This window comes from Flavobacterium ginsengiterrae, assembly GCF_039539785.1.
In the GTDB taxonomy this organism is placed as follows: Bacteria; Bacteroidota; Bacteroidia; order Flavobacteriales; family Flavobacteriaceae; genus Flavobacterium; species Flavobacterium ginsengiterrae.
This window is the reverse complement of sequence record NZ_BAABDU010000003.1, coordinates 230,686-288,356: the sequence shown is the minus strand read 5'-3', so window position 1 is coordinate 288,356 and position 57,671 is coordinate 230,686. Positions and strand designations below refer to the sequence as shown.

The 57,671-nt window shown below is 32.9% G+C and carries 46 protein-coding genes (2 of these 46 only partly in view); 22 read left to right on the top strand and 24 right to left on the bottom strand.

Annotated elements, in window-relative coordinates:
- From ABD859_RS04120 to ABD859_RS04065, 12 genes are all read right to left on the bottom strand, one after another.
- On the bottom strand, nt 1–758 hold the start of the coding sequence (locus tag ABD859_RS04120; protein ID WP_345140636.1) for a TonB-dependent receptor. It extends 2,068 nt beyond the left edge of the window; only the first 758 of its 2,826 coding nucleotides appear in the window; its start codon is at nt 756–758; the stop codon falls past the left edge of the window.
- Nucleotides 759–1,083: 325 nt separating this feature from the next.
- Nucleotides 1,084–2,727, bottom strand: coding sequence for a glucose-6-phosphate isomerase (gene pgi / locus ABD859_RS04115; RefSeq protein WP_345140633.1), 1,644 nt, complete (start codon nt 2,725–2,727; stop codon nt 1,084–1,086).
- Between the two features lie 108 nt (nt 2,728–2,835).
- Nucleotides 2,836–3,138 carry a hypothetical protein gene (locus ABD859_RS04110; protein ID WP_345140630.1) on the bottom strand — a complete coding sequence of 101 codons (303 nt, stop codon included), beginning with the start codon at nt 3,136–3,138 and terminating at the stop codon, nt 2,836–2,838.
- A 55-nt stretch (nt 3,139–3,193) separates the two neighbouring features.
- Nucleotides 3,194–3,814, bottom strand: a complete 621-nt coding sequence (locus ABD859_RS04105) for a hypothetical protein (protein WP_345140628.1) — start codon at nt 3,812–3,814, stop codon at nt 3,194–3,196.
- Between the two features lie 32 nt (nt 3,815–3,846).
- Complete coding sequence (locus ABD859_RS04100) at nt 3,847–5,067, bottom strand: peptidoglycan DD-metalloendopeptidase family protein (RefSeq protein WP_345140626.1); 1,221 nt, start codon at nt 5,065–5,067, stop codon at nt 3,847–3,849.
- 23 nt (nt 5,068–5,090) lie between these two features.
- Nucleotides 5,091–6,032 (bottom strand): tryptophan 2,3-dioxygenase family protein, encoded by a 942-nt coding sequence (locus tag ABD859_RS04095; protein WP_345140623.1) that lies wholly within the window; start codon nt 6,030–6,032, stop codon nt 5,091–5,093.
- A complete protein-coding gene (locus ABD859_RS04090; RefSeq protein WP_345140621.1) occupies nt 6,029–6,802 on the bottom strand; it encodes a DUF3108 domain-containing protein in 774 nt (257 codons plus the stop codon). Before ABD859_RS04090 ends, ABD859_RS04095 begins: the two co-directional genes overlap by 4 nt.
- 297 nt (nt 6,803–7,099) lie before the next feature.
- On the bottom strand, nt 7,100–8,260 hold the full coding sequence (hppD, locus tag ABD859_RS04085) for a 4-hydroxyphenylpyruvate dioxygenase (RefSeq protein ID WP_345140618.1): 1,161 nt from the start codon (nt 8,258–8,260) through the stop codon (nt 7,100–7,102).
- 166 nt (nt 8,261–8,426) lie between these two features.
- A complete protein-coding gene (locus tag ABD859_RS04080; protein WP_345140615.1) occupies nt 8,427–9,584 on the bottom strand; it encodes a homogentisate 1,2-dioxygenase in 1,158 nt (385 codons plus the stop codon).
- A gap of 257 nt (nt 9,585–9,841) precedes the next feature.
- Entirely contained in the window at nt 9,842–12,124 is a 2,283-nt protein-coding gene (locus tag ABD859_RS04075) for a patatin-like phospholipase family protein (RefSeq protein WP_345140612.1), read from the bottom strand.
- Nucleotides 12,125–12,134: 10 nt separating this feature from the next.
- Complete coding sequence (gene uvrC / locus ABD859_RS04070; RefSeq protein WP_345140609.1) at nt 12,135–13,925, bottom strand: excinuclease ABC subunit UvrC; 1,791 nt, start codon at nt 13,923–13,925, stop codon at nt 12,135–12,137.
- A gap of 106 nt (nt 13,926–14,031) precedes the next feature.
- Complete coding sequence (locus tag ABD859_RS04065; RefSeq protein WP_345140606.1) at nt 14,032–14,559, bottom strand: hypothetical protein; 528 nt, start codon at nt 14,557–14,559, stop codon at nt 14,032–14,034.
- A gap of 99 nt (nt 14,560–14,658) precedes the next feature.
- Between ABD859_RS04065 and ABD859_RS04060 the strand changes: the two genes are divergently transcribed.
- From ABD859_RS04060 to ABD859_RS04050, 3 genes are all read left to right on the top strand, one after another.
- A complete protein-coding gene (locus tag ABD859_RS04060; RefSeq protein WP_345140604.1) occupies nt 14,659–15,639 on the top strand; it encodes a succinylglutamate desuccinylase/aspartoacylase family protein in 981 nt (326 codons plus the stop codon).
- A complete protein-coding gene (locus ABD859_RS04055) occupies nt 15,626–16,195 on the top strand; it encodes a 5-formyltetrahydrofolate cyclo-ligase (RefSeq protein WP_345140601.1) in 570 nt (189 codons plus the stop codon). The genes ABD859_RS04060 and ABD859_RS04055 overlap by 14 nt, the downstream gene beginning before the upstream one ends.
- Before the next feature lie 283 nt (nt 16,196–16,478).
- Entirely contained in the window at nt 16,479–18,029 is a 1,551-nt protein-coding gene (locus ABD859_RS04050; RefSeq protein WP_345140598.1) for a vWA domain-containing protein, read from the top strand.
- Nucleotides 18,030–18,114: 85 nt separating this feature from the next.
- Here the strand turns inward: ABD859_RS04050 and ABD859_RS04045 are convergent, their stop codons facing one another.
- The 8 genes from ABD859_RS04045 to ABD859_RS04010 form a co-directional block, all read right to left on the bottom strand.
- Nucleotides 18,115–18,861: a tetratricopeptide repeat protein gene (locus tag ABD859_RS04045; protein ID WP_345140595.1), complete on the bottom strand. Its 747-nt coding sequence runs from the start codon at nt 18,859–18,861 to the stop codon at nt 18,115–18,117.
- Between the two features lie 61 nt (nt 18,862–18,922).
- Nucleotides 18,923–20,674, bottom strand: coding sequence for a BatD family protein (locus ABD859_RS04040; RefSeq protein ID WP_345140592.1), 1,752 nt, complete (start codon nt 20,672–20,674; stop codon nt 18,923–18,925).
- A gap of 98 nt (nt 20,675–20,772) precedes the next feature.
- Nucleotides 20,773–21,543 carry a tetratricopeptide repeat protein gene (locus tag ABD859_RS04035; RefSeq protein ID WP_345140589.1) on the bottom strand — a complete coding sequence of 257 codons (771 nt, stop codon included), beginning with the start codon at nt 21,541–21,543 and terminating at the stop codon, nt 20,773–20,775.
- Nucleotides 21,544–21,586: 43 nt separating this feature from the next.
- Entirely contained in the window at nt 21,587–22,621 is a 1,035-nt protein-coding gene (locus ABD859_RS04030; RefSeq protein WP_345140586.1) for a VWA domain-containing protein, read from the bottom strand.
- 86 nt (nt 22,622–22,707) lie between these two features.
- Complete coding sequence (locus ABD859_RS04025; RefSeq protein ID WP_345140583.1) at nt 22,708–23,712, bottom strand: vWA domain-containing protein; 1,005 nt, start codon at nt 23,710–23,712, stop codon at nt 22,708–22,710.
- Nucleotides 23,712–25,346 (bottom strand): phenylalanine--tRNA ligase subunit alpha, encoded by a 1,635-nt coding sequence (locus tag ABD859_RS04020; protein ID WP_345140580.1) that lies wholly within the window; start codon nt 25,344–25,346, stop codon nt 23,712–23,714. The genes ABD859_RS04025 and ABD859_RS04020 overlap by 1 nt, the downstream gene beginning before the upstream one ends.
- Nucleotides 25,347–25,507: 161 nt before the next feature.
- Nucleotides 25,508–26,371, bottom strand: a complete 864-nt coding sequence (locus ABD859_RS04015; RefSeq protein ID WP_345140577.1) for a DUF58 domain-containing protein — start codon at nt 26,369–26,371, stop codon at nt 25,508–25,510.
- 139 nt (nt 26,372–26,510) lie between these two features.
- On the bottom strand, nt 26,511–27,515 hold the full coding sequence (locus tag ABD859_RS04010) for an AAA family ATPase (RefSeq protein ID WP_142451507.1): 1,005 nt from the start codon (nt 27,513–27,515) through the stop codon (nt 26,511–26,513).
- Between the two features lie 212 nt (nt 27,516–27,727).
- Here ABD859_RS04010 and ABD859_RS04005 point away from each other — a divergent pair, with 212 nt between their 5' ends.
- The 3 genes from ABD859_RS04005 (at nt 27,728) to ABD859_RS03995 (ending at nt 30,767) form a co-directional block, all read left to right on the top strand.
- A complete protein-coding gene (locus tag ABD859_RS04005) occupies nt 27,728–28,603 on the top strand; it encodes an aldo/keto reductase (RefSeq protein ID WP_345140573.1) in 876 nt (291 codons plus the stop codon).
- A gap of 156 nt (nt 28,604–28,759) precedes the next feature.
- Nucleotides 28,760–29,515 (top strand): SDR family NAD(P)-dependent oxidoreductase, encoded by a 756-nt coding sequence (locus ABD859_RS04000; protein WP_345140571.1) that lies wholly within the window; start codon nt 28,760–28,762, stop codon nt 29,513–29,515.
- A gap of 106 nt (nt 29,516–29,621) precedes the next feature.
- A complete protein-coding gene (locus tag ABD859_RS03995) occupies nt 29,622–30,767 on the top strand; it encodes an ATP-binding protein (RefSeq protein WP_345140569.1) in 1,146 nt (381 codons plus the stop codon).
- A 187-nt stretch (nt 30,768–30,954) separates the two neighbouring features.
- Here the strand turns inward: ABD859_RS03995 and ABD859_RS03990 are convergent, their stop codons facing one another.
- On the bottom strand, nt 30,955–31,698 hold the full coding sequence (locus ABD859_RS03990) for a DUF3298 and DUF4163 domain-containing protein (RefSeq protein WP_345140567.1): 744 nt from the start codon (nt 31,696–31,698) through the stop codon (nt 30,955–30,957).
- A gap of 104 nt (nt 31,699–31,802) precedes the next feature.
- On the opposite strand from ABD859_RS03990, the gene ABD859_RS03985 reads away from it, so the two are divergent.
- Nucleotides 31,803–32,945, top strand: coding sequence for a cystathionine gamma-synthase (locus ABD859_RS03985; RefSeq protein ID WP_345140564.1), 1,143 nt, complete (start codon nt 31,803–31,805; stop codon nt 32,943–32,945).
- An 85-nt stretch (nt 32,946–33,030) separates the two neighbouring features.
- Here the strand turns inward: ABD859_RS03985 and ABD859_RS03980 are convergent, their stop codons facing one another.
- The gene (locus tag ABD859_RS03980) at nt 33,031–33,822 is read right to left on the bottom strand and encodes a THC0290_0291 family protein (protein ID WP_345140561.1); all 792 of its coding nucleotides are present in this window, start codon (nt 33,820–33,822) and stop codon (nt 33,031–33,033) included.
- Nucleotides 33,823–34,146: 324 nt separating this feature from the next.
- Between ABD859_RS03980 and gdhA the strand changes: the two genes are divergently transcribed.
- From gdhA to ABD859_RS03935, 9 genes are all read left to right on the top strand, one after another.
- Nucleotides 34,147–35,490 carry an NADP-specific glutamate dehydrogenase gene (gene gdhA / locus ABD859_RS03975; RefSeq protein ID WP_345140558.1) on the top strand — a complete coding sequence of 448 codons (1,344 nt, stop codon included), beginning with the start codon at nt 34,147–34,149 and terminating at the stop codon, nt 35,488–35,490.
- 128 nt (nt 35,491–35,618) lie between these two features.
- Nucleotides 35,619–37,901 (top strand): type IX secretion system anionic LPS delivery protein PorZ, encoded by a 2,283-nt coding sequence (gene porZ / locus ABD859_RS03970; RefSeq protein WP_345140555.1) that lies wholly within the window; start codon nt 35,619–35,621, stop codon nt 37,899–37,901.
- An 86-nt stretch (nt 37,902–37,987) separates the two neighbouring features.
- Entirely contained in the window at nt 37,988–39,022 is a 1,035-nt protein-coding gene (locus ABD859_RS03965; RefSeq protein WP_345140552.1) for an alginate O-acetyltransferase AlgX-related protein, read from the top strand.
- Between the two features lie 57 nt (nt 39,023–39,079).
- Complete coding sequence (locus tag ABD859_RS03960) at nt 39,080–40,528, top strand: MBOAT family O-acyltransferase (RefSeq protein WP_345140549.1); 1,449 nt, start codon at nt 39,080–39,082, stop codon at nt 40,526–40,528.
- Between the two features lie 3 nt (nt 40,529–40,531).
- The gene (locus ABD859_RS03955) at nt 40,532–41,491 is read left to right on the top strand and encodes an SGNH/GDSL hydrolase family protein (protein WP_345140546.1); all 960 of its coding nucleotides are present in this window, start codon (nt 40,532–40,534) and stop codon (nt 41,489–41,491) included.
- Between the two features lie 40 nt (nt 41,492–41,531).
- Nucleotides 41,532–42,245, top strand: coding sequence for a DNA repair protein RecO (gene recO, locus ABD859_RS03950; protein ID WP_345140543.1), 714 nt, complete (start codon nt 41,532–41,534; stop codon nt 42,243–42,245).
- A 47-nt stretch (nt 42,246–42,292) separates the two neighbouring features.
- Nucleotides 42,293–43,885, top strand: coding sequence for a hypothetical protein (locus tag ABD859_RS03945; RefSeq protein WP_345140540.1), 1,593 nt, complete (start codon nt 42,293–42,295; stop codon nt 43,883–43,885).
- 221 nt (nt 43,886–44,106) lie between these two features.
- Nucleotides 44,107–47,508 carry an isoleucine--tRNA ligase gene (ileS, locus tag ABD859_RS03940; RefSeq protein WP_345140537.1) on the top strand — a complete coding sequence of 1,134 codons (3,402 nt, stop codon included), beginning with the start codon at nt 44,107–44,109 and terminating at the stop codon, nt 47,506–47,508.
- A 7-nt stretch (nt 47,509–47,515) separates the two neighbouring features.
- Nucleotides 47,516–47,896, top strand: a complete 381-nt coding sequence (locus ABD859_RS03935) for a TraR/DksA family transcriptional regulator (protein WP_012022792.1) — start codon at nt 47,516–47,518, stop codon at nt 47,894–47,896.
- A 237-nt stretch (nt 47,897–48,133) separates the two neighbouring features.
- On the opposite strand, the gene ABD859_RS03930 is transcribed toward ABD859_RS03935, so the two are convergent.
- Both ABD859_RS03930 and ABD859_RS03925 read right to left on the bottom strand, forming a co-directional pair.
- Entirely contained in the window at nt 48,134–48,514 is a 381-nt protein-coding gene (locus ABD859_RS03930; RefSeq protein WP_345140534.1) for a hypothetical protein, read from the bottom strand.
- Nucleotides 48,515–48,549: 35 nt separating this feature from the next.
- Nucleotides 48,550–48,906 (bottom strand): roadblock/LC7 domain-containing protein, encoded by a 357-nt coding sequence (locus tag ABD859_RS03925; RefSeq protein WP_012022790.1) that lies wholly within the window; start codon nt 48,904–48,906, stop codon nt 48,550–48,552.
- Between the two features lie 178 nt (nt 48,907–49,084).
- On the opposite strand from ABD859_RS03925, the gene ABD859_RS03920 reads away from it, so the two are divergent.
- The 6 genes from ABD859_RS03920 to ABD859_RS03895 form a co-directional block, all read left to right on the top strand.
- Entirely contained in the window at nt 49,085–49,288 is a 204-nt protein-coding gene (locus ABD859_RS03920; RefSeq protein WP_345140530.1) for a hypothetical protein, read from the top strand.
- 123 nt (nt 49,289–49,411) lie between these two features.
- Complete coding sequence (locus ABD859_RS03915; protein ID WP_345140528.1) at nt 49,412–50,011, top strand: lipoprotein signal peptidase; 600 nt, start codon at nt 49,412–49,414, stop codon at nt 50,009–50,011.
- A 139-nt stretch (nt 50,012–50,150) separates the two neighbouring features.
- The gene (locus ABD859_RS03910) at nt 50,151–53,309 is read left to right on the top strand and encodes a UvrD-helicase domain-containing protein (protein WP_345140525.1); all 3,159 of its coding nucleotides are present in this window, start codon (nt 50,151–50,153) and stop codon (nt 53,307–53,309) included.
- A gap of 83 nt (nt 53,310–53,392) precedes the next feature.
- The gene (gene kbl / locus ABD859_RS03905) at nt 53,393–54,586 is read left to right on the top strand and encodes a glycine C-acetyltransferase (RefSeq protein WP_345140522.1); all 1,194 of its coding nucleotides are present in this window, start codon (nt 53,393–53,395) and stop codon (nt 54,584–54,586) included.
- A gap of 113 nt (nt 54,587–54,699) precedes the next feature.
- Nucleotides 54,700–56,163: an OmpA family protein gene (locus ABD859_RS03900; protein ID WP_345140519.1), complete on the top strand. Its 1,464-nt coding sequence runs from the start codon at nt 54,700–54,702 to the stop codon at nt 56,161–56,163.
- Nucleotides 56,164–56,229: 66 nt separating this feature from the next.
- Nucleotides 56,230–57,671, top strand: the 5' portion of a protein-coding gene (locus tag ABD859_RS03895) for a PD-(D/E)XK nuclease family protein (RefSeq protein WP_345140516.1). Its footprint extends 1,321 nt past the window's final position; the window shows 1,442 of its 2,763 coding nt (coding positions 1–1,442); it begins with the start codon at nt 56,230–56,232; the stop codon falls past the right edge of the window.

Sequence of the window (57,671 nt, the reverse complement as noted above, 5' to 3'; positions counted from 1 at the left end):
CTTCCATTTCCGAAACCAGAAGAGAAAGATCCTCCTTCTTTCATGTCAGAAGATTTAGTTACAATGTTAATTGTACCTCCAACAGAAGGAGTAGCGAGTTTAGAAGAACCTAAACCTCTTTGAACCTGCATAGCAGATGTTACATCTGATAAACCTGCCCAGTTACTCCAGTAAACAGAACCATTTTCCATGTCGTTAACTGGCATACCGTTAATCATTACGGCAATATTGTTTTGGTTGAAACCACGAATGTTAATTCTAGCATCTCCAAAACCACCACCTGATTTAGTAACATATACAGAAGGTGTGTTTCTTAAGATTTCAGGAAATTCCTGAGTTCCTAATTTTTCTTTAATTTCTGCAGCTTTAATTGTAGAAACAGCAACCGGAGTTTTTCTGTCTTTCGCAATATCTACAACTGTACTTTTTACTACAATCTCGCTTAATTCGTTAGAATTAGATTCTAAAGTAATAGTTCCTACGTTTGCAGTGCCACCGTTTACTGTAAATTTTACAGTTTTGTTTTCGTAACCTAGGTAAGAAATAACAATTTCTCCCGTACTTGTTGTTGCATTAAGGGTAAATTTACCATCAAAGTCTGTTGAAGTTGCCGTAGAAGATCCTTTGATCTGTACGTTTGCTCCTGGTAATGAACCTGTACCGTCGGTAATAGTACCAGTAACTTTTCCTTGTGAAAATACGGTTGAAACTATCATAAAAAATAGTCCGGTAATTAACCAATTTTTCATTTTCCTCATGTTGCTATTTAGTTTATTGTTTTTGGCAAAATTATAACATTAAAATCAGATAATGTTATCAAAATGTTAAGAAAGTTAACTTTTGTAATTTGTATTGCGTATTAAAATGATTTTTTAAGTTTTCAATAAATAAAATCGTGATTTATTAAATTTGATTGGTGTTATTTTGTTAAATTGACAATATTATTCGCATAAGTGTAGGTGTAAACTTTCATTTATTGTTAAAAAACAGCAATTTTGGATATGTTCTATACGAAAAAACGCCTTAATTTTTGTTAAATCAAGGCGTTTCAGTGTTTTATAAAATTAAACTTTTAGTTAAGTTTTATTTGTTTTTTAAAAAGTGGTTCAGTAAAAATGACGTAGAACTGTCGTGGTCTTTAACACTTTTAGAATTTATTTCGTCTAAAATAGAATTTGCCAGTTGTTTTCCTAATTCAACTCCCCATTGGTCAAAACTGAAAATATTCCAGATAACACCCTGAACAAAAATTTTGTGTTCATACATTGCAATTAGTGATCCTAGTGTTTTTGGTGTAAGTTTTTGAATCAAAATTGTATTCGTTGGTTTATTTCCTGTAAAAACTTTAAAAGGCAATAAATAAGATGCTTTTTCTGCAGATAAACCTTGTTTGTCAAATTCTGCCTGAACTTGCGCCGGAGTTTTTCCGTTTAATAAAGCTTCTGTCTGAGCAAAAAAGTTTGACATCAATTTATCATGATGATCTTCATTTCCATATAATGGTTTTACAAATCCAATAAAATCCGTTGGAATTAATTTTGTACCCTGATGAATTAATTGGAAAAAGGCATGTTGTGAATTTGTTCCAGGCTCTCCCCAAATAATAGTTCCGGTTTGATAATTTACTGGTTTTCCATCACGGCCAACGCTTTTTCCGTTACTTTCCATAAATGCCTGTTGCAAATATGGGGCTAGTTTGTGAAGGTATTGTGTATAAGGAATTAAAGCTTCACTTTCGGCGCCAAAGAAATTATTATACCAAACGCTCAATAAAGCTAAAATTACAGGAATGTTTTCATCAAATTCCGAAGATTTAAAATGTTCGTCCATTTCATTAGCACCTGCTAATAACTGATTGTAGTTGTCAAAACCAACAGCCAGAGCAATGCTTAAACCAACAGCGCTCCAAAGAGAAAATCTTCCTCCAACCCAGTCCCACATTGGGAAAACATTGTCAGGATTGATTCCAAATTCTGTTACTTTTGGAATATTAGTCGAAACTGCAGCGAAATGTTTTGCAATATCTTCCTGTTTTGCAGATTTCAAAAACCATTCTTTAATAGTTTCTGAGTTTGAAAGCGTTTCCTGAGTCGTAAACGTTTTAGAAACAATTACAAATAAAGTAGTTTCCGGGTTTAATTTTTTAATGATTTCGTTTACATGATCTCCATCAACATTTGAAACGAAATGTGTATTTAAATGATTTTTGTAAAATTGTAAAGCTTCAACTGCCATAACAGGACCAAGATCAGATCCTCCAATTCCAATATTTACAATGTCTGTAAACGCTTTTCCTGTATATCCTTTTCTTTCTCCCGAAATTACTTCGTTTGCAAAATTTTTGATTTTGTTTTTTACTTCGTAAACTTCCGGAATTACATTTTCTCCGTCTACATTAATTACTGCCGATTCTGGTGCGCGTAAAGCAGTATGAAGAACCGCACGGTTTTCGGTTTGGTTAATTAATGCGCCTCCAAAATATTGAGAAATAGCATCTTTTAATCCAATAGAATTTGCTAATTCTAATAAAAGAGAAATGGTTTCCTGGCTAATATTGTTTTTAGAATAATCAACTAAAAAATCATTCCATTGTAAATTGAATTTTTCTGCACGGGCATTATCCTGCTGAAATAATTCTTGTATCGTTGTTTCGTGAATTGCATTAAAGTGGTTTTGCAGATTTTTCCACGCTTCAGTCCCGGTTGGGTTTGTTGTGTTTAAAGCCATTTGTATTTTTATTGAAGATTTTGTTTTTTTTAGAAACACAAAAATACTGAAATAACTTTTAATAGCTTAACGGATAAAGATTATATAACAATTAGTTACGAAAACGTTTTATGGGTGTTTTGATGTTTTTGTAGTTATTATAATAGCTCCGTCATTTTCTTTTTCATTATATATAATACGACTGCTGTTTATATTTAAGAAATTTAAACTAATGATGTCGGATTTTTTAAGAGGTAAAAATATACTGTCTTGATTTTTATTGTATTCAAATGGAATTCCATTAATTACAATTAAAGGACATTTCTCAATTTGATTTTCCTTATAGGCTTTGTTTACTAATTCTGAAACAAAATATTTATTTTCAGAAGTATCGTTTAAGACAAATGCTTTTGGACGAGAACATCCAATCATAATTAAAGGTAAAAATATAAAAAGAGGATGTCTCACAATTATACACATAAAATAATCACCAAATTTTCCACCACGGTTTTTTATTAATATGGATGATTTTCTTCTCAATATCAATTTCTATTCTTTTTAAGGATTCCTTTTTAATTTTCGAATCGTCAAAAAATAAAATACCATTATCATCCATGCCAATTGGCGATTTGGTTCTTTCTTTCCAATTTTCGGTTTGTAATTCCGGAATCAGCTCGGCATTATTTTTACTGCTGAATTTTTTTCGGGCTTTTTCTGTAATTTCTTCTTCGAGATTTGAAGATGAATTTTTGAAAAGTGAGATTGAATTGTCTGGAATGTTTAAAAGAAAAACCTGAGTTTTATCTCCAATTTTGTAAATGTCTAATACCTTAAAATACGCAATACTGTCTAAAAGATAATGACCAATTTTTGCAGAATCAGGATTGAATTTTGATAAGTCTTTTGGATGCGCACTTGCAATTAAATATCTAAGATTTCCCGAAAGTCCTCCGCCCATAGAAGTCATGTCAGTAAATCCTTTTTCCTGAATGATCTGTCCAACTCTATAATTAGCGATTAAATTGTCCGGTAAATTGGTGTCTCTGTAAAATAGTTTTAAATCTGAAAAAGTTTCATTGTAAATCGCTTTAAGCCGAGCGTTTTTCATATTTCTATTTTTTAGAAGTAAGTTTTAGTTTTTTACAAATTCCCAATACTGTCCAGTTCTCTTTTCAAAGGTTCGATTTGCTTGAAGAAACGGGTTTTGTCATTTCCTGTTAAAGATTCTCCGGTTGGTAAATTTAATCGAAGTGCATCTACCTGAACGCCGTTTTTCCAGAAACGATAACAAACGTGAGGACCAGAAGCTAAACCTGTGCTTCCAACTAAACCTATAGTTTGTCCCTGCGTAACTCTTTGTCCGCGTTTTACTAAAATTCTGGACATGTGTAAATATTGCGTAGAGTAGGTTGCGTTGTGTTTTACTTTTACAAAGTTCCCATTTCCGGCTGTATATCCTGTCATTTCTACAACTCCAGAAGCGGTTGTTGAAATTGGGGTTCCGGTTGGAGCAGCATAATCAGTTCCTTTGTGTGCTTTCCAGGTATGCTGCACAGGATGAAACCTATTCATGGTGAATCTTGAAGTGATTCGGCTGAATTTGATTGGTGTTTTTAAGAAGAAATTTTTAAGTGTTTTTCCTTCGTCATCATAATATTCTACTTTTCCTGAAAGCGTATCTTTTTCAAAAGGGAAGGCATAAACGATTTTTCCTTTATATTCAAAAAAAGCAGCTTCAAGATCTTCAACTCCATCGTAAGTTTTTCCGTTTATAAAACGTTCCGTAAAAATTAGGCCGTAACGATCGCCTTTTTTAAGTTTAAAAAAGTCAATTGACCATGAAAATACTTTTGTAATTCTGCTGGCAAGAGCTGTTTCGACACTTTCGTTTCCTAAAGTTTCAGAAAGTGAGCTTTTTAAAACACCGCCAATAATTTTTCTTTTTAAAGTAACCGGTTTTACTTTTTTATAAGCTTTTGCAATGCTGTCTCTTAAATCAATAACATAATAAGTTAAAGCATCAGGCTGATAAATAAAGACCTGAAGATTATTGGTTTTGTTTTTTGAACGAAGTAAAGTAAAAGGTTTGTTGTAACGAATTGATCTTACATTAAAAGAATCTTTTACCTGTTCTACAATGTCATGTACTTTTTTATTGCCAATATTTTGGCTTTGCAAAATAGAACCAAAAGAATCGCCTTTTGAAATTGTGTCGTTAACAACATTAAAATCTGCGTAATTAAAACCAAATTCGATTTTTTTAGTTTTTGGTTTTGTAATTTTAATTTCAACTTTTTCAGCGGTTTTATTACATGAAAATATTGAAAATAATACTATTATAATTACGAATGCTTTTTTCAAACTCTTAAATTTTTTGGAGGAAATTATAGTGGATTTTCATTTCCCCAATTGGACAATTCTTCTTCGGTCCACAATTTAGGAAAAAAGATGCGTCTTTGGTATTTTGGATGCATATATTTTTGCCAGTCACTTCCTCCGGTCGCTTCTCCGTTACCTTTTCCGCTTTCCAAAATGTATTTTCTTGCCGTATTTAAATGCTGCATTACCCATGTAATGTTTACAGTTTCGTCGTAGTGACGCATTGCTTTAATCAGTTCAGCATTTTGCTGATCTTCAAGTGGTAATTGAGTAAATTTCTGCCAGATGTTTTTTGTTTTAAACGTAGAGATTTGTTTTAGGAACTGATCTTTGTATTTTTTTTCAAACTCATTTAATAAGTATGATTTTTCGCCAGTGTGATAATCTTTTCCTGCTGCCTGCCAATATAAATGTTCGAATGAAGTTTCTAAGTCAGTATTTTCATCAAAGCCATCTTTGTATCTTCTGTCTGTTAAATTAATAACATCAGTAGATGCAAACTCAATCATTCTATATTGTGCGCTCTGAAAACCACTTGCAGGAGTAAGTGTATTTCTAAATTTCATGTATTGATCGACTTCCATTCCGTTTTCCATAATGCTGAATGAATTGGTAAGCATGTCGAAATAACGTGTAATTCTTGAAAGTCTTTCGCTGAAAAAATCAACCTGAATATTTTGTGCATCGGCGATTTGGTCGATTTCCCACAAAATCATTTTAAAAATTAATTCGTTTACCTGATGATACATGATAAAAACCATTTCATCAGGAAGTGTTGTGCGTTGTATTTGTAAATTTAGAAGAGCATCAGTTTGAATATAATCCCAATAAGTAATGGGTTTAGACCAAAGCAATCCTTCTAACTGAACATCAGTTTTTTGGTTTATGGCTTGAAATTTAAGATCAATTTCTTTTAAAATTGATTCTGAATTATCAGTTAGGTTCATTTCTTTTTTACTTTAAGCGGACTTTGGAGTCCTTTATATTCATCGAGATCTGCTTTTAACGATCCTACAGCAAGATCTGCTTTAATTCTAATTGGAACTTTGTTCACGTCGTCTGTTATCCAGAGCGTTAGGCTTTCTTTTTCTTTAAAAACCCTTCCGGTTTGCACCAATGGTTTAAAAATCATTGTAGAAACGGTTCCAAATTTAGTTGTAATATCTTGACGGCCTACATATTTTAACTTAAATTTTGTGATTTCATCATCAAAAAACATGTCAATTGTAATTGCCTCGCCTGATTTTAATTTATCTATATTAGGATGGTTTCTTAAAAAGTAAAATGAAGAAACGATATCCTGCACATTCTCAGTAACTACGATCGTTTTTTCGGTTTTTCTTTTATAGTCTTTTACTAAAACTCTATTTTCACTTTGGTTAAAAAAACCTTCCTGATTTTTGGTGTAACCTCCTTCGTCAATTTTACGTACGAAACGATAAGGTTCTCCGGTTTCTTTATCAAAATAGCTTTCATAAAGATCTTCAACCTTAAAGAAAAATTTTGACATTCCGGTGGTATATCCTTTACCTACAGCATGATGGACTTTTTTGTTGTTTATTGTAGCGTCTTTAACTTCCAGAGTGGCATACCCGGCGTTTACAATTCCGTAATGAATTCTAAATTTGAAATATTCTCCCGTATTAAAAGCGTCTTCTTTTTGTGTATCGAAGCTTAATGTAGAAAGAATTAATATAGTGAGGATGAACTTTTTCATAGTACATTTTTTACATTCTATTATAAAGATAGATAAATGCAAATTCTATTCCAAATGTACTAAAACAAAAAAACTCAGTCAAGAAGACTGAGTTTTTATGCTATTAACTAACCAAAAAACTATAAATTATGAAATTTATATCAATTCAGAAGGAAACCACCCCTTCTTGATTTGCGAGTGCAAAGATAGATACAAAATCGATAAAAAAAATAGCAAATAGTAAGTTTAACATAACATTTGCATAAAAATCATCATTTTATAGGGATTTTTTTTGCATAATGTAAAAATAATGCATTTTTACAAAGTTCCTCTCAATTCTTGTTCGCGCTCAATTGACTCAAACAGAGCTTTAAAGTTCCCTGCGCCGAATCCTTTTGCACCCATTCTTTGAATAATTTCGAAGAAAAGTGTTGGTCTGTCCTGCACTGGTTTTGTAAATATTTGTAAAAGATAACCATCTTCATCGGCATCGACCATGATTGCAAGTTTCTCAATTTCGTTTAAGTCTTCTTTCATCATATCCATATGAACTCCTAATCTTTCCGGAATTGCCTGATAATATGTATGTGGAGGAGCTGATAAAAATTCTACACCACGCGCTCTTAACTGTGAAACTGTTTTAATAATATCATCTGTTGCGATTGCGATGTGCTGAATTCCAGGTCCGCCGTAAAAATCTAAATATTCCTCAATCTGAGATTTTTTCTTTCCTTCTGCTGGTTCATTGATTGGAAATTTAATTCTTCCGTTTCCGTTTGACATTACTTTACTCATCAATGCAGAGTATTCTGTAGTAATTTGTTTGTCGTCAAAAGATAAGAAGTTTACAAATCCCATAACTTCTTCATAGAATTTTACCCAAGTATTCATTTCGTTCCAGCCAACATTTCCAACCATGTGGTCAATGTATTTTAGTCCGGTTGATTCTGGGTTAAAATCAGATTTCCATTCTCTGTATCCCGGAAGGAAAACACCGTTGTAGTTTTTTCTTTCTACAAAAATATGAACAGTTTCTCCGTAAGTGTAAATTCCGGAACGAACAACTTGTCCAAACTCATCTTCTTCTACAGTTGGTTCCATAAAAGAACGCGCACCACGTTTTATAGTTTCTTCGTAAGATTTTGTTGCATCCTCAACCCAAAGTGCTGCAACTTTTACTCCGTCGCCATGTTTTTTCAAATGTTCGTTTATTGGAGAATCAGCTGTTAAAGGCGTTGTTAAAACAATTCTGATTTTGTCTTGCTTTAAAACGTAAGATGCTCTGTCTTTTACTCCGGTTTCTAATCCGGCATATGCCAAAGACTGATAACCAAAAGCAGATTTATAATAATGTGCAGCCTGTTTTGCATTGCCCACATAAAATTCCACATAATCTGTTCCTAATAACGGAAGGAAATCTTGTGCTCCTTCAAATATTTTTTCTAATCCGTATTCTACTGATTTTACTTCTTTACTCATGATGTTTATTTTGTTTAATCGGTTAATCGTTTATTTGTTTAACCGAAAGTGTTGTTTTTTTGATTGTGTTTTTAACCGCAAAGAGCGCAAAGTTTTACGCTATGTTCGCAAAGCTTTGCGTTCTTTGCGTGTTTTTCTTTGTGTGCTTTGCGGTTAAATTTTTTTTTTACTCGGTCCAAGATTTATAATACTGTCCTTCATCCAGACCCATAGCTTCTTCCGTAACCATTAAAGGTCTGAAAGTATCAACCATTACAGCTAGTTCCTGAGTTTCTTTGTGGCCAATACTGCGTTCCATGGCGCCGGGAGCCGGACCGTGTGGAATTCCTTTTGGATGTAAAGTAATGTGGCCTTGCTCAATATTGTTACGACTCATAAAATCACCGTCAACATAATAGAGTACTTCATCTGAATCTATATTGCTGTGATTGTAAGGTGCCGGAATTGCTTTTGGATGGTAATCGTAAAGTCTCGGGCAGAAAGAACAAACTACAAATGTTGCTGTTTCAAAAGTTTGGTGAACCGGTGGCGGTTGGTGAACACGACCCGTGATAGGTTCAAAATTATGAATTGAAAATCCATAAGGAAAATTATAGCCGTCCCAGCCCACAACGTCAAACGGATGTGTGGCGTAAACTACTTCGTGAAGCATTCCTTCTTTTTTGATTTTAATTAAAAAATCACCTTTTTCATCATGCGTTTCCAATTCGTTTGGCAAAATAAAATCGCGTTCGCAAAATGGCGAATGCTCTAAATGCTGACCAGATTGGTTTTTATAACGTTTTGGAGTATAAAAAGGAGAATATGACTCAACATAAAATAGTCGGTTGTCTTCTGTTTCGAAATCAATTTGATAAATAATGCCGCGTGGAATAATCAAATAATCGCCATATTCAAATGGAATATTTCCCAGCATGGTTCTTAATTTTCCTTTTCCTCTATGAATGAAAAGCATTTCATCGGCATCGGCATTTTTATAGAAATAATTTCGAAGCGATTCTTTCGGCGCAGCCAAACCAATAATGCAGTCTTTGTTGACAAGCATTGCTTTTCGGCTGTCAAGAAAATCATTTTCGGGTTTTAATTCAAAACCTTTAAATAAAAGTGATTTTATGTTTTTGCCAATGGCAATTTTTGGTTCAACTGAATATGAATTTAAAATTTCTTTAACCTGAGTTGGTCTGTGAACATGATAAGATAAAGAAGAATGTCCGTGAAAACCTTCTGTTCCAAACAATTGTTCATAGTAAAATCCGCCGTTTGGTTTTTCGAACTGGGTGTGTCTTTTTTGAGGAAAATCCCCAAGTTTATGATATAGTGGCATGGCTTTTTCAATTAGATAATTTGTAAATTAGATAATTCGAAAATTTGAATTGCAGAATAAATAATCAGTTCAATTTTTCAATTGACTAATTATCTCAATTCGATAGAGCCATTATTCAGGATTTCTCTTGATGAGGAATTGAAGATACTCTAATAAACCTGTCCAATTTGTTTTCATTATGACAAATGTCGTAATTTTTATTGATCAAAATTACATATTATATTATTTATAACATAAAATATTTATAAAAAATCAGATTAAAACATAAAACCTATACTAAACCATGTAAAGCTTTTTGACATTTGAGGCGACCATGATTGCTTAATTTCGATAGGTCCAATTATGGTTTCTAATCCATAGCCTAATGCATAACCGGTATATTTTGGCATTGAAACCCAATCAACGGTGCTGAAAATATCATCGCCTAAGTTGGCAAAATTGGCCGAAAAATTAATATGATTCTTTTTTAGAATTTCATAGTCTAAAGTAATATCTGTTTTTATAAAGCTGTTTCCGGCAATACTTAAAAAGTCATATCCGTAGAAATAATTAAAGTTGTTGATTTTATTATATCCGTAACCGCCTAATATAAAGTCAAAAAATGGAACACTGTCGCTGCCAATGTTAAATCCGGCATCGGCTCCAATTTTTACAGTCGCTTTGTTGAATACAGTTCTAACAAATGACAGTTCTGCTTTTGCAATAGAAAAAGGCTTAAATTTATTAGTATAATCAGATGATGCCAAATAGGTTTGTAAATCTGTAGAGAAATATAATCCAGAACTTGGATAATATTTATCGTCAAACGAATCATATTTTAAATAAGCAAAGGCACTAAAATAATTACTCTTGTCGATTATATTTTCGGCATTTAAAAGTGTTGGCGAATTTATCTTAAGATATTTATACTCTAAACCGCCGCCCATTAAGAACTTTTGCACAAATATGGTTTGAAAATAAGCTTGATTGCTCAAATCCATAAAATCGACATTAATCAGGTTTAGATTTTGATTTTCTGCAATCAATCCGCTTAAACTGGTTGTAACATTTCGATTAAACTGATTGAGTCTTGAACGAAAACCAAAGCTGATATTAAAACCATTTTCGACATAATAGTTAAAATCATATCTAAAATTATCTCCTAAAATGATGTCCAGCGAAGTCACATCGTTTTTTAAGAAAGTCTTTTTATGAGTCAGGTTTAATAAAACGGCACTTTTGTAAAGTCCGTCATAATGAAGACCTAATTTTAAAAATGTCTGCGTTGGGGTTTCTTTTAAAACTAAATCAAGATCATCTTTTTCGCCGTTTGGCTGTAAACAATACGAGATTGTACTAAAGTTTTGTGTTGCATTCAGATTGTTAATTCCGGTTTTGAGATCATCATAAGTAATCGTGCTTCCGGGTTTAAAGCGAAGTTTTCCGCGAATGTATTCTCTTGTGTAATTGTCTAATGGATCACTGTTTATTTTTTCAATTCGAAGTGTGTCTGAAGCAATTTTGAGTTTGGGTTTTTTATAAAAATTATCTTCATTTACCAATGATTTAATTTTTTCATAAACGGCAAAAGCGGCTTCTTCTCCTTTTCTAATGATTTCTTCTCCTTTATCGAATGAAATTACGCCATAATCACGAATGTCTGGTTTGATATAAACATCTGTGTTTTTAATTTTGTTTTTCATTTTGTCAATAGACTGCAGATTTGTAATCTGAACCAAAATTCGGGTTGCGTTTTTCAGGTTTTTACGTTTCATTAAATCATCCTGAACATCAACACCAATAATAATATCAGCACCAAGATTGCGAACTTCTTTTATAGGGTAATTGTTTACCACACCACCGTCTACCAATAAATTTCCGTCTATTTCTACAGGTGTAAAAAGGGAAGGGAAAGCAGCGCTCGCCATCATGGCCTGAACCAGATTTCCTTTGTTAAGCAATACTTCTTCGCCAGTTTCAATATTGGTTCCAATACAAAGAAATGGAGTTGGAAGTTTGTTGAAATCACGAACGTGACGAACGTTCCTTGTTAAACTGCTAAGCAGATTATAATTGTACATTCCTTTTGAAAGTGCCTCAGGAATTCCAACTCTAAAATTGCTAAAGGGTAAAACGATAGCGTATAATTCGTCATTTTTCTTTCCGTAGAAATTTTTAGACGAACGCGGAATATAATCGTTTATTAAATCATCAAAATTGGTTTTTTTGAAAATAGAATCTATTTGAGAAGCATTATAACCAGAAGCATACAATCCGCCAATTACAGATCCCATACTGGTTCCTCCAATATAATCGATTTTGATTCCGGCTTCTTCCAAAACTTTTAAAACACCAATGTGAGCAAAACCTTTTGCACCGCCGCCACTTAAAACCAAACCAATTTTTGGTCTTTTTACACTGTCTTGTTTTATTTCCTGCGAAAAAGAGGTTTCGGGAAAAAGCATCATCAACAAAAGAAGTATGCACGATGCGGTGCAAATAGAATTTAAAAAGAATTCTTTTGACCGAATGGTTACATTTGAATGTTGATTTAGGCGCATAAAAATTAAGCTAGTTGGTTTTGTAAAAGTCGACAATTTTTTTGGCTTTTGATACTCCAATTACGGCAGATATTTCTTTTTCGGTGGCTAATTTTAATCTTTTAACACTTTTAAAATGTTGAATTAACGTTGTCATGGTTTTTTCGCCAATTCCGGGAATACTTTCTACAGATGAATTAAGTGCCGCTTTGCTTCGTTTGTCGCGATGAAAGGTGATTCCAAATCTGTGGGCTTCGTTTCGTAACTGCTGAATTACTTTTAAAGTTTCTGATCTTTTGTCTAAATAAAGCGGAATAGAATCGCCTGGATAAAATAATTCTTCAAGACGTTTTGCAATTCCTATAATCGTTATTTTGCCGCGTAAACCTAATTCATCAATACTTTTTAAAGCGGCAGAAAGCTGTCCTTTTCCACCATCAATAATTATTAATTGCGGCAGGGGCTGATTTTCTTCCAGCAATCTTTTATAACGACGACCTACAATTTCGGTCATCGAAGCAAAATCGTCTGGGCCTTCAACGGTTTTTACATTAAAATGGCGGTAATCTTTTTTGCTTGGTTTTCCGTCTTTAAAGACTACGCAGGCTGCAACGGGATTTGTTCCCTGAATATTCGAGTTATCAAAACATTCTATATGGCGAGGTTCTACAGGAAGTCGTAAGTCTTTCTGCATTTGTGCCATGATTCTGTTAACATGACGATCCGGATCTACGATTTGCAATTGTTTTAATTGTTCAATTCGGTAGAATTTTGCGTTTCGGATCGATAAATCTAAAATCTGTTTTTTATCGCCAAGCTGAGGAACAGTTATTTTGATGTTTTCGCCCAAATCAACTTCAAAAGGAACAATTATTTCTTTTGACATTAAATGGAAACGTTCGCGAAGTTCAATAATTGCCAGTTCTAAGAGTTCTTCGTCGCTTTCGTCCAGTTTTTTCTTCATTTCTAAAGTGTGCGAACGAATAATTGATCCATGAGAAATCTGCAAAAAGTTCACATAAGCAGCGCTTTCGTCAGATACAATTGAAAATACATCAATATTGGTAATTTTTGGATTTACAATTGTCGATCTCGACTGATAATTTTCAAGAACATCAATTTTTTCTTTGATTTTCTGCGCTTCTTCAAATTGTAAATTCTGCGCATAATTAGTCATCAATTTTTTGAAATCCTTTAAACTTTCTTTGAAATTTCCTTTAAGAATTTCGCGAATGGCGTTTACTTGTCTCTGATATTCTTCAAGAGGTTCCAAACCTTCGCACGGACCTTTGCAATTGCCAATATGATATTCCAGACAAACTTTGAATTTGCCTGAATTAATATTCGATTCGCTTAAATCGTAGGTGCAGGTTCTTAACGGATATAATTCTTTAATTAAATCCAAAATAGTATAAACCATTTTGAAATTAGTATACGGACCAAAATATTCAGAACCGTCTTTTACCATTCTTCGGGTTAAAAATATTCTCGAAAAAGGTTCTTTTTTTATACAGATCCACGGATAGCTTTTATCATCACGCAGCAAAACATTATATCTTGGCTGCAGTGTTTTAATTAAATTGTTTTCCAGCAAAAGCGCATCGGTTTCAGTAGGAACCACGATGTGTTTTATGGTTACAATTTTTCGAACCAAAACATTGGTTTTAGCTGTATCGTGAATTTTATTGAAATAAGAGGAAACTCTTTTCTTTAAATTTTTGGCTTTGCCGACATATAAAATTTTCCCGTCTTTATCATAATATTGATACACACCGGGATTATCTGGTAAAGTGAGAATTTGAAGTTCAAGTGGAGTCTGCATAAGACAAAATTAAACTTTTGAGTTCAAATTATATAATTCTTTTGCATTCCCTTTTAAAAAAAGAGTCCTTTTTGAAGTAAAAGGACTCTTTGTGAGAAATGTTATTTTATTTAATAGTAAAATATTCTGTTTGTAGTAAATGTGTTCTTTCATCAAATGAAAAATCGACATATTTTGCATCATCTTTTTTGATGTCTACAGCTAAACGGCTGCGGCCTATTTCTTTTTTATCTGCATTAAAAGCTTTAAGAATTAAATCACCTTTAAAATCATTTTTAGCGATTAGGTAAATCGTTACTTTTTTTACTTTATCGGCATCAGATCCATAGATTTTTTCTGCTTTGCATTCTTCAAAATTTACTTTAAAGGCTGCCTCAGGAATTACTTCAGATTGATTGATACTTTCGCTCATTCCTGAGTTTATTCCCTTAATAACATCTCCAACTCCTTTTGATGCACTTTTTGCCGCTGCTTTTCCTTGTTCCTGAAGCGCTTTTCCTGCACCTTCAATTAGTTTGGATTTTACAGCAATAACTTCATTTCCCTCGTCTTCAGCTTTCTTCATTTTTTCTTCTTTGCTCATGCAGGAAACCATAACAGTTAATGCGCATAGCATGATTAGTGCTTTTTTCATTGTAAATTGGTCTATTGTTATGTTTATTTAAGAAATTGGTTGTTAAAAGCAAATATAGAAATATTAAATATAATTTCTATATTTAGCTTTTAAAATTACATGAAAAATAGCAAGCCCTTGGTTATTTTTGGCGAATCAATTTTGCCGGGAGAACATAAAACCATAAACGTCGAAATAGCGCGATTACATACTACAACAAAACTTAATATTCCTGTAATTGTACGCCGTTCAAAGCTTGAAGGCCCCGTTGTTTTATTTTCGGCAGGAATTCACGGCGACGAAATAAACGGTGTCGAAGTGGTAAGACAAATTATCAGCAAAAAAATAAACCGTCCGTTAAGAGGAACAATTATTTGTATTCCAATTATCAATATGTATGGGTTCGTTAATAAATCCCGCGAATTTCCTGACGGCCGAGATTTAAATCGTGTTTTTCCCGGAAGCAAAAAAGGATCGCTGGCAAGCAGATTTGCCTATCATATTGTAGAACAAATTCTGCCCATTATAGATTACGCAGTCGATTTTCATGCCGGAGGAGCAAGCCGCTTTAATGTACCGCAGATTAGAATTACAGAAAATAATCCCGATTTAAAAGTACTGGCAGATGTTTTTAATGCGCCGTTTACCTTATACTCAAGAAACATAGGAGGTTCTTTTAGAAATACCTGCGAAAAAGCCAATGTAAAAATGCTTTTGTTTGAAGGCGGAAAATCACTGGATATAAATGATGCCGTTGCAAACGAAGGAGTAAAAGGTGTAAAACGTCTTTTGAGTTATTTAAATATGCTTGATCCAAAACATCTTGTAGAAGAAGCAGATGAGGATTCGACTTATATTAAATATTCGGTTTGGCTTCGTGCAAAATGTTCAGGTTTACTGCATGATTATAATATGGTTGGTAAATTTGTAACCAAAGGAACTATCTTAGCCATTATAACAGATCCGTTTGGGAAGTTTGAGCAAAAAGTAAAAGCACCGCATGACGGATATATTATTAATGCTAATCATTCGCCAATTGTTTATGAAGGCGATGCGATTTATCATTTATCTAAAAATTCTCCTTTAAATGCCGACGAATAAAAAAGAACTGAGACTTCATTATAAAAATCTTCGGACAGCACTTTCTGAAAGTGATATCGAAGAACAAAGCCTGGCTGTTGCCAATAATTTAATTAAAATGCCTATTTGGGATAAAACGTATTATCATGTTTTTCTCCCCATTACAGAGCAAAAAGAAATTGATACCGAGTTTATTCTGCATTTACTTTCCGGAAAAGATAAAGAAATTGTGATTTCAAAAAGTGATTTTGAAACTAGAGAAATGACTCATTTTTTATTAACGGATAATACTAAAATCAAAAAAAACGAATATAATATTCCAGAACCTGTAAATGGACTTCCAGTTCCGGTTGAGAATATTGATGTGGTTTTTGTGCCGCTTTTGGCTTTTGATGTTTTTGGAAACCGAATTGGTTACGGAAAAGGGTTTTATGATAAATTCCTTGCAAGATGTAAACCGGAAACCATCAAAATTGGTCTTTCATTTTTTGAATCTGTTCCTCAAATCGATGATGTTTTTGAATCTGATATAAAATTAGATTATTGTGTTACGCCTTTAAAAATTTACACGTTTTAGAAATCCACACACTATATTGATTTGTTATTATATACGTTTGTGGATAAGCTGGGCGTAGATGCACTGCAGTGCGTCTCTACGATTTACGATGGTTGAAATGGTATGAATTAAATTCGATTATCTATTTCGTCATTTAATTATTTTTCACCATAAAATATTTAACAGGAATCTTGGCATTAAATTTGGATTGCGGAAAATTGCAGATAATTTTCTTAGTACATCCGGAATGCTAGTTATTATTTGAAAGAAAAAATCAATTATTAATTCCTAAAATTTATTTTACATGAAAAATAAACCATTTTATTTGTTGGCATTCCTTTTACTAATTGCATTGAGTTGTAAAAAACAAGATGCTGCCACAGAAGATTATACTATAGAATCTATAAATGTAGCTGCTCCTGCAGATGAAGCTTTCGAAGAAAATATTTCAGATCCTAATACTGAAAGTTATGCCGGACTTGAAGAAAATCCTTTTGAGTCTCCAAAAAAATCTCCTCTTTCTACTTTTTCCATAGATGTCGATAATGCATCATATACCAATATTCGCCGTTTTATAAACGAAGGACAAAAAGTTCCAAAAGATGCTGTTCGTATTGAAGAAATGATGAACTTTTTTAAATACAAATATCCACAGCCCGAAGGTCAAAATCCGTTTTCTATAAATACAGAAGTAAGCGAAAGTCCGTGGAATAAAAATTCACTTTTGCTAAAAATTGGTTTGCAGGGAAAAAACATTCCAATGACAAATCTCCCAGCTTCAAATCTTGTTTTTTTAATTGATGTTTCTGGTTCTATGAATGATGCTAATAAGCTTCCGTTACTAAAAGAATCAATGAAAATTTTAGTTAAAGAACTTCGGCCAAAAGACAAGGTTTCGATTGTAGTATATGCGGGATCTGCAGGAGTTGTTTTATCGCCTACTTCAGGAGATAATAAAGACGAAATTATGGATGCTTTTGATGAATTAAGTGCTGGAGGAAGTACAGCGGGTGGCGAAGGAATTGAATTAGCATACAAATTAGCACAGGAAAATTTTATTGATGGCGGGAATAATCGCGTTGTAATTGCAACTGATGGTGATTTTAATGTGGGTGCATCATCAGATCTTGATATGGAAAAACTGATTGAACAAAAAAGAAAATCAGGCGTGTTTTTAACTGTTTTAGGTTTTGGAATGGGCAATTATAAAGACAGTAAAATGGAAATTCTTGCCGATAAAGGAAACGGAAATTATGCTTACATTGATAATATTCAGGAAGCAAATCGTTTTTTAGGAAAAGAATTTAAAGGTTCGATGTTTGCAATTGCAAAAGATGTAAAAATTCAGATTGAGTTTAATCCAAAACATGTTCAGGCATACCGATTAATTGGTTATGAAAACCGTAGATTAAAAGATGAAGATTTTAAAAATGATGCTGTTGATGCAGGAGAATTAGGAAGCGGACACACTGTAACGGCACTTTATGAAATAATTCCAACAGGTGTAGAAAGTGATTATGTTCCATCTGATTTAAAATATACAAAAGTTAAGACAGAAGATTCTAATTACAGCGATGAACTGGCAACTATTAAATTCCGTTATAAAAAACCAGACGGTGAGAAAAGTATAGAAATTGTGAATACAATCCCTAATCGAAAAGTTTCTCTGGATAACAGTTCTTCTGATTTTAAATTTACAACTGCTGTAGCCTGGTTTGGTTTAAAATTAAGAGATTCTAAATTCATTAGTAATTCTTCATCAGCAGATATTAGAAAACTGGCAAAATCTGGTTTAGCGAACGATGATGAAGGCTACAGAGCCGAATTTGTTAGATTGGTTGATGCAGTGAACTAACTTTAAATAAAAACAAAAACAGAAAATCCCAAATTCCAATTAAGAACTGGAGGTTGGGATTTTTTATTTGATAGTTTTTAAAACTTTATTTGACTTCCTGAATTGTCGCAGCATCAATCCAGCCTTCTGTACCGTCTGTTAATTCTACTTTTTTCCATTTTCCAACCGTTTCCAAAACAAATACTTTTGCTCCTTCGTGTAATAAAATAATAGAAGAACCTGCTTTTTGAGGTTCGCTTCTAAGTTCGCTCAATTCCGAAAATACAATGGCCGGACGATCGTTATCAAAATGACTTTTTTCAGACATTCCTGCTGAAACACTTATTATTAGGGCAACTAAAAAAATAAACATTCCAACGAAATAGATTCTTTTCGTAAGTGTAAGCTGTGAAAAGTAGTAACCAATAAAACTCAGCAGAAATAAAAAACCAATTCCAACTGATATTTTTGCCCATTGATTATAATCAAAAATTCCGGTAAAATTCTGAATCAGTTTTGCAAAACCTACTTTTGGAACTTCTTTGATTTCATCAATAGTTAATTTTTTGGCGAATTTCAAGTTGTTTAAAGTCTCAGGATCGTTTGGTTTTAACACAAGTGCTTTTTCATAATTATAAATAGAAGGAGCAACTTTATTGAGTTTGTAATAACTGTTTGCTAAGTTAAAATACAATTCTGCCGACTGTTGTTTGTTTTCTTTTATAATATCTTCATAAACCTGAACAGCTTCCTGATATTGTCCTTTTTGATACAAAGCATTTCCTTTTTCAAAACTGCTTTGAGCAAAGAAAACCTGCGAGATTAATAAAAAGAGATATAATATGTTTTTCATTTTATTTTCTGTTAAACTCAACTGATTTAAAATCTGATTGGGTTTGATTTAAACTTTTCTACTAAACAATCTGTTTTTCTAATTCTGAAATAATTAAAACCGCTTTATCATAATCCTGCTGAATCGAAGCGCTTGATGCCGGAGCATAACGTGCAAATTCGCAGTTTTCGGTCAAATTAATGAAATTCTGAACCGTTTCCGGATTTGCATTTCTAGATAAAAGCAATTCGCGAATATTATCTTTACTCATTTCAGATGTTTCGATATGCAGTTTTGCTTTTAAGAAATTGTGCATTGCTTTTTCAAGAGCAATGTAGAATGCTTCTTTGTTATTAAGCTGTTTTTTAGCCTGCGATAAATATTTCTTCGCCAGCTTATTGTTCATTCTGATTCTGTTTCCGGTTACATCGCTGTCAATGGCTTCTTTTTTCTTCTTAGCCAAAATTATAATTGGGATAATAGCAAATGGGAAAAACAATAATGCATAATACAAATCAGAGCCGTAAAAATCATCTTTAACAACGCTTACTAAAGTCGTTTTTGCTTTGATATATTTGAATTGTTCAGCTTTTGGAGCTGCATTTTTAGATGCTGTAGAAGGATTTGCTTCTGCTAAAGTTGGTCCGTCTAAAACATCCACCATAATTTCAGGAGAATTGATGGTTTTATATGAGTTTGTACTTAAATCAAAATACGAGAACGCCATTGGTTTTATGGCATATTTTCCTTTGTATTGTGGAATAATAGTGTATTTATCTGTTATTTTTCCAGACATTCCAGACAATGAAGTTGTTACTTTTTCGTCATGAACCGGATCATACATTTCTAATGCGTTTGGAACAACAGGTTTTGGCAGTGTAAACAATTTCATGTTTCCTGTTCCAGATGCGCTGACAATTAGATCTAAACCTTCACCGCTTTTTAATGTTGTTCTTGATGGTGTAACTGTAAAATTAAATTTACCCACAGCTCCAGTAAAACCTTCTGGTTTACCTGCTTCGGGAAGTGGTCTTACGCTGATACCTTTTGCACCTGTTGTTACGACTTTGTTGTCTTCGGCAATAATCATCTGGCCAAACATATCACGACGATTAGTTGGCAGCTGCACTCCAATGTCTAATGAAAGAGGCTCAATGGTTAATCTTCCTGATTTTTGAGGATATAGAATGGTTTTCTTCAATACTACATAATGACATCTCTGGCCTTGGTAACTTCCTTCTTCCATTACCAATTGCTTGATATCAATATTTTGATTCCAAAAATCGTTGTATTTAGGTTTGGCAAGTTCTCTAAATCCGGTAACGCCAATTTCATTAAAATATAATTTGTAAACAACCGTAATAGGTTCATTTACATACGGAGTTGTTTTAGAAACTTCGGCAACTAACTGTAATAATTCGTTTCCGGAACCGCCCTGTTGTCTGTAATCATTTGGATCACGTTCCTGTGCAACAGCATTGGTTACAGTAATTTTTATGGGCGAAGTTTTGTAAATCTGGCCGTTGTATTCTATTGCGGCTTGTTTAATAATTATTGTTCCTTTTTTCTCAGGCTGTAAAATGTATGAGTAGACTTTTTGAAAAGAGCTTCGGCCGTTTATCCATGACTGGCTGATTTGCTGGCTTGGACCGGCTACAAGTTTAAATCCTTCAAATGCAGGTTGATCAAAATTATCTCCGTCAACATTCATAACGAAGTCAATACGAAGTCTTTCGTTAAGTCCAAGCGTGTTTTTGCTTACTTTGGCTTCAAATTGAACTTGAGCCATAAGGCCTTGAAAAGCGAGTAGTAATAGAATTAAATATCTTTTCATTAATGTTTGATCATTGTTTGTTTAACTGCTAAATCGTTTATCCGTTTAATTGTTTAGTAAATAAACAAATTAATAACGATTAAACGATTCAACTTATTTTACCAGTCTTTTTCTGGTTTTTTAGGATTAGGTTTTACTTTTTGAGCGTTTACTTTATCTTGAATTTTCTTTTCTTCATTGTTTACAGCATCTAACAAGTTTTGAACACGTTCTTTTGAAATTCCTCCAGGCTGTGGTTTTGGCTCTCCTTTATTATCAGACTTGTCGTCTTTTTTAGGATCGTTTTTACCGTCTTTTTTGTCTTTGTCTTTATCGCCTTTGTCGTCTTTCTTGTCTTTGTCCTTATCCTTATCTTTATTTTTGTCCTTGTCCTTGTCTTTATTTTTATCCTTGTCTTTGTCCTTATCCTTATTTTTGTCTTTGTTTTGATCGTTTTTAGGAGGATTTTCTTTTAGCTTTTGTTTTGCATACGCATAGTTGTAACGCGTTTCATCATCGGTTGGATCATTGCGCAAAGCTTGTTTGTATGCTTCAACAGCCTGCGTATAATCTTTCTCTTTCATAAAAACGTTTCCAAGATTATGATAAGCTTTGTGCTTTTCAGGTCTTGTTTTGGCATTTTTTAAAGCATTTGCATAAGCGTATTTAGCTTCCGAAGGCTGATTTTGTCTGTAAATAGAGTTTCCTAAATTATAAGATCCGGCAGAGCGTTTTGAAAATTTAGATGCCGAAATTCTATAATTAGCCTCTGCTTCAGTAAATTTATTCTGCTTATATTCTTCATTGGCACCAGGCAATGTCTTGTCTTTTTCCTGAGCAGAAACTGCAAAAGAAAGCGTTAGTAAAATATAAAGAAGTAAATTTTTCATTCTCGTTTTTTATGTTTTTTGTTCCGAATTTTAAGCGGAATCTTTATTTTTTTTCGTTGAATAAATTCAACTCTTTAATCCAGTTTGTTTTTCTTTCCAAAAGGAAAATATCCACGAATAACAATAAGAATCCAAAACCAATAAACCATTGAAACTGTGATTGGAAATCCGCCATTTGTGTTGATTCAAATTCTGTTTTCTGAATATTATTCAGGGCATTTTTAATGTATTCTAAAACTTCTTTAGTATTGCCGCCGTAAACATAACCGCCTTTTGTGGCTTTTGCAATAGTTTTTAATCCTTCCTGATTAAGTTTGGTAATAACAGTCTGCCCGTTTTGATCTTTTTGGTAATTCTTTACAACACCATTTTCTTTTAACGGAATTGTTCCTCCTTTTTCTGTTCCAACACCAATGGTAATGATTTTCATTCCAATTTTGTTGGCTTCTTCTGCCGCAATTGAAGCGCCCTCAGAGTGGTCTTCTCCATCTGAAATTAGAATTAAAAGTTTACTCGTTTTGCTTTTCTCATCAAAATAAGTTGCTGATAATCGAATTGCTTCGTCAAGTGAAGTTCCCTGTGAAGAAACCATATCCGGACTCATGCTTTGCAGGAACATTTTGGCAACGCTGTAATCTGATGTAATTGGCAGCACTGGGAAAGCACTTCCGGCATAAGCTACAATCCCAATTCTGTCGCTTCCCAGATTATTAATTATCTGCGAAACCAATTGCTTGCTTTTGTCTAAACGGCTTGGTGCAACATCTTCTGCCAGCATACTCTTAGAAACGTCTACTGCAAAAACAATATCAATACCTTCACGTTTTACGGTTTCCATTTTGGTTCCAATTTTTGGATTTACCAGACCGATAATCAAACACGCTAAAGCCAAAAGTAAGATTGATAATTTTAAAACAGGTTTAAAAACAGAGCGCTCCGGGCTTAGTTTTTTCACCATTTCTAAATCACCAAATTCACGCTGTTTTTTTCTTTTCCAATACATATTGAAAAGAAAAATACACACCACAATTGGGAGTAACAGTAAAAGATATAAATATTTTTTTTCGTCTAATTCCATATATGTTTTTAAATCCCAATTTTAAAAATTCCAAATCCCAATTTGTTGTTTGGAATTTTATTTTTGGAGTTTTTTAATTTTTCAAATTAAATAAAGCTTCTGTAAACTGTATTTCTTAAACCAACTTCTAACAATAATAAAAATGCTGCCAGTAAAACAAAAGTTCTGTATTTCTCGTCGTAATCGTAGAACTTCAATTCCTGAATTTCTGTTGTTTCTAATTTATTAATCGAATTGTATATTTCGGCTAATTTATCATTACTGGTTGCTCTAAAATACGTTCCGTCTGTTTTATGAGCAATACTTTTCATTAATCTTTCGTCGATTTCAACTTTCTGCATTTTAAATAAAAAGCCTCCGTTTGGCGCATAAGCATATGGCGATTCTGCCATTCCGTTTGTACCCAGACCAATTGTATAGACTTTAATTCCGTATTGTTTTGCAATGTCTGCAGCAGTTTCCGGTTCTATAAATCCGGCGTTGTTTACACCATCTGTCAATAAAATAATAACACGACTTTTTGCTTTACTGTCTTTTAAACGGTTTACTGCTGTTGCAAGTCCCATTCCAATTCCGGTTCCGTCTTGTAAAACAGTATCGTAACGAATACCTTTTATAGCTTCCAGAATAATAGGTTTATCGCTCGTAACCGGTGTTTTTGTATAAGCTTCAGAAGCATATAAAACTAAACCTATTCTGTCGTTTGGTCTTTCTTCAACGAAATCTGCGGCAACTCTTTTTAAAGCTTCCATACGATTTGGCTTTAAATCTTTTGCGAGCATAGATCCAGAAACGTCAATTGCCATGACAATATCGATTCCTTTTGTTGTTTTTGTCTGATTACTGATGTCGACTGTTCTTGGTCTTGCCAAAGCAATAATTAAAGAGCTTAAAGCAATAATTCTAAAAACGTACAGCAGAGGTTTTAATTTCGTTAATAATGATTCGCTGTTTTTAAAACCTGCCGTTGAACTCATTTTTAAAGTAGCCGACTGCTGGTTTCTTTTCCAAAAGAACCATGCAATGGCAATTGGAATTAAAAGAAACAACCAAAAGAATTCCGGATTTAAAAAAGTGATCTTATTATTCATTAGTTACTTGCTTTTTTAAGTTCAACAGAATTTAGAATTCGGGTTGTAATATCGTTAGCATACGTGTCGCCTTCTTGATGTAAAATAACAATTTGCTGTAATCCCTGTTCTTGTTTAAACATAAGGATTTCATAATAAGCTTTTGTACTTGTTTTTGTTGCCGGATTCAAAATACTCATTGTTCCATAACCTTTTACTCCCTGAATACCTTGATTTGTCTGGAAATCTTCTTGTTTTACAATAATATTTTGTCCTCCCTGAAGCTCAATAACTTTTAAACTTCCCTCTAAAGCTTTTGATAAATCGATATCAGTTGGATTTTTGAATTTAGTCGTAGAAACTGCCACATAAAAATTGTCAATCATGCTTCCGTATACAAAAAGCTGCATTTCTTTAATAAGTGCCATGGTTTCTTTTGGAAGCGCTTTTAAAGCATCCATACGTTTTAAAACCTTTGGAGTTTCAATAATAACGCCTGGATTTCCGTATTCACTTTTTACCCATTCGCCTTCTAATAATTCTTTAGACGGATGCCCAATAATATTGTCTTTTACGTAATTAAAGCCTTTTGTTGCTATGAAATAAGTTGTAGTGGCAAACAATAAGAAAACTACGGCCGCAACAGAATATCCAATTCGGGCGTTACGTTTTTTACGAAGCTGTATCTGAATTTGCTTTTGTCTTTGCGCTTCGTTTAGTAACTGATCTTCTTCTTCGGTTGAAACCTCAGTTGGGATAGCATTATCAAGCGTTAAAATTACTTTTTGAATTTTGTTTCTGTCGTCAGTGATTTCAAATTCAAGCGGTTTTGATTTCGCAAATTTTACTAAATCGGCCTGACGTAAAACACGCTCCAGATTCTCAACTGTTTCTGGCGTTAAAGTCATTTTCTTTTTAGTAGAAGCAGTTCTAATAGCCTCAATTAATTCAGAAGTTGTACTTTCCATTGCCGGAATATGAATCGCTTCTTCAATATAATTACGGGCAATATCAGTTAATTCGCTATAATATTCTTTGATTTCGCCTTTTTGAACAAGTTCTTTAGACTCCAGATTGTTTAACAAACTTGTTGCTTTTTCAATAGGAGTTTTATAAACTTCTTCTTCAATTTTTTTCTTTTGATTTTTTCTGATAAACCAATAAACTCCGGCACCAATTGCTAAAATTATAACTAAAGCCAAAACGTATTTCCACCAGTCTCCAATTGTATCATCGCCGGCAGTAATGTCTTTAATGTCATACATTTTCTGCTGTAAAGTGTCGACTTTTACATTGGCAACTTCAACTTTAATCGAATCTGATAAAAATGGCTTTTTATCAATTAAAATTTTAATAGAAGGAATTGTATATTTTCCTGAATCAAATTGCGTTAAACCATATTTTTTAATCAATTCATAAGTGTCATTTTTCTTTACCGTATCGATTGGGTACGATTGAATAACTTCTAAAGGACCAATGGTTTTTAGTTTAGGAAAAACAACTTTAGATTTTGAACTGACTACCGTTTTAAGTGTTAGCTTAAATTCGGCACCAATTTTATTTTTTGTGGTGTCAATACTTGTTTCAATCTGTTTATTTTGAGCAAAAACAGCTGAAGAAAGTAAAAATAAAAATATGTAAAACTTTAATTTCATTTGATTTATGATTTCAGATTTTAGTCTAAAATGAATGCTTAAAAGTGTAAAAACAATTTCACAGTTATAAGCGAAATTTTTTATTTTTTATGGAAAGTAGAAAATTTAAATTATCTGATTTTCAAAATCTAAAATCTAAAATCCACAATCTAAAATTATATTTATCGTGATTTGAAATAGCCTAATAGTTTAGTAACGTAATTTTCGTCGACTCTGGTGTGTACAATACCAGCGCCGGATTTACGAAATGTGTCTTTGAAATAATTAACTCTTTCCTGATAATGTTTTTCATAATTCATTCGTACTGTTTTAGAACCCGTATCAACCAATTGCGTTTTTCCGGTTTCTGCATCCAGCATAGTTACCATTCCTAAATTTGGAATTTTTTCTTCGCGGATATCATATACGCGAACACCGGTTAAGTCATGTTTTTTAGAAGCAATTTTTAAGGTTTGCTCATAATCTTCAGACATAAAATCTGAAATCATAAAAACGATGGCTTTCTTTTTTTGAGTTCCCGATAAGAATTTTAACGCCTGTGCAACATCGGTTTTGTTGCTTTTTGGTTCAAATTCGATTAATTCGCGAATGATACGCAAAACGTGTGAACGCCCTTTTTTTGGCGGAATGTATAATTCGACAGTATCAGAAAAAAGGATCAAACCAATTTTGTCATTGTTTTGTGTAGCCGAAAAAGCCATCGTTGCCGCAATTTCGGTTACGATGTCTTTTTTAAACTGACTTTTTGAACCAAAACCTTCAGAACCTGAAATATCAACCATTAAAACCATGGTTAATTCTCGTTCTTCTTCAAAAACTTTTACGTGAGCTTCGTTGTAGCGTGCGGTTACATTCCAATCGATGTTACGAATATCATCTCCGTATTGGTATTGACGCACTTCGCTAAACGTCATTCCTCGTCCTTTAAATGAAGAGTGGTATTCTCCCGAAAAGATATGATTACTCAACCTTTTCGTTTTGATTTCTATTTTCCGTACTTTTTTTAAAAGCTCTTTTGTATCCATTTTTTTTAGTGTTCAGTGATCAGTTAGAAAGTGATCAGTAAAAGTTCAAATTCTAAAAGTCATTCTGTCTTTATAAGTGTTCAGTTAAAGTTTCAGTTTGTAAACTGAATACTAAAAAACTGAACACTGAGCACTTTTTTTAAGGTACCTCAATCTCGTTAACGATTTTGTTGATAATGTCTACAGAAGTAATGTTTTCTGCTTCTGCTTCGTAAGTGATTCCAACTCTATGACGTAAAACATCGTGAACAACAGCACGAACATCTTCTGGAATTACATAACCGCGGCGTTTAATGAAAGCGTAACATTTAGCAGCATTTGCTAAGTTGATACTTCCACGAGGAGAAGCTCCAAAACTAATAAGCGGTTTTAAATCGGCTAATTTGTATTTTTCAGGATAACGTGTAGCAAAGATGATATCCAGGATATATTTTTCGATTTTTTCATCCATATAAACTTCACGAACAGCTTCTTGTGCACGTAAAATCTGGTCTACAGAAACTACCGGATTTACTTTTTCGTAAGATCCTTTCAGATTTTGACGAATTACAAAACGCTCTTCGTCGATTTTTGGATAATCAATTACAGTTTTTAGCATAAAACGGTCAACCTGTGCTTCCGGAAGCTGGTATGTTCCTTCTTGCTCAACCGGGTTTTGTGTTGCTAAAACTAAAAACGGACGATCTAGTTTAAAAGTAGTGTCGCCAATTGTAACTTGCTTTTCCTGCATTGCCTCAAGAAGTGCCGACTGTACTTTTGCGGGAGCACGGTTAATCTCATCGGCAAGTACGAAGTTAGCAAAAATTGGCCCTTTTTTTATAGAGAATTCGTTTGCTTTAATATTGTAAATCATGGTTCCGATAACATCGGCAGGAAGTAAGTCCGGCGTAAACTGAATACGGCTGAAAGATCCCTGAACTGCTTGTGACAAAGTATTAATCGCTAAAGTCTTTGCTAAACCCGGAACTCCTTCTAGTAAAATATGACCTTGTCCCAGTAATCCGATTAATAGACGTTCGACCATGTGTTTCTGGCCCACAATAACTTTGTTCATTTCCATTGTAAGAAGGTCTATAAAAGCACTTTCTCTCTCAATTTTTTCATTTATCGCTCTAATGTCTAAAGTCGTTGTATTTTCTTCCATATAAATATTTTTAATACCGTGATTTGTACGCCTGATTTTTGAGAGTGCAAATTGAATATTTTTTGAGAAGTAAGATGTTAAAGAATGGTTAAAACTTCGACCAATCGACTAATTTTAAGGACGAATTGTGATTCTATTTTTATATTTTTAAGAACTTTGATGAATATGCTTTTTTAAAGTATATATATTATCAAAAATAACGCAATATAACCATGAGTAAAACAGCTTTATCGCCTATCATTTCGGGCACCATGAATTGGGGAGTTTGGGATAAAAACCTGACAACTAAAGAAATGGAAAACATGATACAGGTTAGTATCGAAAACAAAATTACTACTTTTGATCACGCCGATATTTACGGAGATTATACCACCGAAGCAGATTTTGGAAAAGCCTTTCAGGCAAGTAAAATTTCAAGAGAAAAATTACAATTAATTACCAAGTGCGGTATTCAGCTAGTAACTGCTAAACGCCCTGAAAACAAAATCAAACATTATGATTATTCTAAAGACTACATTATTAAGTCTGTTGAAGGATCTTTAAAAAATTTAAAAACAGATTATGTTGATGTTTTTTTACTGCACAGACCAAGTCCGTTAATGCAGGCCGATGAAATTGCTGAAGCTGTTGAAAAATTAAAATCGGAAGGAAAAATTATTGACTTTGGACTTTCAAATTTCACAAGTTCGCAAACCGAATTAATTCGTCAGAAGACGGAAGTAAGCTATAATCAGGTGCAGTTTTCGGCTACGCATTATGAGCCAATGATTGATGGAAGTCTTGATTATATGCAGACAAACGGAATCCGACCTTTATCATGGAATCCGCTTGGAACTGTTTTTAGAGAAGATACCAAGAAAACACGCCGTCTTAAAAAATTATTTTCAGCTTTATTAGAAAAATATCATTTAGGTGCCGATACACTTTTATTGGCTTGGATTTTAAAACATCCGGCAAACGTTATTCCAATTGCAGGAACTGTAAATGTTGCCAGAATTCAGTCTTTAGTAAAAGCTGTTGAATTGGAAATGGATAAAGAAGACTGGTTCGCAATCTGGACAGAAAGTATGGGCGACGATGTGGCTTAAGAATTAGTGTTCAGTTTCAGTTTTTAGTGATCAGTTAATACTCGATTTTATAATTCGCTTTAAGCGGAAAAATATTTGCCAGAGATTAAAAGATTAAAATGATTTTTTCCAATCTGTGAAAATCCTTTTAATCTGTGGTAAAAAAATAATTCAACAATGAAAAAAACAGTTTTAATTACTGGTGCCACGAGCGGAATTGGAAAAGCAACAGCTCAAATTCTGGCAAAAAACAATTATAAAGTGGTTCTGTGCGGAAGACGTAAAGACCGTTTAGAGGAACTGGAAAAGGAACTTTCTGCTTTTACAGAAGTACATTCTCTTTCTTTTGATGTTCGTGATAAAAATGATGTTTTAGAAAAAATTGGTGCTCTTCCTGAAACATTTTCTGATATTGATATTTTGATCAATAATGCCGGAAATGCACACGGATTAGATCCTATTCAAACCGGCGATTTAGACGATTGGGATGCCATGATTGATATTAATGTAAAAGGACTTTTATATGTATCAAAAGCTGTAATTCCGAAAATGACTGCAAAACAATCAGGACATATTATCAATATTGGATCTACGGCGGCAAAAGAAGTATATCCAAACGGAAATGTATACTGTGGAACCAAACACGCCGTTGATGCCATAACGGCCGGAATGCGAATAGATTTAAATCCATTTGGAATTAGAGTAGGAGCGATTCATCCTGGAATGGTGGCGACAGAATTCAGCGAAGTACGTTTTAAAGGTGATGTAGAAAGAGCGTCAAATGTTTATAAAGGATTTGATCCGCTTCAGGCAGAAGATATTGCCGATATTATTCATTTTGTAGTTTCAAGACCTTACCATGTAAATATTGCCGATCTGGTTGTAATGAGCACTGCACAGGCATCTTCGACGATCGTTAAGAAAAATATTTAAGTTGATTTTTATTTGTAGAGACGCACAGCAGTGCGTCTTTTTTTAGGTTTTAAGATTACGATTTTTAGTTTGTAAATTTAGTTCGCTGTTATAAAAAATAGAAAGTATGATTAATAAACGCCTTTTGATAAAAAATTTATTAGCTCACAATGACGAGAGCAGTTTTTATGATAAAAAGAGGCAGTTGAATCTACATTCACGCGAAGGGAAAGGAAAGTTCTTAAAACACATTTGTGCGCTTTCTAATTCAAATCCTGCTAATAATTCTTATATCGTAGTTGGTGTCGAAGATCAGGATAACGAAATTGTCGGCGACGATTTTTTTGATGACAGCCGAATTCAGAATCTTGTAAATGCGTTTCTTGAAAATCCGCCTAAAATTCAGTACGAAAACGTTCCGTTTCCAAATCTTCCAAAAGATAAAGTAATTGGTTTGGTTACCATAAAGCCAAAAAGCCAAATCTCATTTTTTAAAAAAGGCATTCATACCATTCTCGCAAATAGTATTTTTATACGCATAGGAAGTAATTCTGTTCCGGTTGAAGAAGGAACCGAAATCGAAAAAAACTATCAAAATACCGAAACCGTAATTGGTATTGAAAATAGTTCACGAAACAGCATTCAATATACACTTGATGGTGTTATCGATTTTATGAATTTCAGACATAAAGATATGTCACCCAAATATCGTGTTTTTAAAGAACTGTTTGTGATATGCTGGGCGGGAGTTCCAAAAAAATCTCGAGATGAAACTTTTTTGTCAAGAGTAGATATTGAATTAATAAATGAACAAATTAAGCTCTTTTATTCGGCTCAGGACGTAGTGACTATTTTGTATGATGATGATAGTTTTACGATTACTGAATATGTTCCGCTGGGCTTGAATGATAAAACCAGTTATTATCCGCTTGAAAAACAAACGATTCACTTTTTTGATAACGGATATTATAAAATTGACCGCCAGATACTTTTTCAACCGCCGGAATTCAACAGGAAAATGCTGTATCACATTTACAATTCTAATTTGGCACTGCTTCAAAAACTTGAAAAAGGAATTTCATTGTCTGAACGAGAATTAAAAGATCTGGAAAATCTGCCTTCGACTTTTATGATTTGTTATTTAAATGGTTTCGATGATGCAAGACAAAAACTAATAGATGCCAAACTGCTTTTAAAACCTTTTGGACATATTTATTTATCTTTTAAAGAAGCTTTAAGAGTTTTGAGAAAGATGAAGTATGATGTTCAGTAAAGGTTATGTTCTAAGATTCTAAGAGTTACGTTTGCATTCCATAGGAATGTTTGGTCGGTAGAAAATCAATTTGAATATGGATTATACGTTCCGTAGGAACGTTTGATTTATGGCATTATCTATGATGCTGATGCAAAAACAATATCATTTTTTCTACCGACGAGATATTCCTACGGAATATGAAATGCTATTGAAATTTTAAAAATCCTTTCACTTTATTATATGGAAATACAATTTCTTTAGGACCGTCGGCATACGATGCAGCTTCATACGAGTTGTAATATAAAAGCAAACCTTCGGACGTAAAAAAAATGTTTTGCGGCAGTTGAAATGTATCATTTTCAAACATCAATCCGGTTGCATTAATATTCGCTTTTTCCGGAATATGATATTTGGCTCTGAATTCTTTTTCGGCGAAAGCCTTAAACTCCTTTTCATTTTTAAAAAGCTGATTGTTAAAAATGGTTTTCCCCGTTTTTATATCAAACAATAAGGATTTGTAGCCTTGATAACCATGAGCACCACCGGTAAAAGTATAATGATCTATCTTGATGTTTAAAACCTGCTCAGATTCAAACTCAATATTCCCTTTTATTTTTCCTTCCCAGCCAAATGTATCGTTTGGGAATTTCAGATGCATTTCTTCATAAGATGCAATAAAAGACTTTGATAATGACTTATAATCATTAACTTTCGTCGAATCTTCTCCAAAATATATAATCTCTTTTATGGCAGCAAATACTTTTTTGTTGATACTGTCAGAAACAATTTTTCTATTTTTAGCAATTGGGACTTCTATTGTGATATTCGGGCAATCATTTTTGCACGGAATAGTAGATTTTTCTTCAAATGTTTCATTCTCAAATGAAAGCTCTTTTTTGCAACTTGTAAAAATCAAACACAATAAGATTGTAAATATGTAATTTTTCATATCAAAAAGTGTTAATTATCTACAAAGGTAAGAAGTTGTGCCCCGATAAAATAAATTAAAAGGTAAATTTGTAAAACAATTATAGATTTAAAATTTACAACTATATGAAATTCAATACAAAAGTAATACATGGTGGCCAGCATCATGATCCAAGTACAGGCGCAGTTATGCCTCCGGTATATCAAACTTCAACTTTTATTCAGACAAGTCCGGGGAAACCTCTTGCGGATTATGAATACAGCAGGGCTTCAAATCCAACTCGTACAGCATTAGAAGAAGCTTTGGCAAGTATTGAAAATGGTACACGAGGATTGGCTTTTTCATCTGGTTTAGCCGCTACAGATTGTATTTTGAGATCATTTAAAGCGGGCGACGAAGTTATTGCAATGGATGATTTATATGGTGGAACTTACCGTATGTTTTCTAGAATTTATAAAGATTCTGGCATAAAATTTCATTTTGTTGATATGACTGATCTTGCAAAACTGAAGTCATTAATTAATGAAAATACAAAATTGGTTTGGGTAGAAACACCAACCAATCCGTTGATGAAACTGGCTGATATTGCAGAAGTCGCAAAAATTACCAAAGAACATAAAATCTGGTTTGCTGTAGATAATACTTTTGCAACACCATATCTGCAAAAACCGCTTGATCTTGGTGCTGATATTGTCATGCATTCTGCAACAAAATATTTAGGCGGGCATTCTGATGTTATTGCTGGAGCTTTAATTGTAAAAGATGAAGCATTAGGAGAACAATTGCATTTTCAGCAGTTTGCTACAGGCGCAACTCTTGGGCCAATGGACAGCTTTTTGGTTTTGAGAGGAATTAAAACACTTGCATTGAGAGTTCAGAGACATTGCGAGAATGGAGAAAAAGTAGTAGAATATTTGAGTAAGCATCCAAAAATAAACACAGTTTATTACCCTGGTTTAGAAAATCACCCATTTCATGAAATTGCTAAAAAACAAATGAAAGCTTTTGGCGGAATGGTTTCGTTTACTTTTAAATCTGGTAAAAAAGAAGATTCGATTGCGTTTTTAGAGAAATTAAAAGTATTTACTCTGGCAGAATCTTTAGGCGGAGTAGAATCATTGGCAAATCACCCGGCTTTAATGACTCATGCTTCAATTCCTGCAGATAAAAGGGCAGAAGTTGGCATTACTGACGATTTAGTGAGATTAAGCGTTGGTATTGAAGATGCAGAAGATCTAATTGCTGATTTAGAGCAGGCATTGTCTTAAAAGAAAATCCTAAAAAATAAAAATCCCAAATTCCATTTTAATGTATTGGAATTTGGGATTTTTTAATATTGTAATTTTTTTAAATTTAGAATTCTAAGTAATAGATATATCCAAAGTTAAACCAAACCTGCCAGTCATTTGACTTATTTTCTTTATAAACATCTTTATTAGGATTTAAACCGTCAATCCAGTCTGAGTTATACATTTGAAAACGTGTTTCAAACATCAAATCACTCATTGTGGTTAGTTTATAGTGTACTCCAAGAGCTGCCGTTCCAGATAAAGCGACACCATTTTCACTGGAAAAACCATGTGCACGACCATCAGAAGGCATTAAATATTTTCCAGGAGTTACGTTAGGAAGCGATATATCTCCTAATTTAGAGCCAACATTTGTAGAATAATAACTAACCATAAAACCTACACTCATGTAAGGACTAAGTGAACCAACCGAATTTTCGAAATCATGTATTTTTATAAAAGAAAATTCTAATTGAGAACCCAGACCTACTACAGTCGAAGTAGCATGCATATTTTTTAACTGCTGAGCGAATAATCCGTTAGGTTTTCTTTCAACCCATTCTCCAAAATGTCTTAGATTAGTACGAGCGAAAGATAATTCAGATCTAACTTTAAAATGTTCAGTGAAAAAACTTTCACGGTTATTGTTTGCTGAAAAGTTTAACCAGTGTGCCAGACCAACACCAAAACCTGTGTTTCCAACGTTAGTGTCAACATTATGTCTTTCACCAAAATCAGATTGTAGTGTTACAGGACCTGCAAAAATTCCAATCTCATGGGCAAGACCTAATTGCGCGGTAGCAATTGTTGATAAACCAAATATGGCGAAAATTGTGAAATATAGGTGTTTAGGCATGTTATGGGGCTTTCAAAATATTGGCAAATATATAAAAAAGCTTTTCCAAACAAAATATAAAATTCGTCTATTAAACAATTAGTAACAAAACACTTAAATTTATGACTTTAACCTTACTGTTTTGAAGGAATTTCTTAACTGTAAAATTGTATTTTTAGCTTTGTTTAGAAATAACACAATTCTATCTCAAAAACGAAAAAAAATAACAAAACATATTCATTTTGATGTATCTTTGCGTGTTGTAACGAAAACGTTTTCTTAAAACGTAATTTCTTGTTATAGTTGATTAAATATAAAACTATTATTTGAATAATTTATTTAAAAATGGAGCAAAAAATAAATGAATTTATGGCTCTCGTTGAGTCAAAAAATCCAAATGAGCCAGAATTTCTTCAAGCTGTTAGAGAATTTGCTGAAACAGTAATTCCGTTTATTGCAGAAAGAAAAAAATACGATGGAAAAAATCTGCTTTTAAGAATAGCTGAGCCTGAAAGATCTATAATTTTTAGAGTTCCGTGGGTTGATGATAAAGGAGAAATAATTGTAAACAGAGGTTTTAGAATTCAGATGAACTCTGCAATTGGTCCATATAAAGGAGGAATTAGATTTCACCATACAGTAAACTTATCTGTTTTAAAATTCCTGGCTTTTGAGCAGGTTTTCAAAAATAGTTTAACTACACTTCCTATGGGAGGTGGTAAAGGAGGTTCTGATTTTGATCCGGAAGGAAAATCTGATGGAGAAATTATGCGTTTCTGCCAGTCTTTTATGACCGAATTATGTCGTCATATTGGTCCTGATCTTGATGTTCCAGCCGGGGATATTGGTGTTGGTGCCAGAGAAATTGGATATTTATTTGGTCAGTATAAAAGAATTAGAAATGAATTTACAGGAGTTTTAACTGGAAAAGGTTTAGCTTACGGAGGTTCATTAATTAGACCGGAAGCGACAGGTTACGGAGTTGTTTATTTTACAGATCAAATGCTTCGTACTATTGGACATGAAATTAAAGGTAAAAGAGTTGCTATTTCTGGTTTTGGAAACGTAGCTTGGGGAGTAGCTTTAAAAGTAAATGAACTTGGAGGTAAGGTAGTAACCATTTCCGGACCTGATGGATATATTTATGATGAAGAAGGTATTTCTGGTGAAAAAATTGACCACATGGTTGAAATGAGAGCTACTGGAGATAACAGAGCTGAGAGATATTTAGAAAAATATCCAAATGCTGTATTCCATAAAGGAAAAAGCCCTTGGGAAGTAAAAGTTGATATCGCGATTCCTTGTGCAACTCAAAATGAATTGAACGGAGAAGATGCTAAAAAATTAATCGATAATGGTGTTTTATGTGTAACTGAGGCTGCTAATATGCCTTCTACATTAGATGCTATTAAACTTTTCTTAGATAGTAAAGTTCTTTTTGCTCCCGGAAAAGCTGCTAATGCAGGTGGTGTTGCGGCTTCTGGATTAGAAATGACTCAAAACTCTATCCGTTTAAACTGGACAAGTGAAGAAGTTGATTTAAGATTAAAAGAAATCATGGTTGGAATTCACAACCAATGTAAAAAATACGGTGCAGAAGAAGATGGTTATGTAAACTACGTAAAAGGAGCTAACATTGCCGGATTTGTTAAAGTTGCCGATGCTATGCTTGCTCAAGGTGTAGTATAAGATTAATTACAATTGAAAGATGCTCTCATTTATCTCTGGATAATTGGGAGCATTTTTTTATTTATGCAAGAACAAAAAACAAATAATGCCGTTTGTAGTATATTTGTCAATTCGAAAACTCTCAAATAATGATAAAAAGATTTCTGTGTATTTTGTTTTTCTTTTTGTTTCAATTTGGCTTTGCTCAAGGACAGTTGTCTTGGCAGGGCTATTTTTCATACAATGAAATAAAAGATATTTCAGAATCTTCAACAACGGTTTATACTGCTTCAGAAAATGCATTGTTTTCTAAAAATTCGTCTACAAATATTTTAAAAACCACTACCACAATTGATGGACTTTCAGGGCAGACAATTTCTGCTGTTTACCACAGTCAGACTTTTAATAAAACAATTGTAGGTTACGAAAACGGACTTGTAGCGGTAATTAATGAAACCGATGGAAGCGTAATAAAAAAAGTGGACATTATTAACAAACAACTGCCTGCGAGTATCAAAAAGATAAATCATTTTTTAGAGAACAGTGGTTTGTTGTATGTATCGTGTGATTTTGGAATTGTACAGTTTAATTTATCGACTCTGCAATTTGGAGACACCTACTTTATTGGTGATAATGGAGTTGAAATTAGTGTAAAACAAACTACTATTTTTAACGGATTTATTTTTGCCGCAACTTCAAGCGGTATGAGAAGGGCGGCGATTACAAATCCAAATTTGATCGATTTTAGTCAATGGACTGTAGTGAATTCTGGAGATTGGTATGGTGTCTGTGCTTTAGATACAGAACTAATTGCTATAAATTCAGGAGGGAATATTCACAGATATAATTCAAATACATTCGTTGGCTTTTTACAATTGCCTCAAACGGCAGTAGATATGCGAGTGGTTAATCATAATTTGTTTGTTACTACCGCTAATACGATTTATGTGTACAATAATCAAATGGTTTTAAATCGTCAGATTGTAAATACACAGCTTCCAGAAGTTAATTTAAATTTTTCGTGTGCGTCTGCAGTTGGCGATATGATTTATATCGGAACAAAAGAAAAAGGCTTGTTTTCTTCCACACTTTCTTCGGTTGGAACTTTTGAAAATAGCACGCCAGAAGGTCCGGTTAAAAATAACATTTTTTCAATTGATGTTTCGCCTAATTCACTTTGGGCAGTCTACGGAGATTATGATATCTATTATAATCCTTATCCCTTAGATAGTTATGGTATAAGTAAATTTTATAACTCAAAATGGCTAAATATTCCATACTCAGAAGTTTACGATGCAAAATCAATTACTCGGGTCATTGTGAATCCAAATAATGAAAAACAAGTCTATGCAAGTTCTTTTTTCTCTGGATTGTTAAGAATAGAGAATGATATTCCTAATTATTTATTCAATGAAAAAAACAGCGGATTAGAAACAATTACTTATGAAGGACCGAATTATATAGATGTCCGTATAAATGGAACTACGTTTGATAAATCAGGAAATCTCTGGGTGACAAACAGCCGTATTAAAAACGGATTAAAAGTTTTAAAAACAAACGGCGACTGGCTGAGGTATGATGCAAGTAAAATTTTAAATAATGCTGAAAGCACAAGTTATGCCAACATTGTTATTGATAAAAACAATATAAAGTGGATTTCAACTTATAATGATGGTGTGATAGCTTTTAATGAAAATGGAAATGTTTTTAAGAAAATAACAACGGGAACAGATGCCGGAAATTTACCATCGGTTGATGTTAGATCTGTAGCAGTTGATACTAAAAATCAATTATGGATTGGAACTACAAAAGGTTTACGTGTTTTATCAAATGTTGGGAATTTTCAAACCGATAGTCAGTTAAAAACTAATCCAATCATTATTATAGACGACAATCTCGCTCAGGAATTAATGTATGAACAGTTTATTACTTCTATTGTGGTTGATGGTGCAAATAATAAATGGATTGGTACAGTAGATTCAGGTATATTTATGGTTTCTCCAAACGGACAGGAAACTAAATATCATTTTACAATCAATAACTCGCCTCTGCCAAGCAATACAATAAACGATATTAAAATAAACAGCTTAACAGGAGAAGTTTTTATAGTGACTAATAAAGGAATGATTTCTTTTAAGGGAATCGCAACTGGTTCCAACGAAGATTTAAACAATGTTTATGTATATCCAAATCCGGTAAGGCCAAATTATTCAGGAACTGTAAAAGTGGCCGGCTTGATTGATAAAGCCAATATTAAAATCACAGATATTGAAGGAAACCTGGTTCACGAAACAACTTCTGAAGGAGGAACTATAGAATGGGATACAACGGCTTTTGGAAAATATAAAGTAGCATCTGGAGTTTACATGATCTTTATTTCTGCGCAAGACGGAAGTGAAACAAAGGTTAAGAAGGTTATGATTATTCGATAAGAAGAAAAAAGAAATTAAATTATGAATAAATATTACTAGAAAAACGCTTTTATTTGCGGCATAATGTCTTTACGTCTTTTTAATTCATGAAAAAAATTATCTGGAAAACTACAATTTTTCTAATACCCTTTATCATTTTATTTGCTATTACTGAATTGTTTTTTAGTAAGACTGAATCACCTGATTTATTGAGGCTGGGATATTTTCCGAGTATAGAAAAAGAATATAGAAGTGTGTTTAAAGAAGAGTTTAAACGTAAAACTTTTTTTTATGAATTTTTAGATAATAAAAACAAAAAAGCAAAAATCTTTACTATTGGAGATTCGTTTACTGAGCAGGATAATTTTGGATATAAAAATTATTTAGCTGAAAAATATAATGTTCTAAATTTTAATAGATTTATTTTTGATAATCAAATACAAACTTTATATCAATTGCTAAATAGTAGTTTTCTTGAAGATCGTAAGATAGAATATGTGATTCTGGAAAATGTCGAAAGATACTTTGTTTATAATGTAATAAGATTGGATAGTTTGCAAATTAGCAAAGGATTTCATTTTAACGATTTGTCAGAAAAACGAAAAACTACGAAAGAAAAGAATGAGGAATCTTTTTTTTCAAAAAAGATTATTTATTTTCCTTTGTCAATGTTTAGATATTATTTTGGTCATGATTATTTGTCTAATGAGTTGATTTATAATTACAATTTAAAGAGTGATAAACTATTTAGTAATAACTCAAAGAGATTGTTGTTCCTTTCAGAGGATTTGTGGGGACTAAAATTTAATAATGATTTAAATGAGGTTAAAAAAATGAATAATGTTTTGAATGATTTATCAGATAAATTAAGCAGTAAAGGAATAAAATTAATAGTACTGCCTGCGCCGGATAAATATGATTTATATTATGATTATATAATCGACAAGACAAACTTTCCAAAACCATTATTTTTTGAATACTTAGGATCGCTTAAAAAAAACTATTTATATATTGATACCAAGAAAATTTTATCAGCACAATTGGGTAGAAAAAAAGATATTTACTTTTATGATGACTCACATTGGTCGCCAAATGCATCTAAAATTGTATCAGAAGAAATTGTAAAAATAATCAGAGATTAGTTTGATTTTTATATTAATTAAAATTAATCGAATCATTTTAAATCACAGCTCATCTTAATGTTTTTTAATTCTTTAAATTTTGCAATTTTTTTACCAATAGTTTTTGTGTTGTATTGGTTTATATTGAATAAATCATTCAAATCTCAAAATATTCTACTGCTGTTATCAAGTTATTTTTTTTATGCTTGCTGGGATTGGAGATTTTTATTTCTATTAATTTTTTCTACAATGTTAGATTATTTTTCTGGTATTAAGATATCCGAATCTAATAGTAAAGCAGCTAAAAAGTTTTGGTTTTGGTTTAGTATATCAATAAATCTTGGTTTTCTGGGGGTTTTTAAATATTACAACTTTTTTGTTGAGTCTTTTGCAGAAACCGTTGCTAATTTTGGAGTTCATATAAATCCTTTGACATTAGATGTTTTACTGCCAGTAGGAATTTCATTTTATACTTTTCATGGACTTTCTTATGTTATTGATATTTATAAAGAAAGGATAAGTGCTGAAAAAAATATTGTTGATTATTCAGTATTTGTAAGTTTCTTTCCTTTGCTTGTTGCAGGACCAATAGAAAGAGCGACACATCTTCTTCCTCAAATTCAAAGAAAAAGAGTTTTCGATTATACAAAAGCAGTCGATGGGTTAAGACAAATTTTGTGGGGATTATTTAAAAAAGTTGTTATAGCAGATCAATGCGCCCAATATGCCAATGATATTTTTAACAATTCTGCAGAATATTCTGGAAGTACACTTGTACTAGGAGCAGTATTTTTTGCATTTCAAATTTATGGAGATTTTTCAGGATATTCTGACATTGCAATAGGAACAGCGCGTCTTTTTGGTATTGATTTGCTAAGGAATTTTGCCTTTCCTTATTTTTCCAGAGACATTGCAGAATTCTGGCGTAGATGGCATATTTCTTTATCAACCTGGTTTAGAGATTATTTGTATATTCCATTAGGAGGAAGTAAAGGCGGAATGTGGAAGAAAGTTAGAAATACTTTTATTATTTTCTTGGTGAGTGGATTTTGGCATGGAGCCAATTGGACTTTTATAGTCTGGGGCTTTTTACATGCATTGTATATTATGCCTTCGATTGTTTTTAATACAAACAGAAAAAATCTAGATATTGTAGCGCAAGGCAAATACATGCCCAATTTAAAAGAAATTTTTCAAATGGGTTTAACATTTAGTTTGACCGTTTTTGCATGGATATTTTTTAGGGCAAATAATTTAGAACATGCCTTAGCTTACATTTCAGAAATATTTTCAAGTTCATTATTTACTTTTCCCAAATACCATGGAGATGACTTTAAAAGGACATTATTTCTTATTCTATTATTTTTTACAATAGTTGAATGGTTTGGCAGAGAAGAACAGTTTGCGATAGCTAAATTAGGATTGAAATGGAAACCTGTTTTTAGATATGCTTTGTATTATGTAATTATTATAGCTATATTCTGGTTTAGCGGTAAAGAACAGCAATTTATATATTTTCAGTTTTAATGTATGAAAAGATTTATTCTGAAGGTGTTTTGTTTTTTACTGCCTCTAATTGCTGTAACCTATCCTCTTGATTGTTGTATTTCATATTATCTAAACAAATCAACTGGATATCCTGGTGAATTTGAAGTTATGAATGATATATATAATTCAAAAGCAAATTGTGATATTGCAATTTATGGATCGTCAAGAGCATGGGTTCATATTGATCCTAAAATAATTAGAGATTCATTAAGTTTGTCTGTTTATAATTTTGGAAATGATGGGCATTCATTTGATTTGCAATATTTACGGCATTTAGAATTTTTAAAACACAATAATAAGCCCAAAACAATAATTCTATCAACTGATATTTTCTCTTTGCAAAAAACAGATGGTTTGTATGAAGCTGATCAATATCTTCCATATATGTTGTGGAATAAAAATATAAAAAAATATACAAGCTCGTATATTAGTTACAATAGCTGGGATTATTGTATTCCTCTAGTTAGATACATTGGTAAAACAATTGTGCTAAAAAAGAGTTTGAATTATTTTATGAATGGTATTCCTGAAAATCAATTAAGATACAAAGGCTTTTTGGCTATGGATAGAGAATGGAGTGCTGATTTTGAGAGGCTTAAAGCTAAGCAAAAATCATATAAAGTACAATTGAATAAAAATTACAAGAATCTTCTTGAAGTTTTTATTAAAGAATGTAAAGGGATGGAAATAAATTTAATTTTCGTTTATACGCCTGAATATATTGAAGGGCAAAAATTTATATCAAATAGAAAAGAGGTGGTTGGTATTTATAAAGAATTTTCTAAGCGCTATAATTTGAGTTTTTATGATTATTCTAATGATGAAATCTGTTATGATAAAACACTTTTTTATAATGCAACTCATTTAAATAGCAAAGGAGCTGATATATTTACAAAGAAATTTGCAAGTGCTTTAAAAACAGATAAAAGCATAAAATTGTAATTTTAAAATATTATGATTCAGTCACGGTAATAGGTAAAAAATGCAGGTCAAAACCAAAGCCATAGTAATTTCATCTTTAAAATTTCAGGAAAAAAGCCTGATTGTAAAATGTTTTACGCTTTCGAATGGTTTAAAATCCTATTTTGTGCGTGATGCATTTTCAAGCAGAAAAGCCAGTCAGAAAATTGCCTATTTTCAGCCATTGTCAATTTTAGAAATCGAAGCCGTTCATAAAAACAAAGGAACGCTTGAGAATTTCAAAGAAATAAAAACTGCCGTTCCTTTTCAAACCATACATACAGATATTTTTAAAAGTACGATAGTAATGTTTGTGTCCGAAATACTTCATCATTCCATTCAGGAAGAAGAAAAAAATGAACCGCTATTTGTATTTTTAGAAACCGCATTAACGTGGCTCGATCATCATGATGAGATTTCAAATTTTCACTTAATATTACTTTTAGAAACAACAAAATATCTGGGTTTTTATCCCGATATATCTGAAATTGATCTGCCATATTTTGAAATGAGAGAAGGAATTTTTAATCAATTTCATGCTTCAACTGCACTTTCAGAACATGAAACAAATTTGTTTAAAAAACTTCTTGATTTAAAATTTGATAATAATCAAAAAGTCTTTCATGTTGCAGAAAGACAAATTCTTCTTAAAATTTTAATTGATTATTACAGTCTCCATTTAGAGGGCTTTAAAAAACCTAAATCACTGGATATTTTGAAAGAAATCTTTTCTTAACAACTGTATCCAAATTTCATATATTTGGCGCACCAAAACAAATCTATATGAAAAGAATAATTACTTTTTTATTACTTATTTTAGTAATACCAGCTTTTTCGCAAGGAGTTGATTTAGATCCGCATAGTTTTAATGTCTCATATGTAAATCTGCCTCCAAAACCTGTTTTAGACCGAAAAAACAGAAATTTTAGCATTACCGTTAATCTCTATAACGCAACTGAAGCAAAAAGCGCAAAAGAATATCTGGAAGAGAATTCAGGTATAGACGGATTTTCTAGAGTGGCTTCAAATGGATATTTAGAAATTGTTTTCAATTTAGAAAATTCGATTTCCAATTTGCAAGAAGTAAGAAAGCAAGTGGTCTTTGAAAGAAATGCAAATGGAATAGAAGTTCCGGTAACTATATATACAAATGTTTTTAAATGTAAAGATTTTGGAAGTTACAATGTAGTTTGTGCCTCAGAACCATCTTTAAATAAAAAATACAGTTTAGAACGTACTTATACAAAAGAACTGTCATTTAGAAATCAGGGAGAGTCAAACAGCAGTAGTTTTTTATCTTCAGCAGTTTTAAGAAGCAGTTACTTGTCAAATATAGTTTATAATATGGAAAGCAGATTAAACCGTGATTATGGCTATATAGTAGAGCAGACTTCAGATTATTTATGGATTCTGGATTCTAAAAAACATCCGGAATATGAAAGCAATGTAAAAGCGCTTACAAGTATTAAAGCTATTTTTAATAAAATGGAATATAATCAGGATGTTGCCCCTTTAAAAGCAGAGTTAGAACCAACAATAAAGTATTTTGAAGGACTTGACAAGATTTATACCGAAGATGAAAGAAAACACAGAAAACTTAGGTATGAGGCATATTTTAATCTTGCTGTTATTTATCATTATTTAGACATGCCAGACGAATCAGATATTTGGTGCGCTAAATTACTTGCTAATAAATACGATGCTTCAGATGCAGAAGGTATAAAAATCAAAAATGAAAGTTTAAGAGAAATGTTTGCTGTAAATCAGGTTAAAAGCAGGCACATGGATGTAGAACTTAGATCAAACGGAATTAAGAATGAAGATTCTGATGTAATCAATTTAGATCCTAATTATTTTTTAAAAAATGATCCAAAATATCAATTGATCTCTCTTATTCTGACTACAAATGATACTGTTTCAGGATATTCGAGAATAAATGCTTTAGGTAATTTAGATCGAAAAGTTTCAGTAAGTATTCCTGACGAAAACGGAAATCACAATCATATCTTCAAAACTTATTTTGCAGATCAGGTGACAAGATTAACAATTCAGGAAAATGATTTTTATTCAACAGTGTCTTTTAAAGAAGCTTTAAGAGCGGGATCAAAACCGGTATTTAGATTTGTTCGTGAAATTTTAAATGGAAAAACAATTTCATTATACGGATACCAAAACAATGAGATAATTATTAAAAAGAAAGAAGATGCTTTTGGAGCTTCAACAAGTTCTGTTGGCTGGCAGATGAATACGAAATCAAAATTTGCTGAATTAGCAAGGCCTTGTCCGAAATTAGCAGCAAGAACAAACGGAACAGAATTTCAAAATGATCTTAATGCGTTTATGAAATTTGTAGAAGCACTAGATGCCTGCAAATAATAAAATCAAAAAAATAAAGAAAAAACTACAGTTCGATAGCTGTAGTTTTTTTGTTTAAATATTTGAGTATTCTGAGCTTTCTTTTTTGTAAATCCTGCAAAAGCTTGGCATTTGTTAAAAATTATGTTATAAATTTCCTCAAACCAGTCTTTTTTCTGTCATCTTTTATCTATTTTCCTCAAAATTCCTTACTTTCGCACCTCGTTTAAGAAAAGGATAAAATGAGTACAAAATTTACTGAATACAAAGGACTTGACTTACCAACTGTAGCGTCTGAAGTTCTTGATTTTTGGAAGAAAGAAAATATATTTGAAAAGAGTGTAACAACTCGCGAAGGTGCTGAACCTTACGTATTTTTTGAAGGTCCGCCTTCAGCAAACGGATTACCAGGAATTCACCACGTAATGGCGCGTGCGATTAAAGATATTTTTTGCAGATATAAAACTCAGAAAGGTTTTCAGGTAAAAAGAAAAGCTGGTTGGGATACTCACGGTTTGCCTGTAGAATTGGGTACCGAAAAAGAATTAGGAATTACAAAAGAAGATATTGGTAAAACGATTTCTATCGAAGAATATAACGAAGCGTGTAAAAAAACCGTTATGCGTTATACCGACGTATGGAATGATTTGACCGAAAAAATGGGTTATTGGGTAGATATGGAAGATCCATATGTTACTTATAAACCAAAATATATGGAGTCTGTTTGGTGGCTTTTGAAACAAATCTACGATAAAGGTTTGTTATACAAAGGGTATACAATTCAGCCATATTCGCCAAAAGCAGGAACAGGATTATCTTCTCACGAAGTAAACCAACCGGGAGCTTACCGTGATGTGACTGATACAACAATTGTTGCTCAGTTTAAAACATTGCCAGAAACTTTACCTTCGTTTTTACAAGGTTTTGGGGACATCCACATTTTAGCTTGGACGACAACTCCTTGGACACTTCCGTCAAATACAGCTTTGACTGTTGGTCCAAAAATCGATTATGTTTTAGTTAAAACTTTCAATCAATATACTTTTGAGCCAATCAATGTTGTTCTGGCTAAAAACTTAGTTGGAAAACAATTTGGAAAAGGATTTTTCTTAAGTGAAGACGATGCTGATTTTGACAATGTTAAAAACGGCGATAAAAAACTTCCATATAAAATCTTAGCCGAAGCAAAAGGAGCAGATTTAGTAGAAATCCGTTACGAGCAATTATTGCCTTACGTGTTGCCTTATGAAAATGCTGAAAACGCATTTAGAGTAATCTCTGGTGATTTCGTAACAACAGAAGACGGAACAGGAATTGTGCATACAGCGCCGACTTTTGGTGCGGATGATGCTAAAGTCGCAAAAGAAGCAAAACCAGAAGTGCCGCCAATGTTAGTTTTAGACGAAGACGGAAATGCAGTGCCTTTAGTAGATTTACAAGGGAAATTCACTTCTCATTTAGGTGATTTAGCTGGTAAATATGTTAAGAACGAATATTACGATGCAGGACAGGCTCCGGAGAAATCTGTAGATGTTGAAATCGCTATTCGATTAAAAGAAGAAAATAAAGCCTTTAAGGTTGAAAAATACGTACATAGTTATCCACACAGTTGGAGAACAGATGAGCCGTTGTTATATTATCCACTAGATTCATGGTTTATTAAAGTAACCGATGTAAAAGATAGAATGTTCGACCTGAACGAAACTATCAACTGGAAACCTAAATCTACTGGTGAAGGACGTTTTGGAAACTGGCTTAAAAATGCCAACGACTGGAACTTATCTCGTTCTAGATATTGGGGAATTCCGTTGCCAATCTGGAGAACAGAAGATAAAAAAGAAGAAATTATTATCGGTTCTGTTGAAGAATTGTACAATGCAATCGAGAAATCGATCGAAGCAGGTTTCCAAAAAGAAAATCCGTTTAAAGGATTTGAAATCGGAAACATGGACGAATCAAACTATGATTTAATCGATTTGCATAAAAATGTAGTAGATCAAATAACGTTAGTTTCGGCTTCTGGCCAGCCAATGAAGCGTGAAAGTGATTTGATTGACGTTTGGTTTGATTCTGGAGCAATGCCGTATGCACAATGGCATTATCCTTTTGAAAACAAAGAAAAAATTGATGAAAACAAAGATTTTCCAGCAAACTTTATTGCTGAAGGAGTAGACCAGACTAGAGGATGGTTTTATACGCTTCACGCAATCGGAACTTTGGTTTTTGATAAAATTGCATACAAAAACGTAGTTTCAAATGGTCTTGTTTTGGATAAAAACGGAATTAAAATGTCTAAGAGTAAAGGAAATACGATAGACCCGTTTAAAACCATTGCAGAAAACGGCCCGGATGCTACGCGTTGGTACATGATTATGAATGCAAATCCGTGGGATAACTTAAAGTTTGACCTTGAAGGAATTGCTGAGGTTAAGCGTAAGTTCTTTGGAACATTATACAATACGTATTCGTTCTTCTCGTTATATGCAAACATCGATGGATTTAAATACGAAGAAGCTGAAATTCCGTTAAACGAAAGACCGGAAATCGATCAATGGATTATTTCTGAATTGCATTCGTTAATAAAATTTGTTGACGAATGTTACGAAGATTACGAGCCGACAAAAGCGACAAGAGCTATTTCTGATTTCGTTCAGGAAAACTTAAGTAACTGGTACGTTCGTTTATGCCGTCGTCGTTTCTGGAAAGGAGAATACGCAAAAGATAAAATTGCTGCTTACCAAACGCTTTATACTTGTTTGCTTACAATCAGTAAATTAAGCGCTCCGGTTGCTCCATTTTTTATGGATAAATTGTACCGCGATTTAACAACTTCGACGGGAACCGAGGATTTTGCTAGTGTTCACTTGGCTGAATTCCCAAAATTTGTCGAAAACTTTGTTAATAAAACGTTGGAAAGCAAAATGCAGAAGGCGCAAACGATCTCATCTTTGGTGTTATCACTACGTAAAAAGGAGATGATAAAAGTTCGTCAACCTCTGCAAAAGGTAATGATTCCGGTACTTGACGAGAATCATCGTGCTGAAATCGAAGCCGTTTCTGACCTTGTAAAAGCAGAAGTAAATGTGAAAGAAATCGTGTTTTTAGATGACGATTCTGGTATTTTGGTGAAACAAATTAAACCTAATTTTAAAACATTAGGACCGCGTTTTGGTAAAGATATGGGCTTGATTTCTAAGGAAATACAAGGATTTTCTGCGAATCAGATTAACCAGTTGGACAAGCAGGGAACGCTGGATATTGTTATTGCAGGAAATAATGTAACTTTATCATTAGAAGACGTCGAAATAACATCGCAGGATATCGAAGGATGGCTGGTTGCTAATTCAAACGAAATTACGGTTGCGCTTGATATTACAATCTCCGAAGAATTGAAAAACGAAGGTATCGCGAGAGAATTAGTAAACAGAATTCAAAACATCAGAAAAGATTCTGGATTTGAGGTTACAGATAAAATTAAAGTTCAACTTAAAAGAGACGGTCTTTTAGAAGAGGCGGTTTCAAAAAATGAAGATTACATTAAATCAGAAACATTAACAGAAGACCTGGTTTTTGCAGACGTTTTAGAAAACGGCACAGAAATTGAGTTTGATGATATTAAAACAGTGATATTAATTTCAAAATAATTATAAAATGATAGATGAAATTACAAGATACTCTGATGCAGATTTAGCAGAGTTCAAAGAAATAATCCAGGCAAAAATTAAAAAAGCACAAGAAGATCTTGATTTGATTAAAAGTGCATACATGAACGATTTGAATAACGGAACTGATGATACTTCTCCAACTTTTAAAGCTTTTGAAGAAGGAAGTGAGACCATGTCAAAAGAAGCAAACTCTCAGTTGGCTATTAGACAAGAGAAATTCATTCGTGATTTAAAAAATGCTTTATTCCGCGTTGAAAATAAAACGTACGGTATCTGCAAAGTAACAGGAAAATTAATCAGCAAAGAAAGGCTTAAAATCGTTCCTCACGCAACAATGAGTATCGAAGCTAAAAACTTGCAGAGATAATTAAAATAAACTCAAATAAAGCGCTCCTTTCAGGGGCGTTTTTTTGTTTAATGTTTTGAGTATTTAAGGGCATTGAGGTATTTTATTGTTTTTGAAAGAAATTAATTGCAAACAATAAAAGATGTATCCAAAAAGCAAAGGTGCTTTTTGTAAGAAAGAAAAACGGTCGAAATAAGTGAGAAAAAAAATATTTTAATTAGAACCATCTTTTAAGATAGTTCTAATTAAAATGAAAAATTAAGCAAGATTTTTTTCTAAATCAGCTTTGTGTTTTCTTAAAACTGCTCTTGTCATTCCAAGATTTGCTTTACTTGCGTCTGCAGCAAGATAAATCATAAACTTTTTGTTTGGCGAAATGTCAATAATGTGAATTTGATTTGAAAGTGTAATCAAGATATCTTCAATGTCTTGATTTAATCCTAATGCTTTTACAGCGTTCAGTTTGGCTTTTACAACTTCCAAATTGTAAGCGGCAGCTAATTCAGGATCAAAACCAGGATCAATAGTGATATTTCCAAAGCTTAATCCTGATTCAATTTCTGTTACAGCAACTGCTATAAAGCCGTTTACGTTTGTTTTCATTTCATTTAAAAACACGTTTAAAAAATCGTTACTCATAGTTTTTGGGGTTTTGTGTGGTTAATAGACGTATGTTATTTTAATAGGGAATTTTTGCTTAGCTCTGCAGATAATTCATCTGTAGAATGCATTAATAAGCCAAGGTTGCTTCCTTCTTTTGAAAAAACAATCACGAAGTTGGAACCGCTTATTTTATTTCCGACGACAACCCCATCGGAGCTTTTTAAGTAAAGTTGTTTTAAAGCGCCTTTTTCTAAATCAATTAAAAATTTTTCACTCATTGATAAAATTGCGGCACTCATTGCGGCAATACTGTCACTGTAGTCAAGATTAAGGGAAGTGATTAGTTTTCCTTTTCCGTTTAAAATTAAAGCAGCGCTTGCTTTAGTGTCGACCAAAAAGTTGTTAAGAATAGTAGTTATTTCATTCATATTTGTAAGGTTTGGGGAAATGTTAAAATTAATTCGTTTTTGGTAATGTATTATAGGTTGTAGTTGCGATTTCTCCTAAACAAGTGTTAATTTTTATTAACAAATATAAATTAAATTATGTATTATTGTAAAACCAAATCGTTAAATATTTTATTTTTTTACTTAAAAAACTTACACTATGGCTAAAGTATTGAAATTCAAAGATGTGAATTCTGACGTCGAGCACAGATTGAAGGAATTTGAAAAACTACGTATTAAATTTAAAGCAGAGGTAAAAAAGACTGAAGCTAAGAGAGCAGCAGCGGGAAAACCAAGCAAAGGAATCTTTAAATCAATATCGGATTTCTTTACAGACAGCCCGGCAAAAACGGCTTCAAAATAATAGATTTAAAACTTAATATTTAGCAGGCAGCTTTTATTTAGTTTTATTACAAAACAATTAACGTTCCTAATGGAGCGTTTTTTTTGATTTAATTGTTACTTTTGCGCATCAAAAATTCATAAAATGTCATTACGAAAAGCGTATTTCCTTATATTTTTAGTTTTAATTGTCGATCAGCTTTCTAAAATCTATGTAAAAACAAACTTTGTTTTAGGTGAAGAAGTTGTGATTTTTGATTGGTTTAGAATTCATTTTATTGAAAATGAAGGAATGGCCTGGGGAACAAAAATACCTGGCGAATATGGAAAATTAATTTTAACTGTATTTAGAATTTTTGCAGTATGCGGGATCGCTTACTGGCTTTCTGATTCGGTTAAAAAACGACATTCAACCTATTTAATAGTTTCTATTGCTTTAATTTTTGCCGGAGCTGCCGGTAATATTATTGATTCTGTTTTTTACGGAGTAATTTTTGATGACAGTACGCATAATCTGGCTACAATTTTTTCACCGGAACCATACGGAACATGGTTTCATGGTTTAGTTGTAGATATGTTTTATTTTCCTATTTGGGAAGGAGAACTTCCATCATGGCTTCCATTTTTTGGAGGTAAACATTTTATGTTCTTCAATGCTATTTTTAATGTTGCCGATATGGCAATATCGACAGGAGTTGGAATATTATTAGTTTTCAATAAAAGAGCATTCCCAAAACACGCATAAGGATTTTAAAATTCTAAAATAAATAAATTCCAAATTCCAATATATAATGCTTATTGCATAAATATTGGAATTTGGAATTTTTAATTATTGGGATTTAGTTTTTTAATGTGTTATTTTTACCATACAAAAAATCAGAATTATGCAAAGTCCGTCTTTTTCCATTTATGATGCTTCTGCAGGATCAGGAAAGACTTATACTTTGGTTAAAGAATATCTAAAAATTATTCTTTCTTCTCCCAAAAACGATGCTTATCGTAATATTTTGGCAATAACATTTACCAACAAAGCGGTTCATGAAATGAAAAGCCGTATTGTGGGTAGTTTGTCTGAGTTTGCCAAAGAAGAACCTTCTGCAAAAGCAGTGGATTTAATGGAAGATTTGTCCAGAGACACTGGGCTTTCTATTATTCAGCTAAAAGTAAAATCACAAAGTATCATTAAACACTTAATTCATAATTATACTGCTTTTGATATTTCTACTATTGATAAATTTACTCATAAAGTAATCAGGGCTTTTGCACACGATTTAAATCTTCCCATGACTTTTGAAGTCACGTTAGATACCGAAAATTTATTGGTTGAAGCTGTAGATGCTATTATCGCTCAGGCTGGTCAGGATGAAACGCTGACAAAACTGCTGATCGATTTTACAATGGAAAAAACCGACGACGATAAAAGCTGGGATATTTCGAGAGAGATTCTGGAAACCGGACGTTTGGTTTTAAATGAAAATAATCGAAACGAAATTCTGCATTTTAATGATAAAACAATCGAAGAGTTTGTTGAGATTAAAAAGAAAATGCTGGCTTTGTGCAAAGAGCTTGAATCAGAAAATGAAGAGTTTGCCAAGGAAGCTCTTTCGTTAATTGATCAAAACGGAATAGATTTAAAATCTTTTTCAAGAGGAACATTTCCAAATCACTTAGAAAGTATTCGTGACGGAAAGTTCAATCCAAGAAATAAAACTTTTCATGAGTTCGATGATATTGCTATTAATAAAACGGCAAAAGACAGAACTTTAATCGAAAATATAATTCCAGACTTACTTTCGATTTTGGAGAAGATTTATAAAAACTTCGAAAAAAGAGATTTTTATAAAGCCTTTCTGAAAAATATAACACCGCTTTCGTTGCTAAATACAGTGAGCAATGAATTAGCTAAAATTCAATCAGAACAGAATATTTTATCTATTTCAGAATTCAATGCCATAATTCATCGTGAAATTCAAAATCAGCCGGCGCCATTTATTTATGAACGTTTGGGTGAAAGATACCGCCATTTTTTTATTGATGAATTTCAGGATACTTCAGAAATGCAATGGCAGAATCTGATTCCGCTTATCGACAATTCACTTTCCGGATTAGACGATTTAGGAAATAAAGGAACTTTGATGATTGTTGGAGATCCAAAACAATCGATTTATCGCTGGCGCGGAGGAAAAGCAGAACAGTTTATTGAATTAAGTAAAGATGTAAACCCGTTTGTAAATCCGGATAAAGCTATCAGACATTTAAATACAAATTATCGAAGTTATAGCGAAGTAATTGAATTTAATAATGCTTTTTTTAAACTGATTTCTTCAGAATTTTCAAATGAAGATTATAAAGATTTATATGAAAATCATAGTTTTCAAAATACAAATTCCAAAAAAGGCGGTTATGTCAATATTACATTTCTTCCAATAATAGAAAAAAATGATTTTGCAGATGAAGATGAAGTAATCGAAAAGTCAGATTTGTATGTTTTGGGAACTTTAAATACAATTCAAAAAGTAATTCGGGAAGGATTTGAATATAAAGATATCGTGATTTTGACCCGAAAAAGAGATCAGGGAATTGCGATTGCGAATTACTTAACAGAACAGAATATTCCGCTTTTATCATCAGAAACATTAATGATTAAAAATGCGACTGAAGTCCGTTTGATTATTAATCTCCTGCGATATTTAAATAATAATGCCGATTTAGAATCAAAAGCTAATTTTCTTCATTTTTTGGCCGAAAATAAAGAAATTGAATTGCCAATACATGATTTTATTGCCGAAGGAATGGCGCAGAGATTTGAAGAGGATTTTGAAAAATGGCTTTTAAATTTTGATGTTTCACTTTCTTTTGAAAATGTTAGAAAAAAGTCGCTTTATGAAGCAGTAGAAATTATCATTTCAAAATTTATACTTCCGTCTGAAGGAAATGCCTATGTGCAGTTTTTTCTGGATATTGTTTTAGAAAGAGATATTCGTAATCAGGCAGGAGTTGCAGACTTTTTGAGTTTTTGGGATAAGAACTCAGAGAAATTCAGTATTCCATCTCCAGAAGGAAATAATGCTGTTCGAATAATGACTATTCATAAATCGAAAGGATTGGAATTTCCGGTTGTCATTATGCCTTTTGCAGAAGAAGATTATAATAGAAAACCAAAAGATAAGTTGTGGCTCGATGCTGAAGAAACTGATTTGGGTATTCCAAAAGCTCTTATTGATAACAGTAGTGCGGTGGAAGGTTTTGGTGAAAGTGCATCGGCAGTTTTTAATCTGAAAAAGCAAGAAGAATTGCTGGATAATATTAATGTTTTATATGTAGCATTGACACGTGCCGAAGAGCAGTTGTATATTATTTCGCAATCACTGAAGGAAAGAAAAGACGGAGAGCTGCCCAATAATATGGCATCGTATTTTATAAAATATTTAATGCATAAAGGAATTTTTGATGCTGAAAAATTGGAATACGAATTTGGAAATAAAACAAAACTCTCAAAGTCTGAAAAAACAGTTGATTTGGTTAAAACAATACCAATTGTAAAAGAGGTTTTAAATCCAAAAAATATAAAAATTGCACAACGCGAAGCCCTAATGTGGGGGACTCATCAACAAGAAGCTATTTCTTATGGAAATATTGTACATGAAATTTTAGCTTTTGTAAAAGATAAATCAGATATAGATCTCGCCATTGTAAAAGCGCTCGAAAATGGATTAATTACGATTGATCAGTCGGAAATGGTTTTAAAGACGCTTCATGAAATTGTTAATCATCCGGAATTGAGTATTTGTTTTAATGGAGAATATAAAATTTTAAATGAGCAGACGATTGTTCAAAAAGCAGGTAAAATTCTAAAACCTGATAGAGTAGTGTTGACAAATAATCAGGAAGCTTATCTTTTGGATTATAAAACTGGAGCTGTTAAGTCAAAATATCAGCAGCAAATTCAAGAATATCAAGATGCCATTGAGGATTTAGGATACAAAGTGTTAAAAAAGGCTTTGATATATATAGGGTCGGATATTGAAGTGGTAAATTTGTGAAAAAATTAATCAGATGTTAAAGAAATAACGTGGCTTTTTTATTGCTAAGTTGTTAATTTTTAACGTTTTAAATAAATTTAAAAATGTACGGTAAAATTAAAGAACATCTGCAAAGTGAGCTGCAGACAATCGAAGAAAATGGAATCTTCAAAAAAGAGCGTATTATCACGTCTGCGCAAGGTGCAGAGATAACAATTTCTACAGGAGAAAAAGTTTTAAATTTTTGTGCCAATAACTACTTGGGGCTTTCGTCGCATCCTGATGTTGTTCAGGCAGCAAAAGATGTAATGGATACTCACGGGTTCGGGATGTCGTCTGTTCGATTTATCTGCGGAACACAGGATATTCATAAAACATTAGAGAAAAAAATTGCTGATTTTTATGGTACAGAAGATACAATTTTATATGCTGCAGCATTTGATGCAAACGGCGGTGTTTTTGAACCTTTATTAGGTGAAAATGATGCAATTATTTCTGACAGTTTAAATCATGCTTCTATTATTGACGGAGTTCGTTTATGTAAAGCAGCTCGTTATCGCTATGAAAATAGTAATATGGAAGATCTGGAGCAACAATTAATCAAAGCAAATGAAGCGGGAGCCCGCTTTAAAATAATCGTAACAGATGGAGTTTTTTCTATGGACGGTTTAGTAGCGCCACTTGATAAAATTTGTGACCTCGCAGATAAGTACGATGCATTAGTTATGGTTGATGAATGCCATGCTGCCGGATTTATTGGTGCTACAGGAAAAGGTACGCTGGAAGCAAAAGGTGTAATGGGGCGTGTTGATATTATTACAGGAACTCTTGGCAAGGCACTTGGAGGGGCAATGGGCGGATATACTACAGCTAAAAAAGAAATAATTGAAATTCTGCGTCAGCGTTCAAGACCGTATTTGTTTTCGAATTCACTTGCGCCGGCTATTGTTGGGGCTTCAATAAAAGTTTTCGAATTATTAGAAAAAGATACAACGCTTAGAGATAAACTGGAATGGAATACTAATTATTTTAAACAAGGAATGAAAGAAGCCGGTTTTGATATAATCGATGGCGATTCGGCAATTGTTCCGGTTATGCTTTATGATGCCAAATTATCGCAGACAATGGCAGACGAACTTTTGAAACAAGGAATTTATGTAATAGGATTCTTCTTTCCGGTAGTTCCTAAAGATAAAGCAAGAATAAGAGTCCAGCTTTCGGCCGCACATACCAAAGAACAGTTAGACAAGGCTATAGAAGCATTTAAATTAACAGGTAAAATGTTAAAAGTTATATAATTGCCACATTTGGTGTTTTTTTGTAGGTTTTTTTTAACATTTGATTTTGTATTTAAAAAATTTGGTGTTACTTTTGCTTGTAATTAACTAAATTGTAATTAAAAAAATTAAGTATGAAACATCTTAACAAACTTTTAGTTGCTGTATTGATGGCGATGGGTTTAAGCTCACACGCGCAAGACAGTAACAATCCATGGGCGATCTCTTTTGGGGTTAATGCTGTGGATACGAGAACAAGTTCGGGAGCAGGAAGTGGATTTTTTGATCAGCACTTCTCGCAGCCATTCGCAGTAAAAGACAACTGGAATATTTTACCATCATTATCTTACATTGGAGTATCTAGATATGTAGGGAGTGGTTTCTCAGTTGGTTTACAAGGATCTGTAAACAAAATTGATAAATATGTAACTTTCGCTCCAACTGCTGCTGGGCACGATGCGAGAGGAAACGTTGTTTCTAATCCTGGTGACTTAATGTACTACGGAATTGATGCTACTATCAAATACAGCTTCCAAGAATTAATCAAATCTAAAGTGGTTGATCCTTCGTTATCTGTTGGTGGTGGTTATACTTTCTTCGGAGATAGCAGTTTTGGAACTGTTAACCCAGGTGCTGGTGTTACTTTCTGGTTTACAGATGCTATTGGTCTTGAGTTAGCTACAAGATACAAATGGGCTGTTAGTGGTGATAGACAAGATGTATCTGGAACTCCAGATGCTCCATCTCACTTCCAACACACTGCAGGTTTAGTTTTCAAATTCGGAGGTAAAGATACTGACGGAGACGGAATCTACGACAAAGATGATGCTTGTCCAGATGTTGCTGGTTTAAAACAATTCAACGGATGTCCTGATACTGACGGTGACGGAATCGTTGATGCTTCTGATGCTTGTCCAAACGAATTTGGTTTAGCTGCATTAAACGGATGTCCTGATAGAGACGGTGACGGTGTTGCTGATAAAGATGACGCTTGTCCTGATACTGCAGGTTTAGCTGCTTTAAAAGGTTGTCCTGATACTGACGGTGACGGAATCGCTGATAAAGACGATAAATGTCCTACAGTTGCAGGTCCTAAAGAAAATGGTGGTTGTCCTTTCTTAGACGCTGATAAAGATGGTGTATTAGATAAAGATGACGATTGTCCTACAGTTCCTGGTCCAGCTAGTAACAGAGGATGTCCTGAAGTAACTTCTCAAGCTTTAGAAGATCTTAAAGTTCAAGCTAGAGCAATCTACTTCAACTCAGGAAAAGCTACTTTCAAAACTGGTGACAAAGAAACTCCAGCTAGATTAGATGCTATTAAAGAAATCCTTAAAAACTACCCTAACGCTAAATTCAGCATCGAAGGACACACAGATAGTACAGGTTCTGCGAAAGTAAACCAAAAACTTTCTGAGGATAGAGCTAACGCTGTATTAAACGCTTTAGTTGAAAGAGGTGTTAACCCAGAAAACTTAGAAGCTAAAGGTTTTGGATCTTCTCAACCAGTTGCTAGTAACAAAACTGCTGCAGGTAAAGCTCAAAACAGAAGAACTGAAATTAAACACGTAGGTTCTAAATACCAAGGTAAACTATAATTTACTTTAGTAAATAAATAATAGAAAAGCCATTCTTAATTGAATGGCTTTTTTTATTTTTATCCTATGATAAATACTTCTTTCTTAGAGAAAATTGCTGGTGTTGTAATAGAAAATTTTTCAGACAAATTTTCTGAAACTACCATTGTACTTCCTAATAAAAGAGCCAAAGTTTTCCTCATTGAAGCTCTTAAAAAAGAAACATCAAAAACAATTCTTTCTCCGGAAATTATAAGTATTGAAGATTTTGTACAGGATGTAGCATCAATTAGATCAGTTGATTCTATTGAGCTGTTGTTTGAATTTTATGAAGTTTATTTGTCAATAACTGAGAAACAGCATCAACAATCGTTCGAATTATTTGCTAACTGGGCAAAGACACTTTTACAGGATTTTAATGAAATTGATCGTTATCTTCTGGATCCGTATCATGTTTTGTCTTACTTGAAAGATATTGAGGATATTAAGAAATGGGGAATTGAAGTAGAAAACAAAACCAAACTTCTGGAAAATTATATTGACTTCTGGAAACTCCTTCCTCTATATTACGATTCATTTTATAATCATCTGCTAAATAAGTCAATAGGTTACCAAGGCTTGATTTATAGAGAAGCCGTAAATAATCTAAATCATTTTTCGAATACAATTACAAATCGCAATTTTATATTTGCGGGGTTTAATGCTTTAAACGCTGCCGAAGAAAAAATAGTGCAGCATCTTTTGGCACTTGATCAGGCTAAAATTTATTGGGATGTCGATCAAACGTTTTTGAATGATCCGTTTCATGATGCAGGACTTTTTGTACGTCGTTTTAAAGAGAGCTGGAAATACTATAAATCTCATCCATTTGAATGGATTGTAGATGATTTTTCTCAAAACAAAAACATTCAGGTAATTGGTACGCCAAAAACTATTGGACAGGCTAAAATTGCAGGCAGTATTATTGAAGATTTAATTAATAATAATCCTTCAGCTTCTTTAGATAAAGTTGCGGTGGTTTTAGGCGAAGAAAATTTATTAATTCCTGTTTTGTATTCACTTCCTTCTTCTGTTGGGGCTTTGAATATCACGATGGGATATTCGGGAAAAAAAAATCCTTCGCAGATATTAGTGGCAAAATTTTTTAAAATGCATACAAATGCGCTTTCCCGCGCTGGTGGAAGCTATGTTTTTTATTATAAAGATGTACTCGATATTTTAACGCATCCTTTGGTAGAGCCTTATGCAAATGTGCATCATTTAGTTAGAATTATAAAAGAGAATAATTATACTTTTATTACGCTGAATAAAATTTTGGATCTAAATCCAAATCCTTCAAAACTGTTTTCGTTATTGTTTCAAAAATGGGAAAATGGATCAATTGCTGTTCTTGAAAATATTTCGGCAGTTTTACTGCTTATAAAACAGAATTTCAGCAATGATAATGAAGAAGAAAAAATTGCAAAAACTTTTGTTTATGCTGTTTTTAAAGTAATAAATAAACTCATCAATTATTACTCACAGCACAA

Coding starts and splice junctions, on each gene's coding strand:
- ABD859_RS03995 (WP_345140569.1), top strand. CDS start 29,622: ATGATTAATAAACGCCTTTTGATAAAAAATTTATTAGCTCACAATGAC.
- ABD859_RS03965 (WP_345140552.1), top strand. CDS start 37,988: ATGAAAAAAATTATCTGGAAAACTACAATTTTTCTAATACCCTTTATC.
- ileS (WP_345140537.1), top strand. CDS start 44,107: ATGAGTACAAAATTTACTGAATACAAAGGACTTGACTTACCAACTGTA.
- ABD859_RS04000 (WP_345140571.1), top strand. CDS start 28,760: ATGAAAAAAACAGTTTTAATTACTGGTGCCACGAGCGGAATTGGAAAA.
- ABD859_RS04015 (WP_345140577.1), bottom strand. CDS start 26,371: ATGGATACAAAAGAGCTTTTAAAAAAAGTACGGAAAATAGAAATCAAA.
- ABD859_RS04060 (WP_345140604.1), top strand. CDS start 14,659: ATGAAAAATAGCAAGCCCTTGGTTATTTTTGGCGAATCAATTTTGCCG.
- ABD859_RS04065 (WP_345140606.1), bottom strand. CDS start 14,559: ATGAAAAAAGCACTAATCATGCTATGCGCATTAACTGTTATGGTTTCC.
- recO (WP_345140543.1), top strand. CDS start 41,532: ATGCAGGTCAAAACCAAAGCCATAGTAATTTCATCTTTAAAATTTCAG.
- pgi (WP_345140633.1), bottom strand. CDS start 2,727: ATGGCTTTAAACACAACAAACCCAACCGGGACTGAAGCGTGGAAAAAT.
- ABD859_RS04010 (WP_142451507.1), bottom strand. CDS start 27,515: ATGGAAGAAAATACAACGACTTTAGACATTAGAGCGATAAATGAAAAA.
- ABD859_RS03990 (WP_345140567.1), bottom strand. CDS start 31,698: ATGAAAAATTACATATTTACAATCTTATTGTGTTTGATTTTTACAAGT.
- ABD859_RS03915 (WP_345140528.1), top strand. CDS start 49,412: ATGTCATTACGAAAAGCGTATTTCCTTATATTTTTAGTTTTAATTGTC.
- ABD859_RS04030 (WP_345140586.1), bottom strand. CDS start 22,621: ATGGAATTAGACGAAAAAAAATATTTATATCTTTTACTGTTACTCCCA.
- ABD859_RS04080 (WP_345140615.1), bottom strand. CDS start 9,584: ATGCCACTATATCATAAACTTGGGGATTTTCCTCAAAAAAGACACACC.
- ABD859_RS04020 (WP_345140580.1), bottom strand. CDS start 25,346: ATGAAATTAAAGTTTTACATATTTTTATTTTTACTTTCTTCAGCTGTT.
- ABD859_RS03985 (WP_345140564.1), top strand. CDS start 31,803: ATGAAATTCAATACAAAAGTAATACATGGTGGCCAGCATCATGATCCA.
- ABD859_RS04025 (WP_345140583.1), bottom strand. CDS start 23,712: ATGAATAATAAGATCACTTTTTTAAATCCGGAATTCTTTTGGTTGTTT.
- ABD859_RS03925 (WP_012022790.1), bottom strand. CDS start 48,906: ATGAATGAAATAACTACTATTCTTAACAACTTTTTGGTCGACACTAAA.
- ABD859_RS03920 (WP_345140530.1), top strand. CDS start 49,085: ATGGCTAAAGTATTGAAATTCAAAGATGTGAATTCTGACGTCGAGCAC.
- ABD859_RS03910 (WP_345140525.1), top strand. CDS start 50,151: ATGCAAAGTCCGTCTTTTTCCATTTATGATGCTTCTGCAGGATCAGGA.
- ABD859_RS03945 (WP_345140540.1), top strand. CDS start 42,293: ATGAAAAGAATAATTACTTTTTTATTACTTATTTTAGTAATACCAGCT.
- porZ (WP_345140555.1), top strand. CDS start 35,619: ATGATAAAAAGATTTCTGTGTATTTTGTTTTTCTTTTTGTTTCAATTT.
- ABD859_RS04050 (WP_345140598.1), top strand. CDS start 16,479: ATGAAAAATAAACCATTTTATTTGTTGGCATTCCTTTTACTAATTGCA.
- ABD859_RS03955 (WP_345140546.1), top strand. CDS start 40,532: ATGAAAAGATTTATTCTGAAGGTGTTTTGTTTTTTACTGCCTCTAATT.
- ABD859_RS04045 (WP_345140595.1), bottom strand. CDS start 18,861: ATGAAAAACATATTATATCTCTTTTTATTAATCTCGCAGGTTTTCTTT.
- ABD859_RS04105 (WP_345140628.1), bottom strand. CDS start 3,814: ATGAAAAACGCTCGGCTTAAAGCGATTTACAATGAAACTTTTTCAGAT.
- ABD859_RS04110 (WP_345140630.1), bottom strand. CDS start 3,138: ATGATTGGATGTTCTCGTCCAAAAGCATTTGTCTTAAACGATACTTCT.
- ABD859_RS03980 (WP_345140561.1), bottom strand. CDS start 33,822: ATGCCTAAACACCTATATTTCACAATTTTCGCCATATTTGGTTTATCA.
- kbl (WP_345140522.1), top strand. CDS start 53,393: ATGTACGGTAAAATTAAAGAACATCTGCAAAGTGAGCTGCAGACAATC.
- ABD859_RS04095 (WP_345140623.1), bottom strand. CDS start 6,032: ATGAACCTAACTGATAATTCAGAATCAATTTTAAAAGAAATTGATCTT.
- ABD859_RS04075 (WP_345140612.1), bottom strand. CDS start 12,124: ATGCGCCTAAATCAACATTCAAATGTAACCATTCGGTCAAAAGAATTC.
- ABD859_RS04005 (WP_345140573.1), top strand. CDS start 27,728: ATGAGTAAAACAGCTTTATCGCCTATCATTTCGGGCACCATGAATTGG.
- hppD (WP_345140618.1), bottom strand. CDS start 8,260: ATGAGTAAAGAAGTAAAATCAGTAGAATACGGATTAGAAAAAATATTT.
- ABD859_RS03960 (WP_345140549.1), top strand. CDS start 39,080: ATGTTTTTTAATTCTTTAAATTTTGCAATTTTTTTACCAATAGTTTTT.
- ABD859_RS03900 (WP_345140519.1), top strand. CDS start 54,700: ATGAAACATCTTAACAAACTTTTAGTTGCTGTATTGATGGCGATGGGT.
- ABD859_RS04040 (WP_345140592.1), bottom strand. CDS start 20,674: ATGAAAAGATATTTAATTCTATTACTACTCGCTTTTCAAGGCCTTATG.
- ABD859_RS03935 (WP_012022792.1), top strand. CDS start 47,516: ATGATAGATGAAATTACAAGATACTCTGATGCAGATTTAGCAGAGTTC.
- ABD859_RS04090 (WP_345140621.1), bottom strand. CDS start 6,802: ATGAAAAAGTTCATCCTCACTATATTAATTCTTTCTACATTAAGCTTC.
- uvrC (WP_345140609.1), bottom strand. CDS start 13,925: ATGCAGACTCCACTTGAACTTCAAATTCTCACTTTACCAGATAATCCC.
- gdhA (WP_345140558.1), top strand. CDS start 34,147: ATGGAGCAAAAAATAAATGAATTTATGGCTCTCGTTGAGTCAAAAAAT.
- ABD859_RS04055 (WP_345140601.1), top strand. CDS start 15,626: ATGCCGACGAATAAAAAAGAACTGAGACTTCATTATAAAAATCTTCGG.
- ABD859_RS03930 (WP_345140534.1), bottom strand. CDS start 48,514: ATGAGTAACGATTTTTTAAACGTGTTTTTAAATGAAATGAAAACAAAC.
- ABD859_RS04035 (WP_345140589.1), bottom strand. CDS start 21,543: ATGAAAAATTTACTTCTTTATATTTTACTAACGCTTTCTTTTGCAGTT.